Annotated in this window: 40 protein-coding genes, 2 tRNA genes and 1 pseudogene; 23 read left to right on the forward strand and 20 right to left on the reverse strand. The window is 72.6% G+C overall.

Translation table 11 applies throughout. From position 1 onward, the window contains the following. Nucleotides 1-45: 45 nt before the first annotated feature. From ACFRAR_RS25195 to ACFRAR_RS25210, 4 genes and pseudogenes are all read right to left on the reverse strand, one after another. Nucleotides 46-936 carry a metal-dependent hydrolase gene (locus tag ACFRAR_RS25195; protein ID WP_380700449.1) on the reverse strand — a complete coding sequence of 297 codons (891 nt, stop codon included), beginning with the start codon at nt 934-936 and terminating at the stop codon, nt 46-48. Nucleotides 937-1,031: 95 nt separating this feature from the next. Further along, a complete protein-coding gene (locus ACFRAR_RS25200) occupies nt 1,032-1,955 on the reverse strand; it encodes a YIP1 family protein (protein ID WP_380700450.1) in 924 nt (307 codons plus the stop codon). A gap of 313 nt (nt 1,956-2,268) precedes the next feature. After that, a pseudogene (locus ACFRAR_RS25205) lies at nt 2,269-3,342 on the reverse strand (sugar phosphate nucleotidyltransferase); the annotation flags it as partial. A 325-nt stretch (nt 3,343-3,667) separates the two neighbouring features. Next, complete coding sequence (locus tag ACFRAR_RS25210; RefSeq protein WP_380700451.1) at nt 3,668-5,890, reverse strand: heterodisulfide reductase-related iron-sulfur binding cluster; 2,223 nt, start codon at nt 5,888-5,890, stop codon at nt 3,668-3,670. A 332-nt stretch (nt 5,891-6,222) separates the two neighbouring features. Between ACFRAR_RS25210 and dnaK the strand changes: the two genes are divergently transcribed. From dnaK to ACFRAR_RS25235, 5 genes are all read left to right on the forward strand, one after another. After that, entirely contained in the window at nt 6,223-8,061 is a 1,839-nt protein-coding gene (gene dnaK, locus ACFRAR_RS25215; protein ID WP_380700452.1) for a molecular chaperone DnaK, read from the forward strand. Continuing rightward, nucleotides 8,058-8,666 (forward strand): nucleotide exchange factor GrpE, encoded by a 609-nt coding sequence (grpE, locus tag ACFRAR_RS25220; protein ID WP_380700453.1) that lies wholly within the window; start codon nt 8,058-8,060, stop codon nt 8,664-8,666. The genes dnaK and grpE overlap by 4 nt, the downstream gene beginning before the upstream one ends. A gap of 146 nt (nt 8,667-8,812) precedes the next feature. Continuing rightward, entirely contained in the window at nt 8,813-9,976 is a 1,164-nt protein-coding gene (gene dnaJ / locus ACFRAR_RS25225; protein WP_380700454.1) for a molecular chaperone DnaJ, read from the forward strand. 7 nt (nt 9,977-9,983) lie between these two features. Further along, nucleotides 9,984-10,514, forward strand: a complete 531-nt coding sequence (locus ACFRAR_RS25230; RefSeq protein WP_380700455.1) for a heat shock protein transcriptional repressor HspR — start codon at nt 9,984-9,986, stop codon at nt 10,512-10,514. A gap of 211 nt (nt 10,515-10,725) precedes the next feature. Continuing rightward, nucleotides 10,726-11,727, forward strand: a complete 1,002-nt coding sequence (locus ACFRAR_RS25235) for a hypothetical protein (RefSeq protein WP_380700456.1) — start codon at nt 10,726-10,728, stop codon at nt 11,725-11,727. 46 nt (nt 11,728-11,773) lie between these two features. Here ACFRAR_RS25235 and ACFRAR_RS25240 read toward each other — a convergent pair whose 3' ends face one another. After that, complete coding sequence (locus tag ACFRAR_RS25240; protein WP_380700457.1) at nt 11,774-11,932, reverse strand: hypothetical protein; 159 nt, start codon at nt 11,930-11,932, stop codon at nt 11,774-11,776. Nucleotides 11,933-12,271: 339 nt separating this feature from the next. Between ACFRAR_RS25240 and ACFRAR_RS25245 the strand changes: the two genes are divergently transcribed. Further along, nucleotides 12,272-12,889, forward strand: coding sequence for a hypothetical protein (locus ACFRAR_RS25245; RefSeq protein ID WP_051709310.1), 618 nt, complete (start codon nt 12,272-12,274; stop codon nt 12,887-12,889). Nucleotides 12,890-12,896: 7 nt separating this feature from the next. On the opposite strand, the gene ACFRAR_RS25250 is transcribed toward ACFRAR_RS25245, so the two are convergent. The 5 genes from ACFRAR_RS25250 to ACFRAR_RS25270 all read right to left on the reverse strand — a co-directional run bounded on the left by ACFRAR_RS25250 (nt 12,897) and on the right by ACFRAR_RS25270 (nt 17,920). Next, nucleotides 12,897-13,874 carry a LuxR family transcriptional regulator gene (locus tag ACFRAR_RS25250; protein ID WP_380700458.1) on the reverse strand — a complete coding sequence of 326 codons (978 nt, stop codon included), beginning with the start codon at nt 13,872-13,874 and terminating at the stop codon, nt 12,897-12,899. Then, the gene (locus ACFRAR_RS25255; protein ID WP_380700459.1) at nt 13,867-14,175 is read right to left on the reverse strand and encodes a hypothetical protein; all 309 of its coding nucleotides are present in this window, start codon (nt 14,173-14,175) and stop codon (nt 13,867-13,869) included. The genes ACFRAR_RS25250 and ACFRAR_RS25255 overlap by 8 nt, the downstream gene beginning before the upstream one ends. Then, nucleotides 14,168-15,154 (reverse strand): LuxR C-terminal-related transcriptional regulator, encoded by a 987-nt coding sequence (locus tag ACFRAR_RS25260; RefSeq protein WP_380700460.1) that lies wholly within the window; start codon nt 15,152-15,154, stop codon nt 14,168-14,170. The genes ACFRAR_RS25255 and ACFRAR_RS25260 overlap by 8 nt, the downstream gene beginning before the upstream one ends. Beyond that, nucleotides 15,144-16,136: a LuxR family transcriptional regulator gene (locus ACFRAR_RS25265; protein ID WP_380700462.1), complete on the reverse strand. Its 993-nt coding sequence runs from the start codon at nt 16,134-16,136 to the stop codon at nt 15,144-15,146. The genes ACFRAR_RS25260 and ACFRAR_RS25265 overlap by 11 nt, the downstream gene beginning before the upstream one ends. Before the next feature lie 671 nt (nt 16,137-16,807). Then, nucleotides 16,808-17,920, reverse strand: a complete 1,113-nt coding sequence (locus tag ACFRAR_RS25270; protein WP_380700464.1) for a TDT family transporter — start codon at nt 17,918-17,920, stop codon at nt 16,808-16,810. 71 nt (nt 17,921-17,991) lie between these two features. On the opposite strand from ACFRAR_RS25270, the gene ACFRAR_RS25275 reads away from it, so the two are divergent. Beyond that, nucleotides 17,992-18,918 (forward strand): LysR family transcriptional regulator, encoded by a 927-nt coding sequence (locus ACFRAR_RS25275; RefSeq protein WP_380700465.1) that lies wholly within the window; start codon nt 17,992-17,994, stop codon nt 18,916-18,918. A gap of 137 nt (nt 18,919-19,055) precedes the next feature. After that, a complete protein-coding gene (gene clpB / locus ACFRAR_RS25280; protein WP_380700466.1) occupies nt 19,056-21,662 on the forward strand; it encodes an ATP-dependent chaperone ClpB in 2,607 nt (868 codons plus the stop codon). Nucleotides 21,663-21,840: 178 nt separating this feature from the next. On the opposite strand, the gene ACFRAR_RS25285 is transcribed toward clpB, so the two are convergent. Continuing rightward, nucleotides 21,841-22,038: a helix-turn-helix domain-containing protein gene (locus ACFRAR_RS25285; protein ID WP_380700468.1), complete on the reverse strand. Its 198-nt coding sequence runs from the start codon at nt 22,036-22,038 to the stop codon at nt 21,841-21,843. 211 nt (nt 22,039-22,249) lie between these two features. Here ACFRAR_RS25285 and ACFRAR_RS25290 point away from each other — a divergent pair, with 211 nt between their 5' ends. The 6 genes from ACFRAR_RS25290 to pyrE all read left to right on the forward strand — a co-directional run bounded on the left by ACFRAR_RS25290 (nt 22,250) and on the right by pyrE (nt 29,058). After that, on the forward strand, nt 22,250-22,807 hold the full coding sequence (locus ACFRAR_RS25290) for a YbjN domain-containing protein (protein WP_380700470.1): 558 nt from the start codon (nt 22,250-22,252) through the stop codon (nt 22,805-22,807). 122 nt (nt 22,808-22,929) lie between these two features. Next, nucleotides 22,930-24,090, forward strand: coding sequence for a pyridoxal phosphate-dependent aminotransferase (locus ACFRAR_RS25295; RefSeq protein WP_380700471.1), 1,161 nt, complete (start codon nt 22,930-22,932; stop codon nt 24,088-24,090). Nucleotides 24,091-24,799: 709 nt separating this feature from the next. Then, on the forward strand, nt 24,800-25,330 hold the full coding sequence (locus tag ACFRAR_RS25300; RefSeq protein ID WP_380700472.1) for a DUF2617 family protein: 531 nt from the start codon (nt 24,800-24,802) through the stop codon (nt 25,328-25,330). 248 nt (nt 25,331-25,578) lie between these two features. Then, complete coding sequence (locus tag ACFRAR_RS25305; protein WP_380700489.1) at nt 25,579-27,168, forward strand: polyamine aminopropyltransferase; 1,590 nt, start codon at nt 25,579-25,581, stop codon at nt 27,166-27,168. Between the two features lie 268 nt (nt 27,169-27,436). Then, nucleotides 27,437-28,477: a CoxG family protein gene (locus ACFRAR_RS25310; protein ID WP_380700473.1), complete on the forward strand. Its 1,041-nt coding sequence runs from the start codon at nt 27,437-27,439 to the stop codon at nt 28,475-28,477. Nucleotides 28,478-28,521: 44 nt separating this feature from the next. Beyond that, complete coding sequence (gene pyrE, locus ACFRAR_RS25315; protein WP_380700474.1) at nt 28,522-29,058, forward strand: orotate phosphoribosyltransferase; 537 nt, start codon at nt 28,522-28,524, stop codon at nt 29,056-29,058. A gap of 99 nt (nt 29,059-29,157) precedes the next feature. On the opposite strand, the gene ACFRAR_RS25320 is transcribed toward pyrE, so the two are convergent. Continuing rightward, entirely contained in the window at nt 29,158-29,877 is a 720-nt protein-coding gene (locus ACFRAR_RS25320) for a DedA family protein (protein ID WP_380700475.1), read from the reverse strand. Between the two features lie 324 nt (nt 29,878-30,201). On the opposite strand from ACFRAR_RS25320, the gene fbaA reads away from it, so the two are divergent. Beyond that, nucleotides 30,202-31,224: a class II fructose-bisphosphate aldolase gene (fbaA, locus tag ACFRAR_RS25325; protein ID WP_380700476.1), complete on the forward strand. Its 1,023-nt coding sequence runs from the start codon at nt 30,202-30,204 to the stop codon at nt 31,222-31,224. A 91-nt stretch (nt 31,225-31,315) separates the two neighbouring features. Here fbaA and ACFRAR_RS25330 read toward each other — a convergent pair whose 3' ends face one another. Next, nucleotides 31,316-31,735 (reverse strand): DUF3151 domain-containing protein, encoded by a 420-nt coding sequence (locus tag ACFRAR_RS25330; RefSeq protein WP_380700477.1) that lies wholly within the window; start codon nt 31,733-31,735, stop codon nt 31,316-31,318. Between the two features lie 224 nt (nt 31,736-31,959). On the opposite strand from ACFRAR_RS25330, the gene ACFRAR_RS25335 reads away from it, so the two are divergent. Next, nucleotides 31,960-32,808: a DUF3152 domain-containing protein gene (locus ACFRAR_RS25335; protein ID WP_380700478.1), complete on the forward strand. Its 849-nt coding sequence runs from the start codon at nt 31,960-31,962 to the stop codon at nt 32,806-32,808. A gap of 13 nt (nt 32,809-32,821) precedes the next feature. Here the strand turns inward: ACFRAR_RS25335 and ACFRAR_RS25340 are convergent, their stop codons facing one another. From ACFRAR_RS25340 to purS, 4 genes are all read right to left on the reverse strand, one after another. After that, nucleotides 32,822-33,634, reverse strand: coding sequence for a sterol carrier family protein (locus ACFRAR_RS25340; protein WP_380700479.1), 813 nt, complete (start codon nt 33,632-33,634; stop codon nt 32,822-32,824). Nucleotides 33,635-33,702: 68 nt separating this feature from the next. Continuing rightward, nucleotides 33,703-35,958 (reverse strand): phosphoribosylformylglycinamidine synthase subunit PurL, encoded by a 2,256-nt coding sequence (gene purL / locus ACFRAR_RS25345; RefSeq protein WP_380700480.1) that lies wholly within the window; start codon nt 35,956-35,958, stop codon nt 33,703-33,705. Next, nucleotides 35,958-36,635, reverse strand: a complete 678-nt coding sequence (gene purQ / locus ACFRAR_RS25350; protein WP_380700481.1) for a phosphoribosylformylglycinamidine synthase subunit PurQ — start codon at nt 36,633-36,635, stop codon at nt 35,958-35,960. Before purQ ends, purL begins: the two co-directional genes overlap by 1 nt. Further along, nucleotides 36,632-36,886, reverse strand: coding sequence for a phosphoribosylformylglycinamidine synthase subunit PurS (gene purS / locus ACFRAR_RS25355; RefSeq protein ID WP_049654013.1), 255 nt, complete (start codon nt 36,884-36,886; stop codon nt 36,632-36,634). Before purS ends, purQ begins: the two co-directional genes overlap by 4 nt. A 514-nt stretch (nt 36,887-37,400) precedes the next feature. On the opposite strand from purS, the gene ACFRAR_RS25360 reads away from it, so the two are divergent. The 7 genes from ACFRAR_RS25360 to ACFRAR_RS25390 all read left to right on the forward strand — a co-directional run bounded on the left by ACFRAR_RS25360 (nt 37,401) and on the right by ACFRAR_RS25390 (nt 42,057). Further along, on the forward strand, nt 37,401-37,718 hold the full coding sequence (locus ACFRAR_RS25360) for an Lsr2 family protein (protein WP_030056585.1): 318 nt from the start codon (nt 37,401-37,403) through the stop codon (nt 37,716-37,718). Nucleotides 37,719-37,860: 142 nt separating this feature from the next. Then, nucleotides 37,861-37,933 (forward strand) — tRNA-Gly (locus ACFRAR_RS25365). A gap of 39 nt (nt 37,934-37,972) precedes the next feature. Further along, nucleotides 37,973-38,045 (forward strand) — tRNA-Gly (locus ACFRAR_RS25370). 162 nt (nt 38,046-38,207) lie between these two features. Then, nucleotides 38,208-39,215 (forward strand): ABC transporter ATP-binding protein, encoded by a 1,008-nt coding sequence (locus ACFRAR_RS25375; RefSeq protein WP_380700482.1) that lies wholly within the window; start codon nt 38,208-38,210, stop codon nt 39,213-39,215. Next, on the forward strand, nt 39,212-40,039 hold the full coding sequence (locus ACFRAR_RS25380) for an ABC transporter permease (protein WP_380700483.1): 828 nt from the start codon (nt 39,212-39,214) through the stop codon (nt 40,037-40,039). The genes ACFRAR_RS25375 and ACFRAR_RS25380 overlap by 4 nt, the downstream gene beginning before the upstream one ends. 179 nt (nt 40,040-40,218) lie before the next feature. After that, nucleotides 40,219-41,418, forward strand: a complete 1,200-nt coding sequence (locus tag ACFRAR_RS25385; RefSeq protein WP_380700484.1) for a sensor histidine kinase — start codon at nt 40,219-40,221, stop codon at nt 41,416-41,418. A gap of 15 nt (nt 41,419-41,433) precedes the next feature. Next, nucleotides 41,434-42,057 carry a response regulator gene (locus ACFRAR_RS25390; RefSeq protein ID WP_380700485.1) on the forward strand — a complete coding sequence of 208 codons (624 nt, stop codon included), beginning with the start codon at nt 41,434-41,436 and terminating at the stop codon, nt 42,055-42,057. Between the two features lie 30 nt (nt 42,058-42,087). Here the strand turns inward: ACFRAR_RS25390 and ACFRAR_RS25395 are convergent, their stop codons facing one another. From ACFRAR_RS25395 to ACFRAR_RS25405, 3 genes are all read right to left on the reverse strand, one after another. Next, nucleotides 42,088-42,987: a phosphoribosylaminoimidazolesuccinocarboxamide synthase gene (locus ACFRAR_RS25395; RefSeq protein WP_380700486.1), complete on the reverse strand. Its 900-nt coding sequence runs from the start codon at nt 42,985-42,987 to the stop codon at nt 42,088-42,090. A gap of 88 nt (nt 42,988-43,075) precedes the next feature. Next, a complete protein-coding gene (locus tag ACFRAR_RS25400; protein WP_380700487.1) occupies nt 43,076-44,614 on the reverse strand; it encodes a N,N-dimethylformamidase beta subunit family domain-containing protein in 1,539 nt (512 codons plus the stop codon). 230 nt (nt 44,615-44,844) lie between these two features. Continuing rightward, nucleotides 44,845-46,455, reverse strand: coding sequence for a hypothetical protein (locus tag ACFRAR_RS25405; protein ID WP_380700488.1), 1,611 nt, complete (start codon nt 46,453-46,455; stop codon nt 44,845-44,847). Between the last annotated feature and the right edge of the window lie 596 nt (nt 46,456-47,051).

Genomic DNA, 47,051 nt, shown 5'->3' on the forward strand with positions numbered 1-47,051 from the left:
GCCCCCATCCGTTCCCCGGATGGGGGTGGCCGCCCGCGGCGTTCCTCAGGCCCGCTTGGGGCTGGTGACGGCGACCAGCTCGGTGCCGTCCTCGGACAGCCGCAGCTCGGTGCGCAGCTCGGCCAGCTCGCCGAGGTGGTGCAGGTGGGTGCCGCCGCAGAAGATCCGCGCGCCGCCCTCGGGCAGCTCGCAGTGCCACTGGCGGCGGGCGGTGAGCTCGGGGCCGGGCACCTCGATGCGGACCGGGGCGTCGGCGGCGACCCAGGCGGCGAGCCGGGCGTTGACGGCCTCGGTGAGGGCGGGCAGGGCCTCGGCGAGGGCCGGGAACTCCTCGGTGGCGTCCGCCGTGAAGCCCTTCTTCTTCAGCGACTTGCCGAGCCGGTAGGTGTCCGTGCTGGCCGCGGTGTCCATCACGGAGCTCGCCATGGCGAGGCTGTCGAAGTCCGGGTTGCCGAAGGCGTCCGAGCGGCCCGGGTCCTTGCGCCAGCGCGGGGAGAGCGCGGCGTTCAGGGCGAGGGCGAGCAGGTGGCAGCCGCTGTGCGAGGCGCTGAGGGCGCCCCGGCGCTCGACGTCGACGGCGAGCGCCGCGGTACGGCCGACGACGTCACCGGGGTCGGTGTCGAGGACGTGCAGGACCAGCCAGGACCACTCCTCGTCACCGCGCCGGACCGGGATGTCGGCGCCGACCAGCAGCTCCCCGCCCGCCGGGCCGACGGCGCCGGTCAGGCAGTCGACCACGGCCAGCCCGGTGCCGTCCACGGTCAGGGTGCCGAGGTCGGCCGGCTGGTCGGGCCAGGTGTGGTCGAGCGGGTGGAACGGGGTCGCCTCGGTGACGACGGCGTACCGGCCGTCGGCCAGCGGGTGCACCGCGAGCACCGGGGACTCGCCGGTCACCGCCCCGGCCGGGAAGCTGACGTGGGTGGTGGGGAGGGGCATGCCTGGCTCCGGTGAAGGTGGGACGACGAGGGTGGGGCGGGTGCGGCACTGGGCCGCGGCCCGCCCCCCATTCTGCCCTCCGCCCGTCCGGCCCCTCAGCCCAGCGTCGGCAGTTTGATCAGCACCAGCAGCGCGACCAGCTGCACCGCCGAGGCGGCGGCGGCCTTGCCCCAGGGCAGGTCGTGCAGCCGCCGGACCATGCTGGTCAGCAGGTACCCGCAGAGCATCCAGGTGGCCCAGCCGACGAGCTGGACGACGGCGCTGCCGGAGGGCAGCACCAGGTCGAGCAGCAGCCGGGGCGCGTCGGTCAGCCAGCCGATCAGCGCGGCCAGACCGATGGTCGCCTTCCACGGGCCGTCGCCGCCCAGCTGGCGGGCCAGCGCGTAGGTGACCGTGCCGAAGATCGCGCCGGTCACGGTGAAGCCGATGGCGGCGGCGAAGATGGCGGTCAGCGCCACGGTGAAGGTGGAGTTGACGATGTCGTCATGGGTCAGCCCTATGCCGAGCACCGCGAGCGCGCCGTAGACCAGCGAGACGGTGAGGGCCGGCAGCCAGACCTGGTGGTCGCGGGTGCGGTCGAAGATCGCGGTCGGGGTGCGGAACAGGCCGAGGAACAGCTCGCGCCAGTGCGGGCGGGGCCCGGCGACGTGCGGGGCGGACTGGCCGCCGGCCCGGTAGACGGCGACGTTGTCCTGGCCGTAGTCCTGGCCGTACGGCTGTTCCTGCTCGTACGGCGGCTGGTACGGCTGCTGGTACGACTGCTCGTCGTAGCCCTGGTCCGGACCGTAGCCCTGCCCGGGCCCGTACGGCGGCTGCTGTCCGTGGCCGCCGTCGTAGTAGCCCTGGTCCCCCGCGTACGGGTCGCCGACCGGGAAGGCCCGGGTGCTGCCGGGCCGGTCCGCCGGGTACGGGTCGTACCCGCCGCCCGCCGGGTGACCCTGCCCACCGGGCACGCCGCCGTGCCCGCCCGGCCCGGACGGCCCGCCGTGCCCGCCGTGTCCGCCCTGCCCACCGGGCACGCTCGGGTGCGAGGTCGTGAAGTACTCGGGCCCGTCCGTCCCCCCGTGCCCCCCGGAGGCCCCCGGCGGCGGCGGAGGGGCCGACCACCCGCCGTGCGGACGGTCGGCACCCTGACCGCTGTCGTATCGATTACCAGCCACGGTCCGAAGGTACCCGTCCGACCGGGTGCGCGTCGGCCCCGGACGAAGCCGGGGCCGGTTTGCAGCGAGGCTGAGACGAACGGGTCCGAAAAAGCCGCTACCGCTGCGCGCTGACCGACGGCCCGTGCACCGCCGCGGCCGCGCTGGTGCCGGCCGGGCAGCCGCCCGGGCCGGCCGAGGTGCGGACGGCGCCGACCGGCAGCAGGGTGCCGCAGGCGATCCGGATGCCGTTCGGCAGCTCGTTGTCCGACTCCACGATCGCGCCGTCGCCGATCACCGCGCCGTCCAGCGCCGAGCGGGCGCCGACGGTGGCGAAGGCACCCACGATCGAGTCCTTGACCAGGGTGTCCGGGCCGATCACCGCGCCCGGCAGGATCACGCTGCCCTCGACGATCGCACCGGCCTCGACCACCGCGTCCTCTGCGACCACGGTGCCGCCGCTGAGCACCGCGCCCGGGTCGACGGTGGCGCCGGGCAGCAGCAGGGCGTCGCCGGTCGGGCCGGGGACGGCCGGCGAGTCGACCTTGCCGAGCACCAGGTCGGCCGAGCCGCGAACGAACGCCGCCGGGGTGCCCAGGTCCAGCCAGTACGAGGTGTCGACGACGCCGCGCAGCAGCGCGCCGGTGGCCAGCAGCTCGGGGAAGGTCTCGCGCTCGACGGACACCTCGCGGCCGGCCGGGATGCGGTCGATCACGGACCGGGTGAAGACGTAGCAGCCGGCGTTGATCTGGTCGGTGACGATCTGCTCCGGGGTCTCCGGCTTCTCCAGGAACTCCAGCACCCGGCCGTCCGCGTCGGTCGGGACGAGGCCGAAGGCGCGCGGGTCCTCGACCCGGGTCAGGTGCAGCGTGACGTCGGCCCCGGCGGCCACGTGGCCGTCGCGCAGGGCGGCGATGTCGACGCCGGAGAGGATGTCGCCGTTGAAGACCAGGACCGGCTCGTCCGGACCGCAGGTCAGACCGGAGGCGGCGTTGCGGATGGCCCCGCCGGTGCCCAGCGGCTCGCGCTCGGTCAGGTAGACGAGCTCGATCCCGTACGGGGTGCCGTCCTGGAAGTGGTCCTCGAACACCTCGGCCAGGTAGGAGGTGGCCAGCACGACGCGGGTGACGCCGGCCGCGGCCGCGCGGGCCAACTGGTGCGCGATGAACGGGACGCCCGCCACCGGCAGCATCGGCTTGGGGGTGTGGGTGGTCAGCGGACGCAGTCGCGTGCCCTTACCACCGACCAGCATGATCGCCTCGGTCATGGTCTGCGCTGTTCCCCTTGTGCTCTCTGCGGCCCGGCCCGGCGGGCCGATACCTCCGTCGTCGGTCTGGACCCGGCCGTCCGGCCGGGTCGCCGCCCGTCCGGGGCTTCCGTCCGGAGCGGGCGGACCGGCGCGGGACCGGTCCGGGCCTACTGTATTTGCTTCCGACCGAATGCCCGTCCGGCACCTGTGCGATTGCCGCCGGCCGGCGTCCGCCCGCCGCGCCGGCGCGGGCCGCGCGGGCCCCCAAAGGCCCGGCCCGGCGGGCGCGTTGACGGCGTCCTCCGGGCCGGGCAGTTGTAGCAGAACTGTCGAACAGCGGTCGCTACGCGTCCACCGTCGCGGGCTCCTCGGACTCGGCCGGCGGGGTCGCCTTCACCGAGTCGAGCAGCAGCTGGGCCACGTCGACCACCTTCAGGTGCTCCTTGGCCGCGCCCTCGTTCTTCTTGCCGTTGACCGAGTCGGAGAGCATCACCAGGCAGAACGGGCAGGCGGTGGAGACGATGTCCGGGTTCAGCGACAGCGCCTCGTCCACGCGCTCGGTGTTGATCCGCTTGCCGATGCGCTCCTCCATCCACATCCGGGCACCGCCGGCGCCGCAGCAGAAGCCGCGCTCCTTGTGCCGGTGCATCTCCTGCTGGCGCAGACCGGGGACCTTGTCCATGATCTCGCGCGGCGGGCTGTAGACCTTGTTGTGGCGGCCCAGGTAGCAGGGGTCGTGGTAGGTGATCAGGCCCTCGACCGGGTTGACCGGGACGAGCTTGCCCTCGTCGATCAGGTGCTGCAGCAGCTGGGTGTGGTGGATGACCTCGAAGTGGCCGCCCAGCTGCGGGTACTCGTTGGCGATGGTGTTGAAGCAGTGCGGGCAGGTGGCCACGATCCGCTTGACCGGGGCGTCCTCCAGCGCGGCGTTCAGCGTCTCCACGTTCTGCGCGCCGAGCATCTGGAAGAGGAACTCGTTGCCCAGTCGGCGCGGGGAGTCACCGGTGCAGGTCTCCTCCTTGCCGAGGATCGCGAACTTCACGCCCGCGGTGTGCAGCAGCTCGGCGAAGGCCTTGGTGGTCTTCTTGGCCCGGTCCTCCAGGGCACCGGCGCAGCCGACCCAGTAGAGGTACTCGACCTCGGCGGGGTCGATGTCCTCGCCGATCACCGGCACCACGATGCCGGTCTCCTTCTTGAGCTCCTTGACCCAGTCCAGGCGCGCCTTGGTGGCCAGGCCCCACGGGTTGCCCTTGTTCTCCAGGTTCTTGAGCATCGTCCCGGCCTCGGTCGGGAAGTTGCTCTCGATCATGACCTGGTAGCGGCGCATGTCGACGATGTGGTCGACGTGCTCGATGTCCACCGGGCACTGCTCGACGCAGGCGCCGCAGGTGGTGCAGGACCACAGCACGTCCGGGTCGATGACGCCGTTCTCTTCCGCGGTGCCGATCAGCGGGCGCTCGGCCTCGGCCAGGGCGGCCGCCGGGACGTCCCGGAGCTGCTCGGCGGTGGCCCGCTCCTCCCCCTCCACGTCCTTGCCGCCGCCGGCCAGCAGGTACGGCGCCTTGCCGTAGGCGTGCTCGCGCAGGCTCATGATCAGCAGCTTCGGCGAGAGCGGCTTGCCGGTGTTCCAGGCCGGGCACTGCGACTGGCAGCGGCCGCACTCGGTGCAGGTGGAGAAGTCGAGGATGCCCTTCCAGGAGAAGTGCTCGACCTGGGAGACGCCGAAGACGGCGTCCTCGGCCGGGTCCTCGAAGTCGATCGGCTGACCGCCGCTGGTCATCGGACGGAGGGCGCCGAGCGCGGTGCCGCCGTCCTCCTCGCGCTTGAAGTAGATGTTGAAGAAGCCGAGGAAGCGGTGCCAGGCCACGCCCATCGAGGGGTTGAGGCCGATGGTGATCGCCCACGCGAACGAGATGCAGATCTTCAGCATCGCGAACAGGTAGATCAGGTTCTCCAGCGTGCCGTGCGCGACACCGCCGAACGCGGCGACCAGCGGGTAGGAGACCAGGTGCTCCGGCCCGTACGAGTCGACGTTCTCCAGGGCGCCTTCGAGGCCGCGCAGCATCAGGATGCAGAGGCCGATGCCGAGGATCGTGTACTCGACGTAGAAGGCCTGCCAGGCGATCGAGCCGGCGAACCGGGACTTGCGGCCGGACCGGGACGGCAGGCTCATCAGCCGGATCACCATCAGGACCAGGATGCCCAGTGTGGTGAGGGTGCCGATCAGCTCGACGAAGAGCTGCCAGACCGTCCAGCGGCCGATGACCGGCAGCGCGAAGTCGGCGTCGAAGAGCTGGCCGAACGCGTTGACCAGGGTCAGCACCAGGCTGAAGAAGCCGACCGCGACGAACCAGTGGGCGATGCCGACGATCCCCCAGCGGTTCATCCTGGTGTGGCCGATGAACTCGGTGGCGACGGTCTTCACCCGCTGGGCGGGCCGCCCGAAGCGGGTGGTGTCGTCCGCACCGGTGCGGACCACCTTGTAGATGTACAGCGCCGCACGGGCGGCGAGCGCGGTGCCGATCACGAATGTGACCAGCGAGATGACGATCGCTGCTAGCTGCATCGGCTCTCCGTCTCCTGCGGCTTTGCGGTTGAGCAGGCTCTGCGGTTCTACGGTTTCAGGGAACTGAGTGTACTGGTCGGTAACTTTCCGGGCCGACGGCCCGGACATTACCGGTGACTGACGGTTCTCCAGAAGATTCCCAAGCTATGGCGGCAGTCACGTGAGCGCACCCCCGTCACGGCGTGGCGGACCCGCCGGGCTCCGACCGCGGGCCCGCGCCGGTTCCTCGCTCAGCAAAGTTGAGCGACTGGCACTCACTCCTGTTGACGCCACGCACCGAGTCGTGCATCCTTGAGCCTGTAAAGCTCAACTCTTCCGTGGAGGTATCTACGATGGCACGCGCGGTCGGCATCGACCTCGGTACGACGAACTCGGTCGTCAGCGTTCTGGAGGGTGGCGAGCCCACCGTCATCACGAACGCCGAGGGTGCGCGGACCACGCCGTCCGTCGTCGCCTTCGCGAAGAACGGTGAGGTCCTGGTCGGCGAGGTGGCCAAGCGCCAGGCGGTCACCAACGTCGACCGCACCATCCGCTCGGTCAAGCGCCACATGGGCACCGGGTGGAAGATCAACATCGACGGCAAGGACTTCAACCCCCAGCAGATCTCGGCCTTCGTGCTGCAGAAGCTGAAGCGGGACGCCGAGGCGTACCTGGGCGAGACCGTCACCGACGCCGTCATCACCGTCCCGGCGTACTTCAACGACTCCGAGCGCCAGGCCACCAAGGAGGCCGGTGAGATCGCGGGCCTCAACGTCCTGCGCATCGTCAACGAGCCGACCGCGGCCGCGCTCGCGTACGGCCTGGACAAGGACGACCAGACCATCCTGGTCTTCGACCTCGGCGGCGGCACCTTCGACGTCTCCCTGCTGGAGATCGGCGACGGGGTCGTCGAGGTGAAGGCCACCAACGGTGACAACCACCTCGGTGGTGACGACTGGGACCAGCGCGTCGTCGACCACCTGGTCAAGGTCTTCCAGGGCGGCCACGGCGTCGACCTGTCCAAGGACAAGATGGCCCTGCAGCGTCTGCGCGAGGCCGCCGAGAAGGCCAAGATCGAGCTGTCCTCGTCCTCCGAGACCTCGATCAACCTGCCGTACATCACGGCCTCCGCCGAGGGCCCGCTGCACCTGGACGAGAAGCTCACCCGCGCCCAGTTCCAGCAGCTGACCGCGGACCTGCTGGAGCGCTGCAAGGTCCCGTTCCACAACGTGATCAAGGACGCCGGCATCTCGCTCTCCGAGATCGACCACGTCGTCCTGGTCGGTGGCTCGACCCGCATGCCGGCCGTCGCCGAGCTCGTCAAGGAGCTGACCGGCGGCCAGGACGCCAACAAGGGCGTCAACCCGGACGAGGTCGTCGCCATCGGCGCCGCGCTCCAGGCCGGTGTCCTCAAGGGCGAGGTCAAGGACGTCCTGCTGCTCGACGTCACCCCGCTGTCCCTCGGCATCGAGACCAAGGGCGGCATCATGACCAAGCTGATCGAGCGCAACACCACGATCCCGACCAAGCGCTCCGAGATCTTCACCACGGCCGAGGACAACCAGCCGTCCGTGCAGATCCAGGTCTACCAGGGCGAGCGCGAGATCGCCGCGTACAACAAGAAGCTCGGCATGTTCGAGCTGACCGGCCTGCCGCCGGCGCCGCGCGGCCTGCCGCAGATCGAGGTCACCTTCGACATCGACGCCAACGGCATCATGCACGTCGGCGCCAAGGACCTCGGCACCGGCAAGGAGCAGAAGATGACCGTCACCGGCGGCTCCTCGCTGCCGAAGGACGAGGTCGACCGCATGCGCCGCGAGGCCGAGCAGTACGCCGAGGACGACCACAAGCGCCGCGAGGCCGTGGAGACCCGCAACTCCGCCGAGCAGCTCGTCTACTCGACCGAGAAGTTCATCGCCGACAACGCCGACAAGCTGCCGGGCGACGTCAAGACCGAGGTCGAGACCGCCATCGGCGAGCTCAAGGAGGCCCTGAAGGGCGAGGACATCGCGAAGATCCGCGAGGCCTCGGAGAAGGTCTCCACCACCGCGCAGAAGCTCGGCCAGGCGCTGTACGCCAACGCCGACGCCCCCGCCGGTGCCGCCGCCGGTGACTCCGCCCAGGCCAAGGACGACGACGTCGTCGACGCCGAGATCGTCGACGACGAGAAGCCCAAGGGCGGTGCGGCATGACGGACAAGCCGCAGGGCGGCAAGCCCGGCGACGACTCCGCGGACGAGGCCGTGATCAAGGCCGCGGAGGAGGCCGCCGCAGGCGGGGAATCCGGTTCGGAGGAGCTCGCCACCGCCAAGCGCGAGCTCGCCGAGCGCACCGGTGACCTCCAGCGCCTCCAGGCCGAGTACCAGAACTACCGCAAGCGGGTCGAGCGCGACCGGCTGACCGTCCGCGAGATCGCCGTCTCCAACATCCTGGAGTCGCTGATCCCGGTCCTGGACGACATCGGCCGCGGCCGCGAGCACGGCGAGGTCACGGGCGGCTTCAAGTCCGTCGCCGACTCGCTGGAGACGGTCGTCGCCAAGCTGGGCCTCCAGCAGTTCGGCAAGGAGGGCGAGCCCTTCGACCCGACCATGCACGAGGCGCTGATGCACAGCTACTCCTCGGACGTCACCGAGAACACCTGTGTGCAGATCCTCCAGCCCGGCTACCGCATCGGCGAGCGGATCATCCGCCCGGCGATGGTGGCCGTCGCCGAACCCCAGCCCGGCAGCCAGGCGTCCCCGGACGCCGAGGCCAAGTCCGCCGACGCGGACAAGTCCGACGGTGGCTCGGACAGCTGACACCCTGTGACAGCTGACAACCAGTGCGCTGCGGAGTCGTACGCCGGCAAGTACGGCGACCGGCTCCGCAGCGCGCTGTCAGCAGCCGTTTGCCCAGCGGCTGTTGACAGCTCTGTGACGATGGACATCGGGAGGTGGCGGAAGCCATGAGTGGCAAGGACTTTGTCGAGAAGGACTACTACAAGGTCCTCGGCGTGCCCAAGGACGCCACCGCCACCGAGATCAAGAAGACCTACCGCAAGCTCGCGCGCGAGTTCCACCCCGACGCCAACAAGGGTGACGCCAAGGCCGAGGAGCGGTTCAAGGACATCTCCGAGGCGTACGACGTCCTCTCCGACGAGAAGCGCCGCAAGGAGTACGACGAGGCCCGCGCCCTCTTCGCCAACGGCGGCTTCCGGGCCGGCGGCGGCCCCGGCGGACCCGGCGGCTACAGCTTCGACTTCGGCGACCTCTTCAGCGGCAGCCAGGGCGGCGGCGCCGGCGGCGGGCTCGGCGACGTCTTCGGCGGCCTGTTCAACCGCGGCGGCGGCACCCGGCAGGCCCAGCCCCGGCGCGGCGCCGACGTCGAGACCGAGGTGACGCTCTCCTTCGACGAGGCGGTGGACGGCGCGACCGTCCCGCTGCGGATGACCAGCCAGGCCCCCTGCCGCGGCTGCAACGGCACCGGCGCCAAGTCCGGCACCACCCCGCGGGTCTGTCCGACCTGCGTCGGCGCGGGCACGGTCAGCCGCGGCCAGGGCGCCTTCGCGCTCTCCGAGCCGTGCAAGGACTGCCGCGGCCGGGGCATGATCGTCGACGACCCGTGCCCCGACTGCCACGGCAGCGGCCGGGCCAGCTCGGCCCGCACCATGCAGGTCCGGATCCCGGCCGGCGTCCAGGCCGACCAGCGGATCCGGCTCAAGGGCAAGGGCGCCCAGGGCGAGCGCGGCGGGCAGCCCGGCGACCTCTACGTCACCGTGCACGTCGACCCGCACCCGGTCTTCGGGCGCAAGGGCGACAACCTCACCGTCACCGTTCCGGTCAGCTTCCCCGAGGCGGCGCTCGGCGCCACGATCGAGGTGCCCACGCTGAACGGCCCGGCCGTGAAGCTCAAGCTGCCCCCGGGCAGCGCCAACGGCCTCACCATGCGCGCCCGCGGCAAGGGCGCCACCCGCAAGGACGGCACCCGCGGCGACCTCCTCGTCACCGTCGAGGTCGTGGTGCCCCAGCACGTCACCGGCGACGCGCTGAACGCCCTTGAGCAGTACCGCGAGGCCACCGCCTCCGACGATCCGCGAGCCGACCTGTTCCGGGCGGCGAAGGGAGCGTGACGACCAGATGTCCCCGATGAATCCGATCGACCCCGACACCCCGATCGGCGCCGGAGTCGGCGAGGGCCTGCCCGGCTCCGCCCCCCGCCGCACCCGCCGGGCCGCCGCGGGCCCGCCGCCGTACGTCCTCACCGAGGACACCCCGGTGTACGTCATCTCCGTGGCCGCCGAACTGTCCGGGCTGCACCCGCAGACCCTGCGCCAGTACGACCGCCTCGGCCTGGTCTGCCCCGACCGCACCGCCGGCCGAGGCCGCCGCTACTCCGCGCGCGACATCCAGCAGCTGCGCGAGGTCCAGCGGCTCTCCCAGGACGAGGGCATCAACTTGGCCGGAATCAAGCGGATCATCGAGCTGGAGAACCAGGTCACCGCCCTCCGGTCGCGCGTCGCGGAACTGGTCGACTCCCTGGAAGGCGCCGCCAGCGCCCTCCAGCAGCGCGAGGCCGCCGTCCACGCCTCCTACCGCCGCGACCTCGTCCCGTACCAGCCGCCCACCTCTCCGTCGAGCGCCCTGGTCGTCTGGCGGCCCAAGCGCTGACCAGGGCCGCGAAGCCCGCCATGAGCCGCCGGCTCCCTCCTCCCGGGGGGTGCCGGCGGCTGCCGTGTGGTGAGAGAGTGACTACCCGCCGACTGGCCCGACCTGCCCGCCGGCCCCCGAACGGTACGATCCGGGCCCCGCTCAGAGATCGCCCTGAATAGCACAACGGATTCACGAACCATGTTGTCCGGTAGACGACAAGGAGAGCAGAATGAGCGGCCGGGATCAGACAGGCACTCCAGCGAGTGCTGCTCGCACCCTGTCCCCCGCCGCCCGCGAAGTCTTCCTGGCCATCACCCGGACACACGGAAGAACGATTCGGAAGGGCGATGAATCCGTCACACCGAGCGTTCTGGACGAACTAGTGGATATCGGGCTCCTGGTTCCCGACATCGACACGCCGGGAGTATTCGTAGCGGTCGATCCGGCACAACTCTCAATCAGCCTGAGCCTCAGTTGGCAGCGTCAGGCGCTCGATTTGCTGTCCCGCGCCATCTCGATACCGACGGATTTCAGTGAACTCGCCGAAGGATTCCATTCGCCGAGCCAGGCCGGCGGTCCCATCGAATACGTCCGCGGCAAGGCACTCATAAACCAGAGACTCCGACAGTCCACGGACAAGGGGTTGGTGGAGGCGCTGGCCATGCAACCCGGTGGCCCCCGTCCACCCGAGGTCCTCGCCGCGAGCATCGAGCCCGACCTGGAGGTTCTACGGCTCGGCGCCACCATGCGGACCATCTACCATGCGAGCACCCGATACCATCAGCCGACCAGGGACTACGTCACCACACTGTCTGCGGCCGGGTCACAGTTCCGGACCCTGGACGAGCCCTACACCAGGCTCATCATCATCGACCGCCGGATGGCCGTCATCCCGGTCGCCGACGACATGAGCCTCGCGGCGTTCATCCACGACCAGTCGGTCATCAGATACCTGGCCGACGAAGTATTCGAACGGAACTGGGCCCGGGCCCTGGAGTTCAGCGGAAACAGGACGGTCCCGCAGGAGGTCGTCTCCAGGCTGCGGCAGACCATCATCGAGCTGTTGCTTTCCGGCACGAACCACCGCGTCATCGCCCGCCGCCTCGGGATCAGCGAGCGAACGCTGGCACGCCACATAGCGGAAATGCGGGAAGACCACAACGTGGATTCGCTGTTCCAGCTGGGCTACGTCCTAGGGAGAGCGTCCCAGGGCCCCGCGCCGCAGCCGTGAGCCTGGGGGCCGACACCTCAAGCGCCCCGTCGGCGACAGGCGGAACTCAGGTCCAGTTGATGTCGTCCTGAAGGGCAACCACCACAGTCCCGGCACCTTCGGCGTCGAGGTTCCCGTGAGCGAGGGAGAAGCCCCCCACCAGCACGGCCGCACCGATGGCGAGGGAGAGCAAGACCCTCCGGACATGCCGCTGGATGCCAGACATCAGCCAACCACTTCCCTCGACCCAAGTATCAAACTAATAGGCAGCAATGGAACGCGCGCCCCCATAGTGCCGCATGCGCGCCGACTGCGCCATACCGCTGCCTTCCCGCTGCGTCATCTCCCTGCCAGGCATCCAGATGCCACCTCGCGAACCTGGACGGAGACAGGCCGGGCGATGGACGATCAGTTCGCCCTCGATAGTCCAGCAGCATTCGACAATTATGTTGCTGTACTGTCAATTTTCACCACAATCGGGGCACCGGACTACTTGAAGCAGCAACCGATCTCAACGCCTGCCGACGCCACTTCCCAACCCGGTCGGCCTTTCCCCGGAGTCGACATGACCGAGCCCTACCTGCGTCACCACGACAGCCAGGCCCCTGAGGGTCGGCGTGCACGTGTGTTCCTGGCCGCTCCGCTGATGCGGCTGACCGGCCCGGCCGACAGCGTGGTGACCCTCGCCAGCCGGACGCGGCTGACGACGCTCCGCACCACCCTGCTCCGCAGCGGTGCCGCCGTGTACAGCGCGCACCACAGCGACGCCTGGACCATCTCCGGCCGCGCGCCGGAGCCCCGCGTTCCGTCCGACTTCCGCGCCCTCCAGTCCGCCGACCTCGTGTTCGCCTACGTCGGAGCCCCGCTCTCGGCCGGCGTGAGCCTGGAGCTCGGCTGGGCGTCGGCCCTGCGCAAGCCGATCGTCCTGCTGGTCGACGAGGCCATCACCCACAACCCGCTGATCGCCACCATCGAGCAGGTCGCCCCCGTCCTGCCGCTGGTCTTCGACGACACCTGGTCGCAGGAGGCCCTCAACCACACGGTCGAGACCGCGCTCGACTGGGCCGGCATGGCGCTCTCCCTGCGCGAGGGCTTCTGGACCGCCCCCGGCGAGCAGTTCAACGTCCCCCGGCAGCAGCCCCCCGTCCCCGGCTACTGGCCGACCGGCGCTGCCACCGGCTGAGCAGCGGCTACCCACCGGGCTCCCCCGTCCGGGATCCACGCATCCGCCAGCCCAGTTGGAACAGCGTCTCCGCGTCGTACACCTCACGCAGCCGGGCGATGTGACCGGCCACCGTGCGTTCGCTCAGCCCCATCCGGCCGGCGATCGCCCGCTGCGTGAGACCCCGGGCGAGCAGCCGACCCACCTGCTCGTGGGGCGCGTACGGGGTGGAACTGCCGGACAGTGCCTCCCAGTCCACGATCTGCGCCCGCTCCCACTGCCGCTCGAAGCCGTCGACCAGGTACGTGATCATCGCGGGATCCTCCACCACGGCGGCGACGGTGTGGTCCGGCTCCGCCGGGATCAGCGCGATGGCCCGGTCGAAGATCAGGGTCTTGGTGAAGGGGCCGTCCAGCAGCCGGATCGGGGCACCGACCCGCGTCGAGTCCTTCGCGTACTCGACCGTCCGGGCGTCCGAACAGGCCGACGGTTCGAAGATGGTGCGCATGACCCCGCCCGCCTCGACGTAGCGGCGGGCCGCGTCGAGCGAGTCGGCCATGTGGGCGTGCGGGCGCGGCCCGCCGGGCTGGGCGGCCAGGGCCTCGTGCGGGTGGTCCTTGGCGATCTGGAAGATCAGGTGCCGGATCTCGACCATGCCCGCCACCCGCCGTACGCCTCCGGTCGATTCACGCCGGCGCGGAGCCGCGTCGTAGGCCCTGGCCAGGTCCTCCAGGAGGTCCGGCACGAGGGTGGCCCGCGCGAGCAGGCGGGCGCTCTCCTCCCGCAGGTCCGCGCCGAGGCGCTCGCCCACCGCCCGGGGGTTCACCGCGCTGTAGGCGCCGTCCGCGATCCGGAACACCAGGAGCCCCAGGTCGGTGAGTTGCCTGACCGTCGGCTCGTCCTCGGCACGGACGTCGCCGACGCGCAGACAGCCGCCGTCCTTGAGGATCGCCCGGTAGAGCTCCCGGGCGGCGGCGTCGGGTAGATCGAGTACCGGGTCAGACATCGTGGGCCCCCCTCATCTGCCAGCCGAGCTGGAACAGCGTCTCGGCGTCGTACGACTCCCGCAGCCGGGCGATGTGCCCCGCCCCCGTGCGCTCGCTCAGGCCAAGACGGCTCGCGATCGCCCGCCGGGTGAGGCCCCGGGCGAGCATGCGGGGGATCTGCCGGTGGCTGGCAGGCTCGACTGAACCGGCCTCCAAGGATGCCCGGTTGACTCCTCCGGCGCGCTGCCAGAGCTGCTCGAAGGGGTCCACCACGAAGGCGACCGTCGATGGATCGTCGACCAAGGCGGGGGTGTCAGTCATGGCGCTCGCCCCGGAGCTGCCAGCCGAGGTGGAAGAGGGTCTGCGCGCCGTAGCGGTCGCGCAGCCGGGAGATGTGGGCGGCCACCGTGCGTTCGCTCAGGCCCAGCCGGGTGGCGACGGCCCGTTGGGTGAGCCCGCGGGCGAGCAGTCGGCCGATCCGGACGGTGGTGGGCGGCGGCGGGTCGAGGTGGCGGCCGGCCGGGGTGGCGCGGGCCCAGTCGCGTTCGAACTGGGCGACCAGGTAGGCGACGGTGCTGGGGTCGGTCAGGAAGGCGGCCCGGCCGCGGTCCGCGTCCGCGGGGACGACGGCCACCGCGCGGTCGAAGATCAGCACCCGCTCGTACGGTTCGGCGAGGACCCGGACCTGGGCGCCGCACTCGGTGCGCAGGGCGATCTGGCTCAGCACGGCGGGGTCGGACAGCGTGACGGGCTGGTAGACGGTGCGCATCGAGCAGCCTCGGCGGAGCAGCGAGAGGTCCTGGGGGAGGGCCATCCGGAGGCCTTCGAGCGGGCGCGGCCCGGGCTGGGCGGCCAGGACCTCCTCCCGGCACTCCGAGATGAGTTCGCTGATCCGCCGGCGGGCGTCGGCGGCCTCGCCGACGCTGCCGGGCCCGGGGTAGACGGCGCCGGGACCGAGGGCACCGGGACCGAGGGCGGAGCCGTCGCCCGGACCGGCGCCCCCCGGGTGCCGGGCGGCGTCGTAGGCGTGGACCAGCGGCCCCAGGACGCCCGGGAGCCGCTCGGCGTGCAGCAGCAGGCCCAGGGCGCGGGTGCGCAGTTCGTGGCCGAGGCGGTCGCCGCGGACGCGCGGGTTGGCGGCGGTCCAGCCGGTGGCGGTGGGGGTGAGCAGGCCGCGGGCGACGAGGGCCGCCACGGCGGGGCGGTCGGCGGGGGTGAGGTCCTCGGGGATCAGCCGGCCGCCGGACCGGACGGCGGCGAGGTAGAGGGCCCGCTCGGCCGGACTGGGCTCATCGGTCATCGCGGGCGCCTCGCATCAACCAGCCGAGTTGGAACAGGGTCTGCGCGCCGTAGCGGTCGCGCAGCCGGGAGATGTGGCCGGCCACCGTGCGTTCGCTCAGGCCCAGCCGGGTGGCGACGGCCCGCTGGGTGAGCCCGCGGGCGAGCAGCCGGCCGACCCGGTCGGGGATGGTGCGGGCGGGCCCCTGACCGGGCGTGGCGGTTTCGGTGGTGTCGGCGCGCGCCCAGTCGCGTTCGAAGGCGCCGACCACGTAGGTGATGGTGGCCGGGTCGGTGATGAAGGCGGCGGTGCCGTTGTCGTCGCTGGCGGAGATCACGGCGACGGACCGGTCGAAGACGATCAGCCGCTGGAAGGGCTCGTCGAGCACCCGGATCAGCGAGCCGTGCCGGGTGACCTCCTCGGCGTAGGCGAGGGCGGGCGGGTCGGCGAGGGCGACCGGCTGGTAGATGGTGCGCAACGAGCAGCCGCGCTGGAGCAGTTGGACGTCCTGGAGGAGGGCGACCTGGAGGGTGTCGGCGGGCCGGTGGCCGGGCTGCGCGGTGAGCACCTCGGAGCGGCAGTCGGAGACCAGCTGGGAGATCCGCTGGCGGATGTGGACGTGTCCCTCGACGTGGACGGCGCCGCCGGTGCGGCCGGACGGGCGTGGCATCGCGTCGTAGGCGCGGGTGAGGCCGTCCAGGGCGCCGGGGAGGTTCTCCGCGCGGACCAGCAACCGGGTGGCCTCGCTGCGCAGTTCGGCGCCGAGGCGGTCGCTGACCGAGCGCGGGCTGACCGCGGTGTAGCAGCGGTCCATCGGGTTGACCATCAACAGGCCGATGTCGATGAGCTGTTGGAGCGCGCCCTGGTCGACGTCCGCGACCTCGCCGGTGGGGACGCGGCCGCCTTGGGCGATGACGGCCAGGTAGAGCCGGCGGGCGGCCTCGTCGGGCTCCTCGCCCACCGGCCCCTCCGGGTGCGGTGTGACCGCCGGTTCCGCCGTCACGTCGCACTCCCCCTGCCGGACGCCTCTCCCCTGGTGCCACCCGTGCTCCCCTCCGCACGGGCCGTGGCGCCGGTGGGCCGGGCGGGCTCACGGTGCCGGGTGCCGGTACGGCGTGATCATGGGTTCGGCGGTCACGGTACCGGGTGGGACAGCGGGCCCCCGGGTCCGGGTGCCGTCGCACGCCGGGTCGTCCGGGGGCCGCTGTCGGTACGCCAGGTCAGGACGCTCCCGTCGAGGCGGAGCAGCAACGCCTCGACGGGTCCGGTTCGGGGGCCATCACCACACATGGCTCCCGGCCGGTGCTCTTCCCCCCCGTTCCACGGGTGCGGGATGTCGCACCTGCGGTCAGTCCGAAGAGCTAGTCGTCACCATCGGGTTGCGGTACCCGGACGACTTGGCGTTCCTCCACCCTCACAGCGGGGCGGCCGGTGAACAAGTGCAGCCCGAGTGCATGTTCGCGCAATTGCAGTTATCTGCACCGCGGCGCGGGTGCGGCGGTCCGGACGGCGGGGTGGTTTCCGGTGAAGACCGAGGCGGGCGGGGGGTGTCGGCGCGGCCCGGCACTGCTGCCGGTTGGCGGTGCACGGTCATGCCCGTCGTGCACGTTCCTGCACCCGCGGCACGGTCCGGAACCGCGGGTCCGCGAGCGGGAGCCGGCCGGTCGCGGCGGCTCAGCGGGCCAGCAGCCGCCCCCGCGCCAGCCCCGCCGCGGTGCCGCCGGCCGCGAGCACCCAGGCGAGCCCCAGCAGCAGGTACAGCCCGACCGCCAGGACGCTGAAGCCGCCGAAGCCGGTGTGCCGGGCGAGCGCGGAGGCGCCGGTGACGCAGGTGCCGACCGGGAAGGTGAACGCCCACCAGGTCATCGCGAACGGCATCCCGGCCCGCCGGGCGCGCAGGTTGGCGGTCAGCGCGACGGCCAGCCAGAGCATCGCGACGCCGATCACCGCGACGCCGTACAGCTCGGCGAGGTCGGTCATCACGGGCGCCAGCGCGGGCAGCACCGGGCGGGCGGCGTCGGCGAGCTGGTGGATCGCGGTGACGGACTGGCCGAGCGGGCCGAGCACCAGGAACAGCGAGGGGGTGAGCGCCAGGGCCGGCAGCTTGCTGTGGAACAGGCCGGTGAACACCACCGGCAGCAGCACCAGGGTGGCCAGCAGACCGACCCCGAACAGCGCCCAGCAGCCGTACAGCATGGCCACCCGCGCCGACCCGGCCGGCAGGTGCGGGACGAGCGCCGGCCCGCAGGCGGAGGCGACCAGCGGGGCGACCACCGGCAGCAGCCAGGTCGGGTTGGCCTCCAGGGCGGAGACCGGGTGCCGGGTGATCATCAGGTACGGGATGCCGCCCGCCACGGCCAGCGCGTAGAGGGTGCCGAGGCTCCACAGCACCAGGTCCAGGGCGACCGCCGGGCCGGTGCCGATGACCCGGGAGCCGACCAGCAGGGTGCCCAGCCCGACCGCCAGCAGCGCCATCGGCGGGCAGCCGTAGAAGACCGCGGTCGCCGGATTGTCCAGCAGCTGGGCGCGGGCCGCCTCGCGGTGCCGGGTGAGATGGACCAGCCGGGCTCCGGCCAGCACCAGCAGCGCCGCCAGGCCGAGCGCCCACACCGCCTCGCCGAAGCCGGTCAGCCCGGGCAGCCGCACCGGCAGGGCGGCGGCGCCGTTCGCCAGGATCGCGGTGCCCATCACGGCGGCGTACCAGTTGGGGCCGAGCTGGGCGAGGTCGTACCGCGGACGGCGGACGGCGGGGCGGACGAGGGGGCGGATGTCGGACAAGGTGGACATGCTCCCCACCTTCGACCCGGAGGCGGACCGGCGGTAGCGCCCGGAATCTTATGTGGGCATAGCCTGAACCTATGGCCCTCTCCTCGCACGTACCCGAACTGGGAGCTCTGGAACTGCTGCTCGCGGTGGCCCGACTGGGCAGCGTCGGACGGGCGGCGGCCGAACTGGGCATCAGCCAGCCGAGCGCCAGCTCCCGGATCAAGGGCATGGAACGGCAGATCGGAGTCCCGCTGCTGGACCGCTCGCCCCGGGGCAGCACCCCGACCGAGGCGGGCCGGCTGGTGGTCGAGTGGGCCCGGCAGGTGGTGGAGGCGGCGCAGGCGATGGACGCCGGGATCGACGCGCTGCGCGGCCGGCGGGACGCCAAGCTGCGGGTGGTGGCCAGCCTGACCGTCGCCGAGTACCTGATGCCCGGCTGGCTGCTGGCCCTGGCCGAGGCCAGCCCGGGGACGGCGGTGACGCTGCGGACCGCGAACTCGGCGGACGTCGCCGGGCAGGTCCTGGCCGGGGAGGCCGACCTCGGCTTCGTCGAGGGCCCGTCCACCCGGCCCGGGCTGGCCGGCGCGGTGGTGGCCACCGACCGGCTGGTGGTCGTGGTGGCGCCCGGCCACCCGTGGGCGCGCCGTCACGCCCCGCTGACCGGCGCCGAGCTGGCGGCCACCCCGCTGGTGCTGCGCGAGCCCGGCTCGGGCACCCGTGAGGTACTGGAGGCGGCCCTGCGACCGTACGGGGGCACGGCCCGACCCCGGATGGAGCTGGCCTCGTCCACCGCGCTGAAGGCCGCGGCGATGACCGGGGCGGGACCGGTCTGCCTGAGCGAACTGGTGGTGGTGGAGGAACTGGCCACCCGGCGGCTGGTGGAGGTGGAGCTGGCGCCGGACCTGGACCTGCGGCGGCCGCTGCGGGCGGTGTGGCCGGCCGGGCAGCTGCCGGGCGGGCCGGCCCGGGAACTGCTGGGGCTGACCCGGCGGTCCACCAAACGTTCACCGGGAAAGTGAGCACCGGGAAAGGTTGAGCGGAATAGACTCAACTTAGTGCATGCTGTACGCAGCAGTGCGGTATCCGCGCCCGGCACGGTACGGGTGCGTGCGGCACCGAGGCAGCAGCGAAGGACGACGAGGGAGGCCCCCCAGCAGTGGACGCCAGCAAGTTCACCACCAAGACCCAGGAAGCCCTGGCCGCCGCGATCCGGCAGGCCGGCACGGCCGGCAACCCGGACGTCAGGCCGGTGCACATCCTGATCGCCCTGCTGGAGCAGCCCGAGGGCATCGCCCGGCCCCTGCTGGAGGCGGTCGGGGCCGGCGCCTCCCGGGTCGACGCCGAGGCGCGCCGCCAGGCGGCCGCGCTGCCCAGCGCGTCGGGTTCGACGGTCTCCGCGCCGCAGCTCGCCCGGGACACCGTCGCGGTGCTCACCGAGGCCGGCAAGCGCGCCGACGACCTGGACGACCAGTACGTCTCCACCGAGCACCTGATGGTCGGCCTGGCCGCCGAGGGCGGTCCGGTGGCCGACCTGCTGGCGCAGCGGGGCGCCACGCCCAAGGCGCTGCTCGCCGCGTTCAAGGACGTCCGGGGCAGCGGCAAGGTCACCTCGCCGGACCCGGAGGGCACCTACAAGGCCCTGGAGAAGTACGGCACCGACCTCACCCAGGCCGCCCGGGACGGCAAGCTCGACCCGGTGATCGGCCGCGACCACGAGATCCGCCGGGTGGTCCAGGTGCTCTCCCGCCGGACGAAGAACAACCCGGTGCTGATCGGCGAGCCCGGCGTCGGCAAGACCGCCGTGGTCGAGGGCCTGGCCCAGCGCATCGTGGCCGGCGACGTGCCGGAGTCGCTGCGCGGCAAGCGGCTGGTCGCGCTGGACCTCAGCGCGATGGTCGCGGGCGCCAAGTTCCGCGGCGAGTTCGAGGAGCGGCTGAAGGCCGTCCTGAACGACATCAAGTCCTCCGACGGCCAGGTCGTCACCTTCATCGACGAGCTGCACACCATGGTCGGCGCGGGCGCCGGCGGCGACTCCGCGATGGACGCGGGGAACATGCTCAAGCCGATGCTGGCCCGCGGCGAGCTGCGGATGGTCGGCGCCACCACCCTGGACGAGTACCGCGAGCGGATCGAGAAGGACCCGGCGCTGGAGCGCCGCTTCCAGCAGGTGCTGGTCGGCGAGCCCAGCGTGGAGGACTCGATCGCCATCCTGCGCGGCCTCAAGGGCCGCTACGAGGCGCACCACAAGGTGCAGATCTCGGACGCCGCCCTGGTCGCCGCGGCCACCCTGTCCAACCGCTACATCACCTCCCGCTTCCTGCCCGACAAGGCGATCGACCTGGTCGACGAGGCGGCCTCGCGGCTGCGGATGGAGATCGACTCCTCCCCGGTCGAGATCGACGAACTCCAGCGCTCCGTCGACCGGTTGCGGATGGAGGAGCTGGCCCTGGAGAAGGAGTCGGACCCGGCCTCGGTGGACCGGCTGGCCCGGCTGCGGCGCGATCTCGCCGACCGGAACGAGCAGTTGAGCGTGCTGACGGCCCGCTGGGAGCAGGAGAAGAAGAGCCTCAACCGGGTCGGCGAGCTCAAGGAGCGGCTGGACGACCTGCACGGAGCGCTCGAACGCGCCCAGCGCGACGGGGACTTCGAGCGGGCGTCCAAGCTGATGTACGCCGAGATCCCGGCCGCCGAGAAGGAGCTCACCGACGCCCAGGAACGGGCCGCGGGCCAGGACACCTCCGCCTCGATGGTCAAGGAGGAGGTCGGCCCGGACGACGTGGCCGACGTGGTCGCCTCCTGGACGGGCATCCCGGCCGGCCGGCTGCTGGAGGGCGAGAGCGCCAAACTCCTGCGCATGGAGGAGGAGTTGGGCAGGCGCCTGATCGGCCAGGCGGAGGCCGTGCAGGCGGTCTCGGACGCGGTGCGCCGCACCCGCTCCGGCATCGCCGACCCGGACCGGCCGACCGGCTCCTTCCTCTTCCTCGGCCCGACCGGTGTCGGCAAGACCGAACTCGCCAAGGCCCTGGCCGACTTCCTGTTCGACGACGAGCGGGCGATGGTCCGGATCGACATGAGCGAGTACGGCGAGAAGCACTCGGTCTCCCGCCTGGTCGGCGCCCCGCCCGGGTACGTCGGCTACGAGGAGGGCGGCCAGCTCACCGAGGCGGTCCGCCGCCGCCCGTACAGCGTGGTGCTGCTGGACGAGGTGGAGAAGGCGCACCCGGAGGTCTTCGACGTCCTGCTCCAGGTGCTGGACGACGGGCGGCTCACCGACGGCCAGGGCCGCACGGTCGACTTCCGCAACGCCATCCTGATCCTCACCTCCAACCTGGGCTCGCAGTACCTGGTCGACCCGGCCACCCCGGAGGCGGAGAAGCGGGAGCTGGTGCTGGGCACCGTCCGGTCCGCGTTCAAGCCGGAGTTCCTCAACCGGCTGGACGACATCGTGGTCTTCGAGCCGCTGGGCACCGGCGAACTGAGCCGGATCGTCGACCTCCAGGTGGCCCGCCTCGGCGAGCGGCTCGCCGAGCGGCGGCTCACCCTGGACGTCTCCGCGGCCGCCCGCGACTGGCTGGCGCTCACCGGCTACGACCCGGCGTACGGCGCCCGCCCGCTGCGCCGGCTGGTGCAGTCCGCGATCGGCGACCAGCTGGCCCGGGCGATCCTGTCCGGCGCGGTGCACGACGGGGACACCGTCCTGGTCGAGCGGGACGAGGAGGGCGACCGCCTCACCGTCCGCGGCCGGGGACCGCTGGAGAAGTAGCCGCCGGGCGCCCGGCGCACGGGCCGCTCCCTCCGCTCCGGCGGTGGGGGCGGCCCTTCCGGTCCTTCCGGCTCTCCCGGCTTTCCCGGCTTTCCGATTTCCCGCCTTTTCGGATCATTCGACCTAATCGGCCTATTCAGCCCATTCAACCTGTTCGGCTGAATTCGACCTTTCCCGTCTATTCCGCCGCCGCCCGCCGCAGCAGCCGCAGCGTGGAGACCCGCGGGCAGGACACCCCCCGCTCCAGGTCACGGATCGACCGCACGCTCAGCCCGGTCGCCTCGCCCAGCTGCTCCTGCGTCACCCCCCGGTCCAGCCGGATGCTCCGCAGCAGCCCCCCGAGCGATGCGCCCTCCCCCGTCGCCGGTCCGCACACCGACCCCGCGCACCCTCCGTGACCACCGCCCTCCGAACCATCGGACGACGGCGGGAGGAGCCCCGTCGGAAACGCCGGAAAGAACGGCCGACGAAGATCGACTCACGCCTCGGGTGCCCCTGTGAGCGGAGCCCCGGATGAGGCAGGATGGGAGGTGGAAAGGGCGGCCTCTCATTGCCGGCCACCACGTGCACTGAGGAAGAGGACCCCCATGAGCATCGACCCGTCGTCCATCCCGTCCTTCGGCGTCCCCCAGGGCGGCCAGCCCGGTGGCCAGGGCGGGCGACCGGCCGGCCCGCCGCCGATCATCGTCCCGGACCAGGCCCTCGTCGCCCAGCTGCTGGACCAGATGCAGCTCAAGCACGTCGTGGACGAGGAGGGCGACCTCACCGCCCCCTGGGAGGGCTTCCGCGTCTACTACATGTTCCGCGGCGAGCAGAAGGAGCTCTTCGCGGTGCGCGCCTTCTACGACCGCGCGTACCCGCTGGAGAAGAAGGGCGAGATCCTCGACCTGATCGACGAGTGGAACCGTGAGACCCTCTGGCCGAAGGTCTACACCCACACCCACGAGGACGGCGTGGTCCGGCTGATCGGCGAGGCCCAGATGATCGTCGGCACCGGCGTCAACCTGGACTACTTCGTCACCACCACCGCCAACTGGACCCAGGCCGCGGTCGGGTTCGAGCAGTGGATGGTCGAGCGCCTCGGCCTCCAGGACGAGATCGAGGGCGAGGACGGCGAGGCCCCCGAGGGCACCGACGAGGCCTGATCCCGTCCCGGTGCTCCCCGCCACCGGCCCGCCACCGCGTCAGCCCCGGTGGCGGGCCGTTCTTGTCCCCCGGCTCCCGGCTGTCCCAGGATGGCCCTGACGACGAGCCGTGAGGAGCACCGATGGATACCAGGCCGCTGCTGAACCGCCGACTGGCCGGGATGGGCACGACGATCTTCGCCGAGATGTCCGCGCTGGCCACCGCCACCGGCTCGATCAACCTCGGGCAGGGCTTCCCGGACACCGACGGGCCCGAGGAGGTCCGCGAGGCGGCCGTACGGGCGCTGCGCGAGGGCCGCGGCAACCAGTACCCGCCCGGCCCCGGCGTCCCCGAGCTGCGCACCGCGATCGCCGAGCACCAGCAGCGGTTCCGCGGTCTCTCCTACGACCCCGACACGGAGGTGCTGGTCACCGCCGGCGCCACCGAGGCCATCGCCGCCACGCTGCTGGCCCTGCTGGAGCCCGGCGACGAGGTGATCGCCCTCGAACCCTTCTACGACTCCTACGCCGCCTGCATCGCGATGGCCGGGGCCACCCGCGTCCCGCTCACCCTGCGGGCCCCGCACTTCCGCCCCGACCTGGACGAGCTGCGCTCGCTGATCACCCCGCGCACCCGGCTGCTGCTGATCAACACCCCGCACAACCCCACCGGCACCGTCCTCACCGCCGAGGAACTCGCCGCCGTCGCCGCGCTGGCCGTCGAGCACGACCTGCTGGTCGTCACCGACGAGGTCTACGAGCACCTGGTGTTCGGCGCCACCCACCACCCCATCGCCGCCCTGCCCGGCATGCGCGAGCGCACCGTCACCATCTCCTCGGCTGGCAAGACCTTCTCCTTCACCGGCTGGAAGGTCGGCTGGGTCACCGCGAGCCCGGCCCTGGTCTCGGCCGTGCGCACCGCGAAGCAGTACCTCACGTACGTCAGCGCCGGTCCCTTCCAGTACGCCGTCGCCGAGGCCCTGCGGCTGCCCGACACGTACTTCGACACCCTGCGCGCCGACCTGCTGCGCAAGCGCGACCTGCTGGTCGACGGCCTCGCCGCGGCCGGCTTCCGGGTCTTCACCCCCGAGGGCACCTACTTCGTCACCACCGACATCACCCCGCTCGGCGAGAAGGACGGCATCGACTTCTGCCGCGCCCTGCCCGGCCGTTGCGGTGTCGTCGCGATCCCCAACGCGGTCTTCTACGACGACGCGGACGCGGGCCGCAGCCTGGTCCGCTTCACCTTCTGCAAGCGCGACGAGGTGCTCCAGGAGGCCGTCACCCGCCTGCGACAGCTCTGACGGGCCCACCGCGAGACATCCGGGAGGAGCGGGATTTCCGGGCCTCGGAAAACCCGTGTCGCCGCGGAAATACGCCGCGCACCGGCCGAATTCCCTTTCATGACAATCCCGTTCGCGGCCCCGTCGGTGTCGGGCCGGTCCGCCTCGTCCTCTGCAAAGGGGGCGGGGTGGATCGGGAGTCCGTCACGTGCCTACGGCGCCCGCGAGGGGCCACGCGCCCCGTTTCGCGCCCTTCGAACTGGGTTGCCGGTTGATCCGACACCAGTTCTGGTGAGACCTCAACTTCCTTGATCAGACCGCCCGTTTGCCGCTGTCGAGGCATTCGGAGCGGCCCGCCGGGTACGGACCCCGCCGCCCTCCACGCCCCGTGCGCGGAGGGCGGCGATGCGTGATGCACCCGGACGGCGCACTCCCGGCGCACACGGCGCGCGATCCGGTGATAGGGGCGCGGGATGTGCAGACTCGTACACCGGCTCGATCAGAGCCGGGAAGCAGGTGTGCTCGAAACGGTGAATGCTTGACAAAGTTGGGTAAATCACCGGCGGACCCGGCGTATTCGTGCTTCTCTGCTGCTGAATCTCCAGCCGGAATCCTTCCTTCCACGGTCGGCCGCGCCCAGGGCCGCACAGCCACGAACAGCCTCGCCATCGCCTAGGCCTACTCGGTGCTGCTCGGCGGGCGCGCACGGAGCTGAAACGCGGAGCCGAGCATGCTCACCACACTGCAGACCTCCTACACGGACACCCGCGCCGGTGACCTCGCCTGGTGCCTCGGCGGCGACCCGCTGCCCGCTCTCGCCGTCCGCGACCTGAGACTCGACGGAGCCGGCCGCCAGGGCGCCTCCGGCACCCTCCAGCTGCGCCTGCTGGGCGCCTCCCACCAGGTGGTGATCGACGCGGGCCCCGGCCAGTGTCTGGAGACCGTCGCCTGTCTGCCCGGCCGCCGCACCCCGCTGCCGGCCCGGGTGGCCAAGCAGGTCGGCGGCTGGGAGTACGAGTTCGCCGCCCGGATCGAGGCGCTGCCGCCGCACGACTTCGCGGCCCGCGCCCAGGAACTGCTGGCCCTGGTCGAGGGGCACCCGCGGGGCCTGGCCGGGGTCTTCCCGGGCGACCCGAGCGCCTTCACCGCGCTGGTCGCCCAGGGCGGCGCGGACCGGGTGCTCTGGCGCACCTGGCACGCCTACCCCCAGGAGGGGCAGCTGGTGTGCACCCGGTCCTCGCTGGTGCTGTCCGGGGCATGACCGCCCAAGGCCAGGACCGGACCACCCGATCCGGCCACAGAGCCCACGATGCGGCCCTACGAATCGCACGCAGGAACGATTCGTCAATCTGACGTTGCTCACTGTCCGCCGAATGGGCGCAGCGATCCGTCCCGCACGTCCCCTAGCGTTTGTTCGTGATCAACCATCCGGCCGGTCCGCCCGCACGCCCGCGAGTGGACCTCGACGACGGCACCCCACCCCGGCCCGGGCGAAGCCTCGCCCCACTCCTGCCCACCCGCCGTCGATCCCGGCTGCGCTCCAGCCCCCGGCTCGCCCGGCTGGCCGTCCTGCTGGCCGCGTTCGTCTGCGCGGCCTGCGGGCTCGTCTACGAACTCGAACTCGTCGCGCTCGGCGACTACCTGCTCGGGGACACGGTCACCCAAACCTCCGTCGTGCTCTCCGTCATGGTGTTCGCGATGGGCCTCGGCTCGCTGCTCGTCAAGCGGCTCACCAGCCGCCCCGCCACCGCCTTCGCCCTGGTCGAGTGCGCGCTCGCGCTCACCGGCGGGCTCTCCGTCCTCGCGCTCTACTCCTGCTGGGCCTGGATCGGCCGCTACCAGGTCGCCGTGGTCGGCCTGACCTGCCTGATCGGCATCCTGATCGGCGCCGAGATCCCGCTGCTGATGACCCTCATCCAGCGGATCCGGCGCGAGGACGCCGGACGGGCCGTCGCCGACCTGTTCGCCGCCGACTACGTGGGCGCGCTGATCGGCGGCCTCGCCTTCCCGTTCCTGATCCTGCCCGCCCTCGGCCCCGGCGACGGCGCACTGCTCACCGGCGCCGTCAACGCCGTCGCGGGGGCCGCCGTGGTGCTCTGGCTGTTCCGCGAGGAACCCGCCCCCCGGATCCGGCGGCTGCTCTGGGGCGGCTGCCTGCTCGTCCTCGCCCTGCTCGCGGCCGCCGCGGCCGGCTCCGACGCGATCGAGCGCGCCGCCCGGTACGCCCTCTACGGCGACGACGTCCGCTACGCCACCCGCAGCCGGCACCAGGAGATCGTGCTCACCGGCCCCGCCGAGGGCCCGCTCCGGCTCTACCTGGACGGCCGGCTCACGGTCTGCGGGCCCGACGAGTACCGGGCCGGCGAGGGACTGGTCCACCCCGCCATGGCCGGCGGCCCGGACGCCCGGGTGCTGCTGCTCGGCGGCGGCGACGGGCTCGCCCTGCGGGAGGTGCTGCGGCACCGGGGCGTCCGGGCCGTCCGGCTGGTCGACGGCGACCCCGCGCTCCCCCGGCTCGCCCGCACCGACCCCGGGCTCGCCGCCCTCGGCGGCCGCTCGCTGGACGACCCCCGGGTCAGCACCACCGCGGCCGACCCGATGGCCTGGCTGCGCGGTGCGGGCGCCTCCGGCGGGGACGGGCCGTACGACGTGGTGCTCGCCGACCTCCTGGCACCGGGCGACGGCGGACCGGTCAAATTCCACTCCGAGGAGTTCTACGGCCTCGCCGCCAGGCTGCTCGCCCCCGGCGGGCGGATCGCCGTCCGCGCCGGAAGCGGCACGGACGGCACGGACGGCACAGCCAGCCCGGACGGCCTGAACAGCCTCTGGCAGATCGAGTCCGGGCTGCACCGGGCAGGCCTGCGCACCGCCCCGTACGCCGTCGCGGGCAGCGCCACGGCCACCTGCCGCCCCGGCCCGCCGGACGGCACCCAGAACTTCCTCCTCGCCGCCGACGCCCAGCCCCCGCTCGGCCTCGCCCCCGACGCCCCGCCACCCCGCGCCCTCACCCCCGAAGCCCTCCGCGGCTCCGCCGCCCGCCTCACCGCCCTCCGCCCCGCCCACCCACCGGCCGCCTTCACCCTCCTCGGCCCCCGCTGAGCCTCCGGGAAGCCACGTGCGAGCCGCCGGGGTGGGGCGACGGCCCTCCCCGACTCTCCCCCGGTCCCAGCCCTCTGGTGCGGCCCCGCGAGGAACCGCCGAAGGACGAGCCCGTCACCGCCACGAGCCACCCCGACCGGGACCCGCGGCACACCGGCCCCCGCAGGGCGGGACCGATGGTGCGACGGCCAAGGGAACAGGTGGGACGGGGAAAATCTGATGGTGGTGGGTAGGGACCGGGCGGGGACCAGTCGGTAGGCTCCGTGGCATGGAGCATGAGGTTGTCGTCCCGATGTCCGCCGAGCTGGTGAGGCAGGCCTTGCAGGATCCGGCGCTGCTGGCGCAGAGTGTGCCGGGGCTGAGCACCGAGCCCGCCGCGGTCGGGGCAGGCTCGGCCGAGGAGATCGGCGGCCGGCTGAAGCTGCGGATCGGCGGCTCCACGATCACGTACAAGGGCGTGCTGTCGCTGATCGAGGGCCGCGAGGGCGTGCTGACCGTGCTCGCCGAGGGCGAGGAGGCCCGGGGCAGCGGTGAGGTGACCGCCACCGTCCGGGTCAGCGTCGCGGACGGCGCCGAGGACGGCACCGCGGCGATCCGCTTCACCGGTGACCTGAGCGCCACCGGCCGGCTGACCGAGTTCGACGAGGAGACCCTCGACACCGCCGGCCGCCGCCTGCTGGACCGTTTCGCCGCCGCGCTGGCCGCCCCGGAGGGCGAGCAGCCGCAGGAGCGGGAGGAGGACCGGGAGGAGGGCAACGAGGCAGCCGAGCCCGAGGCCGACGCCGAGTCCGAGGCCGAGCCCGAGACGGGCACCGACGCCGGCGTGGTCTACCTGGAGGAGCACCAGGACCAGCCCGGCGACGACCTGGACGACGACCTCTCCGACCTGATCGCCTTCTCCGACGCCGACGCCGAGCGCTTCGGTCTGCCCACCGGCTCCGCGGACTCCGACGAGGAGGGCACGGACGAGGAGGACGACGTCGACGACGCGGACGCCGTCGCCGAGGAACTCCCCGCCGAGCCGCTCTTCGCGTACGAGGAGGAGCCGGTGCTCACCGGCCCGGTGCGCCGCAGCATCGTCGGCCGGTCCGCCGAGGAGGTGGACCACGCCCCGCCGCGCGGCCCGTACGCCCCGGCGCTGCCCGCCCGCAGCGCGCGGGCCCGGGCGGCGTCCCGGTGGGGCGGCGAGGCCGGCGGGATCGTGGTGCCGGGCACCGGCGGCCGCAGCGCGGTGCCGTGGGTGATCGGCGGCTCGGTGGCCCTGCTGGGCGGTGCCGTGGTGCTGGTCAGGGCGCTGCGCCGGCGCTGAGCCCGGGGCGCCGGGTCCGTGCTCAGGGCCTAGACTGAACGCTCATGAGCAACGACCGCGACGCCCTGCTGGCACAGATCAAGGACAAGGCCGTCGTGCACGGCAAGGTCACCCTTTCCTCCGGCAAGGAGGCCGACTACTACGTCGACCTGCGCCGGATCACGCTGGACGGCGTGGCCGCCCCGCTGGTCGGCCGGGTGATGCTGGACGCGACCTCCCACCTGGAGTACGACGCCGTCGGCGGGCTGACCCTGGGCGCCGACCCGGTGGCCACCTCGATGCTGCACGCCGCCGCCGCGCGCGGCCGGCAGCTGGACGCCTTCGTGGTCCGCAAGACCGGCAAGGCGCACGGCCTCCAGCGCCGCATCGAGGGCCCCGAGGTGAAGGGCCGCCGGGTGCTGGCCGTCGAGGACACCTCCACCACCGGCGGCTCGGTGCTGGCCGCCGTGGAGGCGCTGCGCGAGGCGGGCGCCGAGGTGGTCGGCGTCGCGGTGATCGTGGAGCGCGGCGGCGCGGGTGCCGTCGAGGCGCAGGGCCTGGAGTACGTGACCGCGTACACCCTGGAGGACCTGGGTCTCTGACCCCGGCCGCCCCGAGGACGACGGAGGGCCGGTCCCGTTTCACGTGAAACGGGACCGGCCCTCGCCATGTCCGCCGGTGGGCGCTCGGCCGGTGGGCGCTCAGCCCCGCCGGTGCCGGCCGCCGCCGACCTGGGCCGGGTTCTCGGCGTCGGCCTCGGCACCGCCCGCCCGCTTCTTCCTCCGCTCGCGCATGACCTCGACCAGGATCGGCGAGATCGACAGCAGGACGATCAGCAGCACGGCCGGGATCAGGTACTTGTCGATCACCGGGGCGAGCGCGTCACCGAAGAAGTAGCCGATCAGCAGCATGGACTCGGTCCACAGCACACCGCCGATCACGTTCCAGAGGAAGAAGGTCCGGGCGGGCATCTCCAGGGTGCCGGCGACCGGGTTCAGGAAGGTGCGGATGATCGGCATGAAGCGGGCCAGCACGACGGCCTTGCCCGCACCGAACTTGTTGAAGTACTCCTCCGCCTTCACCACGTACTCGCGGCGGAAGATCTTCGACTCGGGCTTGTCGAACATCTTCGGCCCGACCTTGACCCCGATCAGGTGGCCCAACTGGGCACCGGCGATCGCCGCGATCGGGCAGCCGATCAGCAGGACGGCGATCGGCAGCTTGGCGCCGTCGCCGAGCACCGAGGAGGCGGCGTTCGACGCGGCGACACCCGCGAGGATCAGCAGCGAGTCACCCGGGAAGAAGAAGCCGACCAGCAGGCCGGTCTCCGCGAAGATGATCGCGATCAGCCCGATGGCGCCGAGGGACGAGATCAGGGATTTGGCGTCGAGCAGGTTGACGGCCAGCTGGTTGTAGTCCACGGGCGCAGGATAGCGGGCGCACCTGGCCGACGACGGCTCCCGACCCCCGCCCGGACCGCCCGGGGCCCGTCGCACACCCGCACCCTGCGGCGTTCCGCATGGCGGGCTCCTGCTGACCGGCGGGCACGAGTCTGGGAAGATGGCACGGGCGTCCGGTCCGCAACGGCACACCACCCTCATGGCCGTACCGCGGAGGTCGCCTCGAACGTGCCGGAGAGCCACCGCAACGCCGCGCGTCGGCGGGCCGGCACGGAGTCGTCACGAAGGCGTACACAGCGTCGGACAGCACCGTCCGTACGCCGCAACCCGACAGGAGCGGATCGCATGCCCATCGCAACTCCCGAGGTCTACAACGAGATGCTGGACCGGGCCAAGGCGGGCAAGTTCGCCTACCCGGCCATCAACGTCACCTCGTCGCAGACCCTGCACGCCGCACTGCGTGGTTTCGCCGAGGCCGAGAGCGACGGCATCATCCAGATCTCGACCGGTGGCGCGGAGTTCCTGGGCGGCCAGCACAGCAAGGACATGGTGACCGGCGCCGTCGCGCTCGCCGAGTTCGCCCACATCGTCGCCGCCAAGTACGACATCACGGTCGCGCTGCACACCGACCACTGCCCGAAGGACAAGCTGGACGGCTACGTCCGCCCGCTGCTGGCGGTCTCCGCCGAGCGCGTGGCCAAGGGCCAGAACCCGCTGTTCCAGTCGCACATGTGGGACGGCTCGGCCGAGACCCTCTCCGACAACCTGGCCATCGCCCAGGAGCTGCTGGCCCAGGCCGCCGCCGCCAAGATCATCCTTGAGGTCGAGATCACCCCGACCGGCGGCGAGGAGGACGGCGTCACCCACGAGATCAACGACGAGCTGTACACCACCGTCAACGACGCCGTGCGCACCGCCGAGGCGCTGGGCCTGGGCGAGAAGGGCCGCTACCTGCTGGCCGCCTCCTTCGGCAACGTGCACGGCGTCTACAAGCCGGGCAACGTCGTGCTGAAGCCGGAGCTGCTGCGCGAGCTCCAGGACGCGATCGGCAAGCAGTACGGCAAGACCGACCCGTTCGACTTCGTCTTCCACGGCGGCTCGGGCTCGACCACCGAGGAGATCGCCACCGCGCTGGAGAACGGCGTCGTGAAGATGAACCTGGACACCGACACCCAGTACGCCTTCACCCGCCCGGTGGCCGGCCACATGTTCGCCAACTACGACGGCGTGCTGAAGGTCGACGGCGAGGTCGGCAAGAAGAACACCTACGACCCGCGCACCTGGGGCAAGCTGGCCGAGGCCGGCATGGCCGCCCGCGTGCGGGAGGCCGCCGAGCAGCTGCGTTCGGCGGGCAAGCGCCTGAAGTGAGGCCCTCGCGCCCCACATGAGGAACGGGTGCCCCCGGCGGTCCTCCGCCGGGGGCACCCGCGCGTCCGGGTGTCCGCCACCCGGGCCGTGGCTACTGCTTGAGCTCCGCGTAGGCCTCCGCGCTGCTGTCCTTCAGGAACTGCCAGCAGCGGGCCTCCTCCTCGGTCTCCTTGATCGCGCCGGCCGCCCGCGCGAGCGCCGCCAGGCAGCGCAGGAAGCCGCGGTTGCCGCGGTGCTCCCACGGCACCGGGCCGTGGCCCTTCCAGCCGTTGCGCCGCAGCGCGTCCAGACCGCGGTGGTAGCCGGTACGGGCGTAGGCGTACGACTCGACGTACCGGCCGGCCGCGTAGGCGTCGTCAGCGAGCATGGCCCAGGCCAGGCAGAAGACCGGGAACTCGGCCGCCACCTGGGTCGGGGAGGCGGACTCCTCCGCCAGCATCCGGTAGGGCCGCTCCTCCTCCGGGAGGAGGGTCGGGTCGGGACCGTCGAGAAGGTTGCTGTGAATCGCCATGCCCTGAAGTCTGCCACCCGAGACGCAGGGGTCAACCGGCGTCCCGGAACGGGCCACCGTCCCCGGGGGCTCACGCCGCATACCAGGTATGTAGACATTCACCCGTTCGCCATGCCAGTGTGAAGATCATGTCCGCAGCCCGATCCGTCGGCGGGCGGGTCGCACCGCCCCGGAAGAAGGGCGGCAGCCGACGCCGCCGACCGTCTCGGAGATTCGGCCCTGGCATGCTCACGGCATTGCTGCTCTCCCTGCTGGTGCTGGGCGCCGCGGCGGTCATGCTGAACCGCTCCACGGGAACCCCGGCCGCCGCCCCGAGCACCCAGGCGCGGGTCGCCCCACCGGCCGAACAGGCCTCCATGGAGTCGCCGGCGCCCGTCCAGGCCCCGCCGACCCCTCCCCCGGCCGCGCCCCCCACCCCGACTCCCACGCCCACGCCCACGCCGACTCCCACACCCAAGCCGACACCCACCCCGACGCCGACTCCGACACCCACCGGACCGGACCCCGGCCCCACCGGGGGCGCGGGCACCTTCGCCATCGCCCCCGCCACCGCCAAGGCGGTCGGACAGGGCACCATCCGCCGCTACCGGGTCGAGGTCGAGGACGGCATCGGGATCGACGCGGCGGCCGCCGCCACCCAGATCCACGGCATCCTCGGCGACAAGCGCGGCTGGACCAGCGACCGCAAGGACGGCTTCCAGCTGACCGCCGGCGGCTCGTACGACTTCACCGTGAAGATCGCCTCACCGGCCACCGTGGACCGGATCTGCGGCGCCGCCGGCCTGGACACCCACGGCGAGGTCAACTGCAACGTCGGAAACCAGGTGCTCGTCAACTCCAAGCGCTGGAACACCGGCTCACCCCAGTTCAGCGGACCGCTGGACGAGTACCGGGCGCTGATCGTCAACCACGAGGTGGGCCACCGGATCGGCCACGGGCACGAGAGCTGCCCCGGGGAGGGCAAGCCCGCGCCCGCGATGATGCAGCAGATCTACGGCCTCAAGGGCTGCACCCCCAACGCCTGGCCGTACTCGGCGGAGGGCACCTACCTGAGCGGGCCGTCCGTCCCGTAGGACGCGGGCCCGGCTACCCGAACACCGGCAGGTACGTCCGCAGGTCGCTGCGCTCCCCCGAGGCGGACACCGCGGCCCCCTCCACCGAGGCCGCCCAGTCGGCCCGGCCGGTGGCCAGCCGGATCCAGGTCAGCGGGTCGGTCTCCACCACGTTGGGCGGGGTGCCCCGGGTGTGCTTCGGCCCGGGCACGGCCTGGACGACCGCGTACGGCGGGACCCGCAGCTCGACCGCGCCGCCGGGGGCGTGGTCGGCGAAGGCGTCGGCCAGCATCCGGGTGACGGCGGCGAGGGCCTGGCGGTCGTGCGGGAAGGCCTCCAGGCCGAGCGCGTCCGCCAGGTCGTCGGCGTGCACCACGGCCTCGACCAGCCTGGTCACCAGGTAGTCGGTCAGGAGCATCCGCCGGCCGACCACGACGGCGGTGGCCTCCGGGTCCGCCCCGGCCGGCCGGTCGAGCACGTCCCGTACGGCGTCGATCGACCGGTCGAACGCGGCGACCACCTCCGCGAGCGGACCGGCGAACCCGGTCGCCGCGTGGTCCGTCACCGCCTCGTCGACGGCCCCGGCCATCGTCCCGCTCAGCTCCGCGTAGCCGGCCAGCGAGAGCACCGGCCCGTCCGGCGCGGGGGCGTCCAGCGCGGCCGGCAGCCGGCCCAGCGCCAGGCTCAGGTGCGCCAGCAACTCCCGCACCCGCCAGGTGCCGAGTCGGGTCGGCCGCTCCAGCCGGTCGGCGGTGAGGCCGTGGACGACGGTGCGGAGCGCCTCGGTCTGGGCGGCCAGCGCGGCGCGGACCTTCTGCGGCTGGTACGTACGGGACTTGGCAGGCATGGGGCCCAACATACGTCGAGGGGCGGACGGTTCGGAAAGAACCGTCCGCCCCTCGGACCGGGCGGGCGTCAGGCCAGCAGGGCCTCGATGACGCCGGTGTGGGCGTCCTTCAGCTCCGCCAGCGAGACGCTGAACTGGCCCTGGACGTCCAGACTGTCGCCGTCCACGACACCGATCCGGGTGGCCGGCAGGCCCCGCGCGGTGCACATGTCGTTGAACCGGAGCTCCTCGCTGCGCGGCACCGCCACGACGGCGCGGCCGGCCGACTCCGAGAACAGCAGCACGAACGGGTCCTGGCCCTCGGGCACGACGATCCGCGCGCCGTGGCCGCCCTTGAGGCAGCTCTCCACCAGCGCCTGGCCGAGACCGCCGTCGGACAGGTCGTGCGCGGCGTCGATCATGCCGTCGCGCGAGGCGGCGATCAGGATCTCGCCGAGCAGCCGCTCGCGCTCCAGGTCCACCTCGGGCGGCAGGCCGCCGAGGTGGTCGTGGACGGCCTGCGACCAGGCCGAGCCGCCGAGCTCGTCCGCCGTGTCGCCGAGCAGGTAGAGCAGCTGCCCCTCCTCGGCGAAGGCCAGCGGGGTGCGCCGGGTGACGTCGTCGATGACACCGAGCACCGCGACCACCGGGGTCGGGTGGATGGCGACCTCGCCGGTCTGGTTGTACAGCGAGACGTTGCCGCCGGTGACCGGGGTGCCGAGCACCAGGCAGGCGTCGGCCAGACCGCGGGTGGCCTCGGCGAACTGCCACATCACGTCCGGGTCCTCGGGGGAGCCGAAGTTGAGGCAGTCGGAGACGGCGAGCGGCTTGGCACCGCCGGCCGCGACGTTGCGGTACGCCTCGGCCAGGGCCAGCTGGGCACCGGTGTACGGGTCCAGCTTGGCGAAGCGGCCGTTGCCGTCGGTGGCGACCGAGACGCCGAGGTTGGTCTCCTCGTCGATCCGGATCATGCCCGAGTCCTCGCCGGAGGCGAGCACGGTGTTGCCCAGCACGTAGCGGTCGTACTGGTTGGTGATCCAGGACTTGGAGGCCTGGTTCGGGTGGCTCGTGACCTTCAGCAGGTCGGCCTTGAGGCCCTCGCCGGTGGTCGGGCGGGCCAGCCGCTCGGCGGTCGGGGCGTCGGCCTGGAGCGCGTCCTGCCAGCTCGGGCGGGCGTACGGGCGCTGGTAGGTCGGGCCCTCGTGGGCGACGGTGCGCGGCGGGACGTCCACCACGAGCTCGCCGTGCCAGAAGATCTCCAGCCGCTCGCCGTCGGTCACCTCACCGATGACGTTGGCGATGACGTCCCACTTCTCGCAGATCTCCAGGAAGCGGTCGACCTTGTCGGGCTCCACGATCGCGCACATGCGCTCCTGCGACTCGCTCATGAGGATCTCCTCGGGCGAGAGCGTGTGGTCGCGCAGGTGCACGGTGTCGAGCTCGATCCGCATGCCGCCGGAGCCGGCCGAGGCCAGCTCGCTGGTGGCGCAGGACAGACCGGCGCCGCCGAGGTCCTGGATGCCCTTGACGAGCTTCTCCCGGAAGATCTCCAGGGTGCACTCGATCAGGAGCTTCTCCTGGAACGGGTCGCCGACCTGGACGGCCGGGCGCTTGGCCGGCTTCGTGTCGTCGAAGGTCTCGGAGGCCAGCACCGAGACGCCGCCGATGCCGTCGCCGCCGGTGCGGGCTCCGTACAGGATGACCTTGTTGCCGGCGCCGGAGGCCTGCGCGAGGTGGATGTCCTCGTGCTTCATGACGCCCACGCACAGCGCGTTGACCAGCGGGTTGCCCTGGTAGCAGGAGTCGAAGACGACCTCGCCGCCGATGTTCGGCAGGCCCAGGCAGTTGCCGTAGCCGCCGATGCCCGCGACGATCCCGGGCAGCACGCGCCGGGTGTCCGGGTGGTCGGCCGCACCGAAGCGCAGCGGGTCCATCACGGCGACCGGGCGGGCGCCCATCGCCAGGATGTCGCGCACGATGCCGCCGATGCCGGTGGCCGCGCCCTGGTAGGGCTCGATGTACGACGGGTGGTTGTGCGACTCGACCTTGAAGGTGACCGCGTAACCCTGGCCGACGTCGACCACACCGGCGTTCTCGCCGATGCCGACGAGCATCGCGTCCGAATCCGGCTTCTTGTCGCCGAACTGCTTCAGGTGGACCTTGCTGCTCTTGTACGAACAGTGCTCCGACCACATGACCGAGTACATGGCGAGTTCGGCGCCGGTCGGGCGGCGGCCGAGGATCTCCCGGATGCGCGCGTACTCGTCCTCCTTGAGGCCGAGTTCGGCCCAGGGCTGGGCGGCGTCCGGGGTCTGCTCGGCGTTCTTGACGGTGTCGAGGCTCATCAGGCGTTCACCAGCTGCTTCAGGACGGAAGTGAAGAAGCCCAGGCCCTCGGTGGTCGGACCGGTGAGCGGCTCCACGGCGTGCTCCGGGTGCGGCATCAGGCCGACGACATTGCCGGCGGCGTTGGTGATGCCGGCGATGTCGCGGTACGAACCGTTCGGGTTGACGTCGAGGTAGCGGGCGACGACCCGGCCCTCCGCCTCCAGTTCGTCCAGCACCCGCTCGTCGGCGACGAAGCGGCCCTCGCCGTTCTTCAGCGGGACGACGATTTCCTGGCCCACCGAGTAATCCCCGGTCCAGGCGGTGCCGGCGTTCTCGATCCGCAGCTTCTGGTCGCGGCAGACGAAGTGCAGCGAGTCGTTCCGGTGGAGCGCGCCGGGCAGCAGGTGCGATTCGCAGAGCACCTGGAAGCCGTTGCAGATACCGAGCACCGGCATTCCGAGCTTCGCCTGCTCGATGACGGACTCCATCACCGGCGAGAAGCGGGAGATCGCACCGCAGCGCAGATAGTCGCCGTAACTGAATCCGCCCGGCAGGACGACGGCGTCGACCTGGTGGAGATCCTTGTCACGGTGCCAGAGGGCGACCGGCTCGGCGCCGGCGAGACGGACCGCCCGCTGGGCGTCACGGTCGTCGAGGGAGCCCGGGAAAGTGACGACGCCGACGCGGGTGGTCACTTGCCCTCCTCCTCGACCCGGACGGTGAAGTCCTCGATCACGGTGTTGGCGAGAAAGGTCTCGGCGGCTTCGCGGATACGGGCGAGCGCCGCGTCGTCGACCGGGCCCTCCACATCCAGCTCGAAACGCTTGCCCTGGCGGACGTCGGCGATCCCGGTGAATCCGAGACGGGGCAGTGCGCGCTGCACCGCCTGTCCCTGGGGGTCGAGGATCTCCGGCTTGAGCATGACGTCGACTACGACGCGTGCCACTGGCACTCCCGGTGGTGTCTTCGGTGAGGCGGGGGAACTCCAGACTACCGGTGGTTTCGGGCAGGATTGCTGGCCGGGCATAGCGACGCGCGTAGACCAAGGCCCCTTACACCGCAAGGGATCCGGCCCCCTGACCCCCCGTCGGACCCGTCCGGTTTCCGTGGAAACGGCACCAGGAACGACACCCGGAAGGGCACTCGGAACGGCACTCGGAAGGCCACCGGGAACGACCCCGCCCGGAGAACACCCGAATACGGCACTTGGGGACAGATCCGCCCGTCCCGCACATCGGTATCCGGCGCACCCGACGAAGACTCGTGAATATCCGGAAAAGAATGCCGGACTCTTCGATTTCGACCCCCTTCGGGTGCAGAATAGGGCCACCTGTCGCGGCAAGTGCTGCGTATCAGGCGGGCCACCGGGTCCGCCCGTACGTACTTGCGCGAGTTGGTGCACATCAGGCCTCGGTACCCCCTCGGACCGGCGGCCGAATTGCCCGAGAGGATTGACACCCATGGCTCAGCGTGTAGTTGTCACGCTCTCCGACGACCTGGACGGCGGCGCCGCCGCGGAAACCGTCCACTTCGGCGTCGACGGGAAGTCGTACGAGATCGACCTGTCCGTGGACAACGCGGAAAAGCTGCGGGAGGCCCTCGCTCCGTTCGTCGCCGCCGGCCGCCGGCAGAGCCGTACCGGAAAGTCCTTCCGCCGCACCGCCCTCACTCCGGACCCGGCCGCGGTCCGCGCCTGGGCGCTGTCCCGCGGGATGGAACTCCCGGCCCGGGGCCGTATCCCCAAGCACGTCTACGAGGCGTTCGCCGAGGCGAACTGAGCCCCGCGGGACTCCGTTCCCGGGTCGCCCCTCCCGCCCGGACCGAAGGGTGGGGCGACCACCCCGAAAGATGCTGTAGAGTATTCCTCGTCGCCGCAACGGAGAGATCCGAAGAGGCGGCGGGTGCCCCACCAGGCACCGTGCGGACGTGGCTCAGTTGGTAGAGCATCACCTTGCCAAGGTGAGGGTCGCGAGTTCGAATCTCGTCGTCCGCTCGCAGTGCGCGAGCACAGCACAACTCAATAGTTTGACCTGCGGACGTGGCTCAGTTGGTAGAGCATCACCTTGCCAAGGTGAGGGTCGCGAGTTCGAATCTCGTCGTCCGCTCAGATACGAAGGGCCCCCTCGTTTGAGGGGGCCCTTCGGCATTCCCTCCGACGACCGCGATATCCACCCATGACATTTGTCATCGCCGACCCGTGGATACCCACCGCCGTCCCATGACGGCCCGCACTGCCCGCGCGGCCCGGTCGGCGGAAGGCTTGAGGCATGGAAACGAGCCGGGCCCCCCGCCCCAGCGAAGACGTGATCGAGGTCACCGACCTGCACCGCCACTACGGCGGCGGCACCTCCGGGTACCACGCCGTGCGCGGTGTGGACCTCACCGTCCGCCGCGGCGAGCTGTTCGCCCTGCTGGGCACCAACGGGGCCGGCAAGACCTCCACCATGGAGGTCATCGAGGGCCTGGCCGCGCCCACCGGCGGCACCGTCCGGGTGCTCGGCCGGGACCCGTACAAGGAGCGCGCCGCCGTCCGGCCGCGGATCGGCGTCATGCTCCAGGAGGGCGGCTTCCCCGGCGAGCTCACCGCCGCCGAGACCGGCCGGGTCTGGGCCGGGATGACCAGCGGCGCCCGCCCGGTGGCGGAGGCGCTGGAGCTGGTCGGCCTCGGCCACCGGGCGAACGTCCGGGTCAAGCAGCTGTCCGGTGGCGAGAGGCGCCGGCTGGACCTCGCGATGGCCCTGCTCGGCCGCCCCGAGGTGCTCTTCCTGGACGAGCCCAGCACCGGCCTCGACCCGGAGGCGCGCGCCTCCGTCTGGCAGCTGGTGCGCGAGCTGCGCGCCCAGGGCACCACGGTGCTGCTCACCACGCACTACCTGGAGGAGGCCGAGGAGCTGGCCGACCGGCTGGCCATCATGCACGGCGGCCGGGTCGTCACCGCCGGCACCGTCGCCGAGGTGATCGCCGACCGGCCCTCCCGGATCAGCTTCCGGCTGCCCGAGTTCGCCGGAGCTCCCCTGCCCGTCCTGGCCGGGGCCGAGTTCACCATCGACGGCGACAAGGTCACCGTGCAGACCCTCGCCCTCCAGGACGCCCTCACCGACCTGCTCGGCTGGGCCCGCCACCACGGCATCGCGCTCGGCGCCCTGGACGCCCGCAGCGCCTCGCTGGAGGAGGCCTTCCTCGCGATCGCCTCCGAGGCCGCCCACCAGAACCCGCCGCAGGCGCCCGCCGCCACCCGTCCCGCCCGCCGCCGCCTGATCGGATCCGCCCGATGACCACCGCCGCCACCCTCACCGCCGGTCCGAAGAGCACCACCGTCCGCCGGCTGCTCGCCCTCGGCCGGGCCGAGGCCACCCTGCTGCTGCGCAACCGCACGGCGCTGTTCACCGCCCTGCTGCTGCCGCTGATCCTCGTCTTCACCCTGAAGAGCACGCTCTCCCAGCAGGCCGAGTCCAACCCCGGGCTGGACGTCGACTCGCTGCTGGTCTACGGCTCGGTCGGGATGGTCCTGGCCTTCGTCGTGTACTACAACCTGACCGCCGCGTACGTCGGACGGCGCGGTGAGCTGGTCCTCAAGCGGCTGCGCACCGGCGAGGCCCGGGACCTGGAGATCCTGCTCGGCACGGCCGTCCCGTCGCTCACCCTCGGGCTGCTGATGGCCGCCCTGATCGGGGTCGGCGGCAGCCTCGGCCTGCACCTGGCCGTGCCGGTCAACCCGCTGCTGATGCTGGTCGGCCTGCTGCTGGTGCTGGCCACCATGATCGCCCTGGCCGCGCTGTCCAGCGCCTTCACCAGGACCGTCGAGAGCGCGGGCATCACCACCCTGCCGGTCATGCTGGTCATGCAGCTCGGCTCCGGCCTGTTCATCCCGCTGGAGGTCATGCCCAAGGTGATGGCCGACGTCTGCCGTCTGCTGCCGACCACCCCGGCCTTCCAGCTGATCCGCATCGGGTGGTTCGGGACCGACGGCTCGGCCCCCGCGACCGACTTCCTCGGCAGCTGGGGCGCGGCCGGCTCGCACCTGATCACCGGGACCATCTGGCTCGGCCTGTCCGTCTGGGGCGCGGTGCGCTACTTCCGCTGGGAGCCGCGCCGCTGAAGTCCACTGCCGGACTCCACCCGCTGAGCCCCACCGCTGAACCTCCGGCTGAGCCATGAACAGTAATCCGAAGGACCGTCCCCAGATTGACCTCTGATATGAAGGCAGCAAGCAGGATCGTGGTCGAACTGGGGGCGGAAGAATTGAGAATGCGGTCACCGCGCAGCAGCTGGGCGAACATGAGCAAGCCCCAGCGCACCGAGCTGTACTTCCGCTGGTCGCTCTACTCGCTGCCGCTGCTGGTGCTCCCGGTGACGCTGGTCGCCGCCGGAGCCCGGGCCGATCTGTCGGACTCCATCGGAACGGTCCGGATCTCCCTGCTGGTCGCGCTCGCCGCGACGCTGCTGAGCCTGCGGGCCTGCCGCACCTCGCTCGACCACTACCTCAAGCGCCCCACCGACCACCTGCGCTGGCTGGCCGTCACCGGCGCCTTCGCGGTGGCCGGCTCCTGGGCCGTCCTGCTGGTCGAGCCGCACTCCGACGGGGCGGCCGGCTCGCACGGAACGGCGTTCACCTTCACGGTCGTGACCCTCCTGCTCACCAGTGCCTTCGGGCCGGCGGCCATCGTGCTGTCACTGCCCCGGGCGGCCCTGGCCGCCGTCGGCGGGTTCCTCCTGGTGGCCCCGGCGATGGTGCTGGCCGGGTACGGCGTCCCCCGCACCGCCGGGCAGCTGGTCGGCATCCTGATCGTGCTGCCCGTCCTCGGCGGGACCTGCCGCAGCTTCGCCTGGCTGACCGCGGCGGTCTGGGAGCTGGACGCCGCCCGCGAGGCGCAGTCCCGGCTGGCCGTCGCCGAGGAGCGGCTGCGCTTCTCCCGCGACCTGCACGACGTGATGGGCCGCAACCTCACCACCATCGCGCTGAAGAGCGAACTCGCCGTCCAGCTCGCCCGCCGCGGGCGCGAAGAGGCCGCCGACCAGATGGCCGAGGTGCAGAAGATCGCCCAGGAGTCGCAGCGCGAGGTCCGGGACGTCATCCGCGGCTACCGCACCGCCGACCTGCACGCCGAGGCGATCGGCGCCCGGGCGGTGCTGCGCTCGGCCGACGTCAGCTGCGAGATCGACCTCGGCGAGGACGCCGACCGGCTGCCGCCCGCGGTGCAGTCCGTGCTCGGCTGGGTGATCCGCGAGGCCACCACCAACGTGCTGCGGCACAGCGAGGCCGCCCGCTGCCTGATCCGGCTGCGGACCGAGGACGGACGGGCCGTGCTGGAGCTGGAGAATGACGGGGTGCCCGCCGTCCCGTTCCCCTCCCAGGGCAGCGGCACCGGGCTGCGCGGCCTGCGCGAACGGCTCGCCGCCCACGACGGCGAGCTGACCGTCCCGACCGTCGAGGCGGGCGTCTTCCGGATGCTCGCCACCGTCCCGCTCCCCCGCTGAGGAAGAAAGCGCCCGATGACCGAGAACGCCGCGCCCGTCCGCGTCCTGCTCGCCGACGACGAGCACCTGATCCGGGGCGCGCTGGCCGCGCTGCTCTCGCTGGAGGACGACATCGAGGTGGTCGCCCAGGCCGGCTCCGGCACGGAGGCGCTGGCGATGGCCCAGTCGCACCGCCCGGACGTCGCGGTGCTGGACCTCCAGATGCCGGGCAAGGACGGCATCGAGGTGGCCGCCCAGCTGCGGCTGCTGCTGCCGGACTGCCGCTGCATGATCGTCACCGGCCACGGCCGCCCGGGCTACCTGAAGCGGGCGCTGGAGGTCGGGGTGCGCGGCTTCCTGCCGAAGACCGTCTCGGCGGCGGACCTGGCCGGCATCATCCGCACCGTGCGCTCCGGCGGCCGGTACGTGGACCCGGAGCTGGCGGCGGACGCGATCAGCGCCGGGGAGACCCCGTTGACCCCGCGTGAGACGGACGTCCTGGAGCTGGCCGCCGACGGCACCCCGATCGCCGAGATCGCCGCGCGGGCCGCGCTGTCCCCGGGCACCGTGCGCAACTACCTGTCCTCGGCGGCCACCAAGCTGGGGGCGGAGAACCGGCACGCGGCGGTGCGGATCGCCCGCGAGCACGGCTGGATCTGAATCCAGCACTCGCGGGCGTCGCGCGACGCGTCAGGCCCAGCTGGTGCCGGTCAGCCGCTCGTAGACCTCGATGTACTTGGCCCTGGTCCGCTCGACCACCTCGTCCGGCAGGGCCGGCGGCGGCTCCTCGCCGTGGCGGTCCCAGCCGGAGGCCGGGGAGACCAGCCAGTCGCGGATCAGCTGCTTGTCGAAGGACGACTGCGAGCGGCCCGGCTGGTACTCGTCGGCGGGCCAGTAGCGGGAGGAGTCCGGGGTGAGCACCTCGTCGCCGATCACCAGCTCGCCGTCCAGCAGGCCGAACTCGAACTTGGTGTCGGCCAGGATGATGCCGCGCTCGCGGGCGATGCCCCGGGCCCGGGCGTAGACGTCCAGGGTGGTCCGGCGCAGCCGGGCGGCCAGGTCGGCGCCGATGCGGCGGGCGGTCTCCTCGTAGGAGACGTTCTCGTCGTGCTCGCCGACCTCGGCCTTGAGCGCCGGGGTGTAGATCGGGGCGGGCAGCTCGGAGCTGTTCTCCAGGCCCTCCGGCAGCGCGATGCCGCAGACCGTGCGGCTCTCCTCGTACTCGGCCAGGCCGGAGCCGGCCAGGTAGCCGCGGGCGACCGCCTCGACCGGGACCATCTCCAGGCTCCGGCAGACCAGCGTGCGGCCCTTCCAGTCGGCCGGGGCACCGGCCGGGACCTCGGCGGAGATCACGTGGTTGGGGACGATGTCGGCGATCCGGTCGAACCACCACATCGACAGCTGGGTGAGGATGCGGCCCTTGTCGGGGATCTCGTTCGGGAGCACCCAGTCGTGGGCGGACGTCCGGTCACTGGCCACCATGACCAGTTCACCCGACTCGGTGCGGTAGAGGTCGCGCACCTTGCCGGTGTGCAGGTGGACCAGGCCGGGTACCTGGACCGGCTCGGGCTTGGTGACAAATCCGCTCAAGGTGTTCAGTCCTCAGGGGTCGTTCACGGGCGGGGGCACCGCGAAAGGGGAGGTCACTGCCCCCGCAGTCTTTCACGACCGTCGCACGCTAGTTCTTGCAGAGCCGGTCCAGCAGGTTGGCGGTGGCCCGTTGGATCCGCTCGTCGGTCAGTCCCGGGCGGCCCAGCGCGGGCGACCAGGCGAAGGTGCCGGCCGCGAAGACGTACGCCCCGCTGGGCGCCCGGTAGAGCGAGGTCTCCTGGTAGCGGGTGCGGCCGACCGGGTCCTGGTAGGGCGAGTGCGCCAGCAGCACCCGCTCGACGTGCTCGGGCAGCGCCACCTTGGGGTAGTACCGGTCGGCCTCGCCGGCCACCAGTCCGGGCAGCTCGTCGCCCTCCTGGAGCCCGGTGCCGTCCCAGAGCCAGTGCGCGGTGTGCCGGGCCACCAGCGGGACGGGCGCGGCGACCCGCCCCGAGTACTGCACCCCGAGCAGGTGCTGCTCGGGCTCCCCGGCGTCCCGCCACAGTGCGCTGGCCGCGCCGGCCACCCCCGCGGCCGGGCTGCCGGGGCGGACCTTCTGCCGCTTGCGGCAGTTGAGCAGCCGGTTGGGCTCGCCGGAGGCGGCGGCGCTCAGCTCGACCCGCCAGTACATGGTGTTGGCGGAGAGGAACACCAGCGAGGTGCCGCCGTCCCGGGCCCGCTCGGCGGCCCGGCGCATCGGCTCGGACCAGTACTCGTCGTGGCCGGGGAAGACCAGCGCCCGGTGCCGGGACGGGTCCACCAGACCGGCGTGCAGGTCGGTGGCGGTGGCGTACGAGAGGTCGTAGCCGTAGCGCTCGGCCCAGCGGATGAAGTCGTACGCGTGACCGACGTGCAGCGGCAGCCCGGCGGTGGCGTGCGGGCGGTCGAAGGAGACGGTGACGGCCGCCTCCGGTTCGTCGACCAGGCCGCCGCGGCCGTCCCAGGCGTGGTACAGGCTGGCTCCGGTGCGGCCGTCCTCGGGGAACAGGTTGTACGCCTGCCAGGTCACGTCCGGGAGCACCAGCAGCAGTTCGGCGGTGCGCCCCTGCCCCTCGCAGTCCCGGACGGTGAACGGGATGTGGCTGCGGTGCAGCATGTCCGCGGTGGTCAGCACGGCGACGTACGAGCCGGGCTTCCAGTGCGGTGGGATCTGGAGCCGCCAGGAGTGCCACCAGTGGTGGCAGGAGACCGTCCGGTCGGCCACCAGCGGGGCGGGCTGGGCGAGGCCGGCGATGTGCGGGGTGGAGGTCATGAAGCGGGCGCCGTCGCCGCCGTAGTGGCCGATCCGGTAGACGTCCACGGTGAACTCGCGGGGCGGGTTGACGGTGACCCGGAAGTCCACCGAGCCGCCGGGGCGGACCACCCCGGCCGAGGCGAAGCCCTTGATCTGCTGGTCCACGTCGTTGGCGCCCTGCGGGGTGCCGACCGGCGGCTTGAGCCGGGTGCCGACGGCCAGCGGCTGCTGGCCGGGCGCGTCCACCGAGACGTACCAGGGGACGGCGCCCTCGGCCCCGGCCAGGTACTGGTCCGGGCTGCGCAGCCAGGGCAGCGGGCCCTGGCCGAAGGGGTCGGAGACGCTGTACGCGTGCGTGCCCGACTCCCAGCGACGGTTGAGTTCGGTCCTCACGCGCCCCTCCCAGGTGCACTTCCGCCCGGGGTTGGCACGTGCCCCCCGGATGTGCGTGCGGTCTAATACACCACAGAGTGCAGGCGCTGCGTCACCCTCCGGAGGCAATTGGCGCGGAGAATCTCGCGCGCCTCCCGGGGAGGGCCTCCGGCCTGCGAAGACGCCCGGCGGCCGGCGAGATCGGGGGCGCGTACGAGGGCACCGTGCGCCCTCCCGGACCGCCGGGGACGTCAGAGGCGCACGGGCTTCTCCAACCGGACGTCGGCGGCGTCGAGCCAGGCGCGCAGCGGTCCGTCCTGCCCCTGTTCGACGGCCTGGGCGACCGGACCGGCCAGGTCGGTCCGCCGGACCTCGCCGAGCAGCAGCACCGGGCCGTCCAGCCAGTCCAGGCCGGGGGCGCCGCCGGCGGTGTCCACGGCCGCGCAGCAGACCATCGCGGTGACGTGGTCGACCAGCAGGTCGCGGCCGCTGCGGGCGGGTTCGAGCAGCGGGGCCGGGGCGGTGGTGCGGGCCAGCTGGGCGGCGAGCGCGGCGGCCAGCAGCTCGCCGTCGCCCTCCGCCAGCCGGCCCAGCAGCCGGGTGAGGGTCGGGGCGCCGGGGCGGGACTGCGGGGCGAGCCGGTCCAGGGCGGTCTGGAGGGTGGCGGCGCCCGCCCGCCAGCCGGCATCCACGACCTCGGCCGGGTAGTCGGCCCACTCCAGCTCGTGCCAGCCGCCGGCCGCCGGGCGGCCGAAGAACAGGTCGGCGGCGAGCCGGGAGACCGCCCGGTCGACGTCGCCGGGCTCCTCCAGCAGGTCGCAGGCGGGGCGGTCGCCGAGCCGGCTGCCGTAGCCGTCGGCCAGCCGGTCGCGGCGGGAGAGTTCGGTGAGGGCGGCGACCACGCCGGCGTTGAGGTGGGCCGGGTGGCGGCCGAGCCGCCAGGCGGGCAGTGCGACCCGGGTGAGCAGCCGGTCCCAGCCGGCGTAGGCGAGGCCGACCTGCTCCTGGGCGGCGATCCGCAGGCCGTAGTCGACCGTCCTGGCCCGCTCGGAGGCCCAGCTCGCGACCGAGCGCTCCAGCTCGGCGGAGTGGCCCCGGCAGGCGCCGAGCAGGCGGCGGGTGATCCGGCGGGTGATCCGGTCGGCGAACGCGGCCGGACCGCGCCGGGGCGGCCGGGGCGGCGCGGCCAGGACGGCGCCGCCGAGGCCGGGGGCGGTGCCGCCGCCGGAGTCCAGGCAGGCGTCCAGGCTGCGCAGGAAGCGGCGGGCGGCGGCGATCTCCGGGTCGGCGGAGGCGGCGGTGCCGGCCACCACCGGGGCGAGCAGGGCGCGCAGTTCACCGGAGCGCATCCACCACAGGAAGGGTGAGCCGATCACCAGCACGGGGGCGGGCGGCTCGGGGCCCGGGCGCAGCGGGTGCGGTCGGCTCCCGGGCTTCGGCGGAGCCGGCCGCCGGTCCGCCGGCACCTCCTCCAGCCAGCTGTCGCAGTCCGGGGTGAGGGCCACGGCGGAGGGCGCGGGCACGTCGAGCCGGTCGGCCAGCTCGTCGATCAGCCGGTACAGCTCGGGTGCCGCGGCGCGGTCCAGCGGGACGGCCGGGGTGGACGGCGGGACGGCCCGGCGCAGGGCCCGGGCGGTGAGCCCGGCCACCAGCAGGGTCAGGGCGGCGACGGCGCAGACCGCCCAGCGGGCGGCGTCCCAGCCGGCCGCGTCGGCGGCGCCGGGCGCGCCGATCCGGCCGGTGAACCGGCCCGCGAGCAGGATCACCGCGATGGCGGTGGGCAGGACGGCGGCGGCCCGGGCGAGGCCTCGGACCCGTAGGACCGCCTGAGCGTGAGCACGCGCGAGGTCGACTGCGGTCATACCGTGCGGCACCCCCTTCGGAGCCCTCCGGCGCCCGGCTTCGGGCTCCTGAGCCGACTCGAAACGATCAGTTCCGACCGGGAAGCGGAGGTGTCCGATCCCCGGTAGTGCATGCTGCGTGGCGCTACTGACATTTTCGACGCCCCGGTCCGGGTGGGCGTTCCGGATCGTCCCGGTTTCCACTCGTCCCGGTGACACCGCCCAGGTGTTCCGGTGACGCCGCCCGGACGGCGGCGACCGGTCCGGTGCGAAGCATCCGGACCACCACCTGGCCGGTCGCCGTCCAGCATCCCCCCGTGGGAGCACCGCTACCCGGCGGCGACCCCGGCGCACGGACCCCGTGCACCACGATCCAGCGCACCATAAGGCCGGGCAGCCGGTTACGTCAGCCGGATGCGGGTGCTGTCACCCGATGGGCTGGAATCCGTCGACCGAACGGTGTGTCCGCGCGCGCGGCCGCCCCGGCCCCGAAACGCCGGAGGGGCTGCGGCCATGGGGTTGACCGGCGCACGCCGGCGCCGGACGGCCCGGCCGCCGGGGGCCCGGGGCCGGGCCGCCACGCACCGCGGCCCCCGTGCGAGCGGTTCGCACGCTGT

This window comes from Kitasatospora sp. NPDC056651 (assembly GCF_042792155.1).
GTDB lineage: Bacteria > Actinomycetota > Actinomycetes > Streptomycetales > Streptomycetaceae > Kitasatospora.

Bases quoted from the DNA above. Each gene is read 5' to 3' on its own strand.
- ACFRAR_RS25270 (WP_380700464.1), bottom strand. From the start codon at position 17,920: ATGTCCACCTTGTCCGACATCCGCCCCCTCGTCCGCCCCGCCGTCCGC.
- ACFRAR_RS25335 (WP_380700478.1), top strand. From the start codon at position 31,960: ATGCTCACGGCATTGCTGCTCTCCCTGCTGGTGCTGGGCGCCGCGGCG.
- ACFRAR_RS25300 (WP_380700472.1), top strand. From the start codon at position 24,800: ATGCTCACCACACTGCAGACCTCCTACACGGACACCCGCGCCGGTGAC.
- ACFRAR_RS25310 (WP_380700473.1), top strand. From the start codon at position 27,437: ATGGAGCATGAGGTTGTCGTCCCGATGTCCGCCGAGCTGGTGAGGCAG.
- ACFRAR_RS25290 (WP_380700470.1), top strand. From the start codon at position 22,250: ATGAGCATCGACCCGTCGTCCATCCCGTCCTTCGGCGTCCCCCAGGGC.
- dnaK (WP_380700452.1), top strand. From the start codon at position 6,223: ATGGCACGCGCGGTCGGCATCGACCTCGGTACGACGAACTCGGTCGTC.
- ACFRAR_RS25340 (WP_380700479.1), bottom strand. From the start codon at position 33,634: ATGCCTGCCAAGTCCCGTACGTACCAGCCGCAGAAGGTCCGCGCCGCG.
- ACFRAR_RS25235 (WP_380700456.1), top strand. From the start codon at position 10,726: ATGAGCGGCCGGGATCAGACAGGCACTCCAGCGAGTGCTGCTCGCACC.
- ACFRAR_RS25195 (WP_380700449.1), bottom strand. From the start codon at position 936: ATGCCCCTCCCCACCACCCACGTCAGCTTCCCGGCCGGGGCGGTGACC.
- ACFRAR_RS25275 (WP_380700465.1), top strand. From the start codon at position 17,992: ATGGCCCTCTCCTCGCACGTACCCGAACTGGGAGCTCTGGAACTGCTG.
- ACFRAR_RS25255 (WP_380700459.1), bottom strand. From the start codon at position 14,175: ATGACTGACACCCCCGCCTTGGTCGACGATCCATCGACGGTCGCCTTC.
- ACFRAR_RS25245 (WP_051709310.1), top strand. From the start codon at position 12,272: ATGACCGAGCCCTACCTGCGTCACCACGACAGCCAGGCCCCTGAGGGT.
- ACFRAR_RS25210 (WP_380700451.1), bottom strand. From the start codon at position 5,890: ATGCAGCTAGCAGCGATCGTCATCTCGCTGGTCACATTCGTGATCGGC.
- ACFRAR_RS25390 (WP_380700485.1), top strand. From the start codon at position 41,434: ATGACCGAGAACGCCGCGCCCGTCCGCGTCCTGCTCGCCGACGACGAG.
- ACFRAR_RS25260 (WP_380700460.1), bottom strand. From the start codon at position 15,154: ATGACCGATGAGCCCAGTCCGGCCGAGCGGGCCCTCTACCTCGCCGCC.
- grpE (WP_380700453.1), top strand. From the start codon at position 8,058: ATGACGGACAAGCCGCAGGGCGGCAAGCCCGGCGACGACTCCGCGGAC.
- ACFRAR_RS25360 (WP_030056585.1), top strand. From the start codon at position 37,401: ATGGCTCAGCGTGTAGTTGTCACGCTCTCCGACGACCTGGACGGCGGC.
- ACFRAR_RS25405 (WP_380700488.1), bottom strand. From the start codon at position 46,455: ATGACCGCAGTCGACCTCGCGCGTGCTCACGCTCAGGCGGTCCTACGG.
- ACFRAR_RS25250 (WP_380700458.1), bottom strand. From the start codon at position 13,874: ATGTCTGACCCGGTACTCGATCTACCCGACGCCGCCGCCCGGGAGCTC.
- pyrE (WP_380700474.1), top strand. From the start codon at position 28,522: ATGAGCAACGACCGCGACGCCCTGCTGGCACAGATCAAGGACAAGGCC.
- ACFRAR_RS25330 (WP_380700477.1), bottom strand. From the start codon at position 31,735: ATGGCGATTCACAGCAACCTTCTCGACGGTCCCGACCCGACCCTCCTC.
- ACFRAR_RS25230 (WP_380700455.1), top strand. From the start codon at position 9,984: ATGTCCCCGATGAATCCGATCGACCCCGACACCCCGATCGGCGCCGGA.
- ACFRAR_RS25295 (WP_380700471.1), top strand. From the start codon at position 22,930: ATGGATACCAGGCCGCTGCTGAACCGCCGACTGGCCGGGATGGGCACG.
- ACFRAR_RS25375 (WP_380700482.1), top strand. From the start codon at position 38,208: ATGGAAACGAGCCGGGCCCCCCGCCCCAGCGAAGACGTGATCGAGGTC.
- ACFRAR_RS25385 (WP_380700484.1), top strand. From the start codon at position 40,219: ATGAGCAAGCCCCAGCGCACCGAGCTGTACTTCCGCTGGTCGCTCTAC.
- ACFRAR_RS25380 (WP_380700483.1), top strand. From the start codon at position 39,212: ATGACCACCGCCGCCACCCTCACCGCCGGTCCGAAGAGCACCACCGTC.
- fbaA (WP_380700476.1), top strand. From the start codon at position 30,202: ATGCCCATCGCAACTCCCGAGGTCTACAACGAGATGCTGGACCGGGCC.
- dnaJ (WP_380700454.1), top strand. From the start codon at position 8,813: ATGAGTGGCAAGGACTTTGTCGAGAAGGACTACTACAAGGTCCTCGGC.
- ACFRAR_RS25240 (WP_380700457.1), bottom strand. From the start codon at position 11,932: ATGTCTGGCATCCAGCGGCATGTCCGGAGGGTCTTGCTCTCCCTCGCC.
- purL (WP_380700480.1), bottom strand. From the start codon at position 35,958: ATGAGCCTCGACACCGTCAAGAACGCCGAGCAGACCCCGGACGCCGCC.